58 protein-coding genes and 3 pseudogenes are annotated in these 40787 nt (G+C 45.6%); 18 read left to right on the forward strand and 43 right to left on the reverse strand.

Features of this window, described 5'->3' with window-relative positions:
• A pseudogene (locus NC980_RS21445) lies at window positions 1-440 on the reverse strand (hypothetical protein); the annotation flags it as partial.
• A 94-nt stretch (window positions 441-534) separates the two neighbouring features.
• On the opposite strand from NC980_RS21445, the gene NC980_RS21450 reads away from it, so the two are divergent.
• From NC980_RS21450 to NC980_RS21460, 3 genes are all read left to right on the forward strand, one after another.
• Entirely contained in the window at window positions 535-906 is a 372-nt protein-coding gene (locus NC980_RS21450) for a hypothetical protein (protein ID WP_131603929.1), read from the forward strand.
• 65 nt (window positions 907-971) lie between these two features.
• Complete coding sequence (locus NC980_RS21455) at window positions 972-1277, forward strand: hypothetical protein (protein ID WP_206753793.1); 306 nt, start codon at window positions 972-974, stop codon at window positions 1275-1277.
• A gap of 491 nt (window positions 1278-1768) precedes the next feature.
• Window positions 1769-2113, forward strand: a complete 345-nt coding sequence (locus NC980_RS21460; protein ID WP_242026516.1) for a hypothetical protein — start codon at window positions 1769-1771, stop codon at window positions 2111-2113.
• A 274-nt stretch (window positions 2114-2387) separates the two neighbouring features.
• Here the strand turns inward: NC980_RS21460 and NC980_RS21465 are convergent, their stop codons facing one another.
• The 12 genes from NC980_RS21465 to NC980_RS21520 form a co-directional block, all read right to left on the reverse strand.
• Window positions 2388-2672, reverse strand: a complete 285-nt coding sequence (locus NC980_RS21465) for a hypothetical protein (RefSeq protein ID WP_348254067.1) — start codon at window positions 2670-2672, stop codon at window positions 2388-2390.
• Between the two features lie 533 nt (window positions 2673-3205).
• Window positions 3206-3418 (reverse strand): hypothetical protein, encoded by a 213-nt coding sequence (locus NC980_RS21470; protein ID WP_190375118.1) that lies wholly within the window; start codon window positions 3416-3418, stop codon window positions 3206-3208.
• 409 nt (window positions 3419-3827) lie between these two features.
• Window positions 3828-4124, reverse strand: coding sequence for a hypothetical protein (locus NC980_RS21475; RefSeq protein ID WP_190375119.1), 297 nt, complete (start codon window positions 4122-4124; stop codon window positions 3828-3830).
• Window positions 4125-4252: 128 nt separating this feature from the next.
• On the reverse strand, window positions 4253-5176 hold the full coding sequence (locus tag NC980_RS21480) for an ATP-binding protein (protein ID WP_348254068.1): 924 nt from the start codon (window positions 5174-5176) through the stop codon (window positions 4253-4255).
• Entirely contained in the window at window positions 5161-5400 is a 240-nt protein-coding gene (locus NC980_RS21485) for a hypothetical protein (protein WP_190375121.1), read from the reverse strand. Before NC980_RS21485 ends, NC980_RS21480 begins: the two co-directional genes overlap by 16 nt.
• Complete coding sequence (locus NC980_RS21490; protein WP_190375122.1) at window positions 5397-5534, reverse strand: YuiA family protein; 138 nt, start codon at window positions 5532-5534, stop codon at window positions 5397-5399. Before NC980_RS21490 ends, NC980_RS21485 begins: the two co-directional genes overlap by 4 nt.
• 62 nt (window positions 5535-5596) lie before the next feature.
• Window positions 5597-5767, reverse strand: a complete 171-nt coding sequence (locus NC980_RS21495; RefSeq protein ID WP_190375123.1) for a hypothetical protein — start codon at window positions 5765-5767, stop codon at window positions 5597-5599.
• 5 nt (window positions 5768-5772) lie between these two features.
• Window positions 5773-6297, reverse strand: coding sequence for an antirestriction protein ArdA (locus NC980_RS21500; RefSeq protein ID WP_190375124.1), 525 nt, complete (start codon window positions 6295-6297; stop codon window positions 5773-5775).
• Window positions 6298-6309: 12 nt separating this feature from the next.
• A complete protein-coding gene (locus NC980_RS21505; protein WP_190375125.1) occupies window positions 6310-6582 on the reverse strand; it encodes a hypothetical protein in 273 nt (90 codons plus the stop codon).
• A gap of 229 nt (window positions 6583-6811) precedes the next feature.
• Window positions 6812-7129 carry a hypothetical protein gene (locus NC980_RS21510; protein ID WP_190375126.1) on the reverse strand — a complete coding sequence of 106 codons (318 nt, stop codon included), beginning with the start codon at window positions 7127-7129 and terminating at the stop codon, window positions 6812-6814.
• 146 nt (window positions 7130-7275) lie between these two features.
• Entirely contained in the window at window positions 7276-7560 is a 285-nt protein-coding gene (locus tag NC980_RS21515) for a hypothetical protein (protein WP_190375127.1), read from the reverse strand.
• Between the two features lie 462 nt (window positions 7561-8022).
• Window positions 8023-8619 (reverse strand): hypothetical protein, encoded by a 597-nt coding sequence (locus tag NC980_RS21520; protein ID WP_190375171.1) that lies wholly within the window; start codon window positions 8617-8619, stop codon window positions 8023-8025.
• On the opposite strand from NC980_RS21520, the pseudogene NC980_RS21525 reads away from it, so the two are divergent.
• A pseudogene (locus NC980_RS21525) lies at window positions 8554-8859 on the forward strand (ISNCY family transposase); the annotation flags it as partial. The gene NC980_RS21520 and the pseudogene NC980_RS21525 sit on opposite strands and share 66 nt — an antisense overlap.
• 432 nt (window positions 8860-9291) lie before the next feature.
• On the opposite strand, the gene NC980_RS21530 reads toward NC980_RS21525, so the two are convergent.
• A complete protein-coding gene (locus tag NC980_RS21530; protein WP_190375128.1) occupies window positions 9292-9492 on the reverse strand; it encodes a peptide ABC transporter substrate-binding protein in 201 nt (66 codons plus the stop codon).
• Between the two features lie 351 nt (window positions 9493-9843).
• Here NC980_RS21530 and NC980_RS21535 point away from each other — a divergent pair, with 351 nt between their 5' ends.
• Window positions 9844-10137, forward strand: coding sequence for a hypothetical protein (locus NC980_RS21535; RefSeq protein ID WP_190375129.1), 294 nt, complete (start codon window positions 9844-9846; stop codon window positions 10135-10137).
• Between the two features lie 894 nt (window positions 10138-11031).
• Here the strand turns inward: NC980_RS21535 and NC980_RS21540 are convergent.
• From NC980_RS21540 to NC980_RS21550, 3 genes are read right to left on the reverse strand one after another with little or no spacing between them, the layout of a single operon-like run.
• A complete protein-coding gene (locus NC980_RS21540) occupies window positions 11032-11187 on the reverse strand; it encodes a hypothetical protein (RefSeq protein WP_190375130.1) in 156 nt (51 codons plus the stop codon).
• Window positions 11184-11483 carry a hypothetical protein gene (locus NC980_RS21545; protein WP_190375131.1) on the reverse strand — a complete coding sequence of 100 codons (300 nt, stop codon included), beginning with the start codon at window positions 11481-11483 and terminating at the stop codon, window positions 11184-11186. Before NC980_RS21545 ends, NC980_RS21540 begins: the two co-directional genes overlap by 4 nt.
• Before the next feature lie 8 nt (window positions 11484-11491).
• A complete protein-coding gene (locus tag NC980_RS21550; protein ID WP_190375132.1) occupies window positions 11492-11752 on the reverse strand; it encodes a hypothetical protein in 261 nt (86 codons plus the stop codon).
• Window positions 11753-12011: 259 nt separating this feature from the next.
• Between NC980_RS21550 and NC980_RS21555 the strand changes: the two genes are divergently transcribed.
• From NC980_RS21555 to NC980_RS21565, 3 genes are read left to right on the forward strand one after another with little or no spacing between them, the layout of a single operon-like run.
• Entirely contained in the window at window positions 12012-12233 is a 222-nt protein-coding gene (locus tag NC980_RS21555; protein WP_190375133.1) for a hypothetical protein, read from the forward strand.
• Window positions 12226-12579: a GIY-YIG nuclease family protein gene (locus tag NC980_RS21560; RefSeq protein WP_190375134.1), complete on the forward strand. Its 354-nt coding sequence runs from the start codon at window positions 12226-12228 to the stop codon at window positions 12577-12579. The genes NC980_RS21555 and NC980_RS21560 overlap by 8 nt, the downstream gene beginning before the upstream one ends.
• An 11-nt stretch (window positions 12580-12590) precedes the next feature.
• Entirely contained in the window at window positions 12591-12809 is a 219-nt protein-coding gene (locus NC980_RS21565; protein ID WP_190375135.1) for a hypothetical protein, read from the forward strand.
• Between the two features lie 82 nt (window positions 12810-12891).
• Here NC980_RS21565 and NC980_RS21570 read toward each other — a convergent pair whose 3' ends face one another.
• From NC980_RS21570 to NC980_RS21585, 4 genes are all read right to left on the reverse strand, one after another.
• Window positions 12892-13314, reverse strand: a complete 423-nt coding sequence (locus NC980_RS21570) for a hypothetical protein (protein ID WP_242026517.1) — start codon at window positions 13312-13314, stop codon at window positions 12892-12894.
• Between the two features lie 80 nt (window positions 13315-13394).
• Window positions 13395-14153 carry a ParA family protein gene (locus NC980_RS21575; protein WP_190375136.1) on the reverse strand — a complete coding sequence of 253 codons (759 nt, stop codon included), beginning with the start codon at window positions 14151-14153 and terminating at the stop codon, window positions 13395-13397.
• A gap of 165 nt (window positions 14154-14318) precedes the next feature.
• Window positions 14319-14918: an SH3 domain-containing protein gene (locus NC980_RS21580; protein ID WP_190375137.1), complete on the reverse strand. Its 600-nt coding sequence runs from the start codon at window positions 14916-14918 to the stop codon at window positions 14319-14321.
• A gap of 141 nt (window positions 14919-15059) precedes the next feature.
• Window positions 15060-15272 (reverse strand): hypothetical protein, encoded by a 213-nt coding sequence (locus NC980_RS21585; protein WP_190375138.1) that lies wholly within the window; start codon window positions 15270-15272, stop codon window positions 15060-15062.
• A 354-nt stretch (window positions 15273-15626) separates the two neighbouring features.
• On the opposite strand from NC980_RS21585, the gene NC980_RS21590 reads away from it, so the two are divergent.
• Entirely contained in the window at window positions 15627-15881 is a 255-nt protein-coding gene (locus tag NC980_RS21590; RefSeq protein ID WP_190375139.1) for a hypothetical protein, read from the forward strand.
• Window positions 15882-15934: 53 nt separating this feature from the next.
• Here the strand turns inward: NC980_RS21590 and NC980_RS21595 are convergent, their stop codons facing one another.
• The gene (locus NC980_RS21595; protein ID WP_190375140.1) at window positions 15935-16546 is read right to left on the reverse strand and encodes a sigma-70 family RNA polymerase sigma factor; all 612 of its coding nucleotides are present in this window, start codon (window positions 16544-16546) and stop codon (window positions 15935-15937) included.
• 322 nt (window positions 16547-16868) lie between these two features.
• Between NC980_RS21595 and NC980_RS21600 the strand changes: the two genes are divergently transcribed.
• Window positions 16869-17438, forward strand: coding sequence for a peptidoglycan-binding domain-containing protein (locus tag NC980_RS21600; protein WP_190375141.1), 570 nt, complete (start codon window positions 16869-16871; stop codon window positions 17436-17438).
• 174 nt (window positions 17439-17612) lie between these two features.
• Here the strand turns inward: NC980_RS21600 and NC980_RS21605 are convergent, their stop codons facing one another.
• Window positions 17613-18476: a DNA/RNA non-specific endonuclease gene (locus NC980_RS21605; protein WP_190375142.1), complete on the reverse strand. Its 864-nt coding sequence runs from the start codon at window positions 18474-18476 to the stop codon at window positions 17613-17615.
• Window positions 18477-18535: 59 nt separating this feature from the next.
• On the opposite strand from NC980_RS21605, the gene NC980_RS21610 reads away from it, so the two are divergent.
• Window positions 18536-18949 (forward strand): nuclease A inhibitor family protein, encoded by a 414-nt coding sequence (locus NC980_RS21610; RefSeq protein ID WP_131604112.1) that lies wholly within the window; start codon window positions 18536-18538, stop codon window positions 18947-18949.
• 302 nt (window positions 18950-19251) lie between these two features.
• Window positions 19252-19791 (forward strand): PsbP-related protein, encoded by a 540-nt coding sequence (locus NC980_RS21615; RefSeq protein ID WP_190375143.1) that lies wholly within the window; start codon window positions 19252-19254, stop codon window positions 19789-19791.
• Window positions 19792-19990: 199 nt separating this feature from the next.
• Here NC980_RS21615 and NC980_RS21620 read toward each other — a convergent pair whose 3' ends face one another.
• The gene (locus NC980_RS21620) at window positions 19991-20524 is read right to left on the reverse strand and encodes a site-specific integrase (protein ID WP_190375144.1); all 534 of its coding nucleotides are present in this window, start codon (window positions 20522-20524) and stop codon (window positions 19991-19993) included.
• Between the two features lie 253 nt (window positions 20525-20777).
• Between NC980_RS21620 and NC980_RS21625 the strand changes: the two genes are divergently transcribed.
• Genes NC980_RS21625 through NC980_RS21635 form a run of 3 tightly spaced genes read left to right on the forward strand, consistent with a single transcriptional unit; the run spans window position 20778 to window position 21680 of the window.
• On the forward strand, window positions 20778-21038 hold the full coding sequence (locus tag NC980_RS21625; protein ID WP_190375145.1) for a DUF2188 domain-containing protein: 261 nt from the start codon (window positions 20778-20780) through the stop codon (window positions 21036-21038).
• 4 nt (window positions 21039-21042) lie between these two features.
• Window positions 21043-21261: a hypothetical protein gene (locus NC980_RS21630; RefSeq protein ID WP_190375146.1), complete on the forward strand. Its 219-nt coding sequence runs from the start codon at window positions 21043-21045 to the stop codon at window positions 21259-21261.
• Between the two features lie 50 nt (window positions 21262-21311).
• Window positions 21312-21680 carry a hypothetical protein gene (locus tag NC980_RS21635; protein WP_190375147.1) on the forward strand — a complete coding sequence of 123 codons (369 nt, stop codon included), beginning with the start codon at window positions 21312-21314 and terminating at the stop codon, window positions 21678-21680.
• A gap of 51 nt (window positions 21681-21731) precedes the next feature.
• Here the strand turns inward: NC980_RS21635 and NC980_RS21640 are convergent, their stop codons facing one another.
• The 5 genes from NC980_RS21640 to NC980_RS21660 all read right to left on the reverse strand — a co-directional run bounded on the left by NC980_RS21640 (window position 21732) and on the right by NC980_RS21660 (window position 26463).
• Entirely contained in the window at window positions 21732-22757 is a 1026-nt protein-coding gene (locus NC980_RS21640) for a DUF3644 domain-containing protein (RefSeq protein ID WP_190375148.1), read from the reverse strand.
• 87 nt (window positions 22758-22844) lie between these two features.
• Complete coding sequence (locus NC980_RS21645) at window positions 22845-23357, reverse strand: HAD family hydrolase (protein ID WP_190375149.1); 513 nt, start codon at window positions 23355-23357, stop codon at window positions 22845-22847.
• Between the two features lie 23 nt (window positions 23358-23380).
• The gene (gene dprA / locus NC980_RS21650; RefSeq protein WP_190375150.1) at window positions 23381-24832 is read right to left on the reverse strand and encodes a DNA-processing protein DprA; all 1452 of its coding nucleotides are present in this window, start codon (window positions 24830-24832) and stop codon (window positions 23381-23383) included.
• Between the two features lie 75 nt (window positions 24833-24907).
• Window positions 24908-25480, reverse strand: a complete 573-nt coding sequence (locus NC980_RS21655) for a hypothetical protein (protein WP_190375151.1) — start codon at window positions 25478-25480, stop codon at window positions 24908-24910.
• A gap of 401 nt (window positions 25481-25881) precedes the next feature.
• Window positions 25882-26463 carry a thermonuclease family protein gene (locus tag NC980_RS21660; RefSeq protein ID WP_190375152.1) on the reverse strand — a complete coding sequence of 194 codons (582 nt, stop codon included), beginning with the start codon at window positions 26461-26463 and terminating at the stop codon, window positions 25882-25884.
• 119 nt (window positions 26464-26582) lie between these two features.
• Between NC980_RS21660 and NC980_RS21665 the strand changes: the two genes are divergently transcribed.
• From NC980_RS21665 to NC980_RS21675, 3 genes are all read left to right on the forward strand, one after another.
• Window positions 26583-27221, forward strand: coding sequence for a hypothetical protein (locus NC980_RS21665; protein ID WP_190375153.1), 639 nt, complete (start codon window positions 26583-26585; stop codon window positions 27219-27221).
• Between the two features lie 62 nt (window positions 27222-27283).
• On the forward strand, window positions 27284-28546 hold the full coding sequence (locus tag NC980_RS21670) for a hypothetical protein (protein WP_190375154.1): 1263 nt from the start codon (window positions 27284-27286) through the stop codon (window positions 28544-28546).
• Between the two features lie 20 nt (window positions 28547-28566).
• Complete coding sequence (locus tag NC980_RS21675; RefSeq protein WP_190375155.1) at window positions 28567-29763, forward strand: hypothetical protein; 1197 nt, start codon at window positions 28567-28569, stop codon at window positions 29761-29763.
• Here the strand turns inward: NC980_RS21675 and NC980_RS21680 are convergent.
• The 14 genes and pseudogenes from NC980_RS21680 to NC980_RS21745 form a co-directional block, all read right to left on the reverse strand.
• Window positions 29760-30722 (reverse strand): hypothetical protein, encoded by a 963-nt coding sequence (locus tag NC980_RS21680; RefSeq protein WP_190375156.1) that lies wholly within the window; start codon window positions 30720-30722, stop codon window positions 29760-29762. The genes NC980_RS21675 and NC980_RS21680 overlap by 4 nt on opposite strands.
• Window positions 30619-31596, reverse strand: a complete 978-nt coding sequence (locus NC980_RS21685) for a hypothetical protein (RefSeq protein WP_190375157.1) — start codon at window positions 31594-31596, stop codon at window positions 30619-30621. Before NC980_RS21685 ends, NC980_RS21680 begins: the two co-directional genes overlap by 104 nt.
• 49 nt (window positions 31597-31645) lie before the next feature.
• Entirely contained in the window at window positions 31646-31846 is a 201-nt protein-coding gene (locus tag NC980_RS21690; protein WP_190375158.1) for a hypothetical protein, read from the reverse strand.
• Between the two features lie 513 nt (window positions 31847-32359).
• Window positions 32360-33391 (reverse strand): metal-dependent hydrolase, encoded by a 1032-nt coding sequence (locus tag NC980_RS21695; RefSeq protein WP_242026518.1) that lies wholly within the window; start codon window positions 33389-33391, stop codon window positions 32360-32362.
• 59 nt (window positions 33392-33450) lie between these two features.
• Window positions 33451-34815, reverse strand: coding sequence for a pentapeptide repeat-containing protein (locus NC980_RS21700; RefSeq protein WP_190375159.1), 1365 nt, complete (start codon window positions 34813-34815; stop codon window positions 33451-33453).
• Window positions 34816-34901: 86 nt separating this feature from the next.
• Window positions 34902-35084 (reverse strand): hypothetical protein, encoded by a 183-nt coding sequence (locus tag NC980_RS21705; RefSeq protein ID WP_190375160.1) that lies wholly within the window; start codon window positions 35082-35084, stop codon window positions 34902-34904.
• Window positions 35081-35866: a hypothetical protein gene (locus NC980_RS21710; protein WP_348254069.1), complete on the reverse strand. Its 786-nt coding sequence runs from the start codon at window positions 35864-35866 to the stop codon at window positions 35081-35083. The genes NC980_RS21705 and NC980_RS21710 overlap by 4 nt, the downstream gene beginning before the upstream one ends.
• Before the next feature lie 20 nt (window positions 35867-35886).
• The gene (locus NC980_RS21715; protein WP_190375162.1) at window positions 35887-36471 is read right to left on the reverse strand and encodes a hypothetical protein; all 585 of its coding nucleotides are present in this window, start codon (window positions 36469-36471) and stop codon (window positions 35887-35889) included.
• 193 nt (window positions 36472-36664) lie between these two features.
• Window positions 36665-37063 carry a hypothetical protein gene (locus NC980_RS21720; RefSeq protein WP_348254070.1) on the reverse strand — a complete coding sequence of 133 codons (399 nt, stop codon included), beginning with the start codon at window positions 37061-37063 and terminating at the stop codon, window positions 36665-36667.
• A gap of 7 nt (window positions 37064-37070) precedes the next feature.
• Window positions 37071-37886, reverse strand: coding sequence for a pentapeptide repeat-containing protein (locus NC980_RS21725; RefSeq protein ID WP_190375164.1), 816 nt, complete (start codon window positions 37884-37886; stop codon window positions 37071-37073).
• A gap of 155 nt (window positions 37887-38041) precedes the next feature.
• Window positions 38042-38281 carry a hypothetical protein gene (locus NC980_RS21730; RefSeq protein ID WP_190375165.1) on the reverse strand — a complete coding sequence of 80 codons (240 nt, stop codon included), beginning with the start codon at window positions 38279-38281 and terminating at the stop codon, window positions 38042-38044.
• Between the two features lie 94 nt (window positions 38282-38375).
• On the reverse strand, window positions 38376-38720 hold the full coding sequence (locus NC980_RS21735) for a hypothetical protein (RefSeq protein WP_190375166.1): 345 nt from the start codon (window positions 38718-38720) through the stop codon (window positions 38376-38378).
• A gap of 297 nt (window positions 38721-39017) precedes the next feature.
• Window positions 39018-39620, reverse strand: coding sequence for a hypothetical protein (locus NC980_RS21740; RefSeq protein WP_190375167.1), 603 nt, complete (start codon window positions 39618-39620; stop codon window positions 39018-39020).
• A 6-nt stretch (window positions 39621-39626) separates the two neighbouring features.
• Window positions 39627-40787: pseudogene (locus tag NC980_RS21745) on the reverse strand (hypothetical protein); the annotation flags it as partial.

A 40787-nucleotide genomic window follows, 5' to 3' on the forward strand; every position in this document is an offset into this window, starting at 1 on the left:
CATTGCTTGATCGCCTGAGCTAATCCAAACGTTTGAACCGCATGAGGCAATGGAATGTAGAGGTGAAGTCCTTCTGACCAACTAGATCGAATAAGAATCGTGCGGCAAATCCCAATCGTCTCCAGTGCCGCTCTGATAAGGGTGAGCGTTTCAGGATTTTGGTAAGGGTGGTGCTGACCGCTGCGATCGATATCGATTAGCGCGTAGGAGGTCTGGGAATCGAATCGAACGCCAATTAATTTGGAATTATCCTTCCATTCCCGCCATAAAATACGCGGACGTATGGGATACTTAGTAACCGTCTGCCACTTTGGGGTAGTTTCGTTCGTTGAAATGATCGCATTCCAGAGATAAGGGAATGTCTCACATAGCCGTTTCCCAAGTGGGTCAAGGGGTAGCGGTTCTGAATATGGAGTTTCAGCAGACAGACTTACACTCATAGCGAATTTTGAGTATTATTGAGTCAGAAACTTCAAACCTATGAAGTCAAGACTGAATTATATATGCAAATTTCAGTAGTGGCTGAAAAAACTTATGAATTTTGCTCAAGCACTCGATCAAACTCTTGAAGAATTTGGCATCAGCGGCAAATGGCTCTCTGAACGCTCAGGAGTGAGCCAGCAAATGATTTCGGGTTTTCGGAAAGGCAATCAGCGCGTTTATTCCGATAGCCTAGAGAAAATTATTGCAACGCTACCGAATGACGCGAGACAGCACTTCTTTGGGTTGTTGGGTAGTCGAGTGCCCGAACAGAGCGGTACTTCATCAAATATTACTTCTGTGGTGGATCTTGCTTCCGTAGTAGAACGGCTAGACAAGCGACAATTGGCAGGGTTACTTTGTGCGATCGCAGATCGAATCGAGAATCAAAATTCTGCACTGGCAAAAGAATTACTTAGCGCATAGATAATTTGCTGAATACAAACATTCTCTCGCTGTAACATGGGTAGCATTGTGTTAGACCCAGCTACATGAGCAATAAGACTGCATCTATTAAAGTGGCAAGCATTCTAGCGATTCCACCTCGCATCAATCTCAATGACTTGTCCCAATTATCTCTACAGGTTCCGATAACTGAGGTTACTTGTCTTAGAAATCAATTGACCGAGATTGACTCTGAAAATCGAGCGAAAGTGGCACAGACCTTGAGAGCGGTCGCGCATCTCCTGGTGTCTGGAGCGTTGGTATTGTTAATAGCAATCTCGTATGAGTTGCGACAACAGACCAACGAGGGTTATTCGGCTCTACTGGAGCAGGGTCGATCAGAACGGGTTTAATTGGCTGAATGAGATGATACAGCCGCGTTAATGACATTGTGGCATTGATACAAATCTCGTTGACAGGCTCTATCTCTCAACCCTATTTTTTAGCCTCGCCATAGAGCAAATATTTTAAGTAACAAATAACATCAAGGACTGAGCGAACCTAGTTCAGTTCAAACTAGAGTGTTTTGTTGATCGCACGGACTTTTGGTAGAGGAAGTAACGATCACCATTCTTTGTCATTGTAGAGAGTACAAAGTAGCTACTATACTCCAGCAGTAAATATTAGTACGTTTAAACTAATAAAATGTCTTGATCATTTTTTATACCAGATGTAGAGTAGTGGCTATTATGTAAACTCTACCTGTAGCAGCGTACATAATCTTACCTGAACTTTTGGCAGTGTCAAGAAGATTTTTTTGCTGGGTTCTAATTCCCAGTAAAAAGCCCTCTGACCTAAATGCTTAGACTTCAGAGGACGAACAAAAATAATTGTGAGTTACATTATGCACACAGTCGACGAGTTCAACACAACCCCCCCCGACAAAAAGTTACGCACTGATGACACGAATGCGAAAAATCAAGCGTTTCCGCTTCCTCATCTCCAGACTTCTTCCGTGATTGAATTGAGCATTGCAGAAGAACGTCTCCGCCAAGCCCGCTACAGTTTCAATCTCGCTCTTATTGCCACGGGCATTTCTGCGCTCGTCGGTCTAGTCGGTGCAGGCTTGCTGCTCTCTGGCAAAGTTCCTGCAGGAGCGGTTACGGCTATCGGCGGATTAGCTTCGAGTGCCTGCTGCATCCGGTTTGCCAAGGATGCAAACGATCGACTTGATAAGTTGAGCGATTAAAACGTGGAAACGAGATCGCATTTCTCAACGTTTGAGCAAAGCGATCTCGTTTCTCCAAGACCTCAAATTCAGTCAGCATTAACGATCGTTCGAGATACCCTCATGATAAAGAAGGCTACATTCCCAAGAAAGTGAGGATGTTTGCTGCATTCGATAAGCTTCCTGGGCATGTAGATAGCGATGCTTGTCGTTGATTAGTTGTCCAGTAAATTTCGCCATCTGAGCGTACCGCATAGTGAACGACGCGATCAGGCTCTTGATGCCACATATAGAATCATCTTGCTTGCGCTTCTTTACCAGAGCAAACTTCTTCTACTAGCTGACTCGAAGGTTTCTCTAATACCTGTTGAAATCTCTCTTCCAATGCTTTTTTATAGTTTCCCAAACTAGCATACCTAAGCGCTAGAAGAGTCTTAATGGAGAAGATCAGCCACAGCGCCAAAACCCCTCCTGCAATGAAAACATCAACAGTTTGAGATGCGGCACGAATTGACAACACCGGACAAATCACACCCAGAGTAACGATGACGAAGGCGTAATTTAATTCAGTTGATCCCAATCTAGTAAACAACCATGTACGATTTCGCCTTTGATATCGTAAATTACTGCGGAATTGATGAATAAAAGTTTCCCAGTAAAGATCTGATCGTCGTGGCTCGATACATACTCTAATGTAGGTCGAGATAGTTAGAACTTCGTGAAAGGAGTGACGAATTTGATTCATTGTCGTGTAGAGAATTGCGATCGGGAGCAAAAAGACAAATGAGATTTTTGCACTAAACGCGAAAGCTAAAAGAGCGACTGTGGCGGTTACTCCCAAATTCATCAAGGTCAGTTCACGATTGAAAATCTCGAAGAGTTCGTGACGCAAAGAATTGTACTCTGCATCAGAGTGTGATCTGAAACCATCTTGGCTCATACATTATCCCTGTTCTCTTGAAAAGGTTAACTAGAAGTAGATAAGAGAAATATTCGGAAATCGAAGCTCATTATCGTTGCGAGAAACTGACCAAGAGTCGGTACTGATTCGAGTACTCGTCCTATCATCTTCACAACGCAACCTTTTAATTTCGGAGAGTATATTGAAAAAGTTTAACCTTCACCCGATTTCGCAAGCATGACAATTGACTTCCTCACCCGTTCGTGAAATCGATCGACATAACGATCCCCATCAAACTCAGTACACCAGAGATCGGACAACCCACTCAACTTCACCACAAGGTTATTTAGCTGCTTCTGATCGCCGCTCCGTACTCGTTCAAACACCTGATCAGCTTTGTCCCCAACATCAATAAAGCTCATCATGCCTAGAGACCCTTTAAGGGCATTAGAAGCAATGAAAATAATAGACCTGTTGGGAAATAATGAGAAAAATCGCTGAAACACTTACGCTAACTGTGTTTCAAGGATTTTGAGCAAAAAATCAATGAAATGCTTACCAGAAGCGGATTCCAAGGATTTTTGGGCTTCTTACCCAACAAGTCTAATGTCAAAACTAGAATCCGCTCTCTGTCGTGCTTCCTTTTGATTCTGTAGTTTGAATACGAAGGAAATGTCGCTCGTTTCAGCGTTGAATCTTAGAATCTCAAATCGTGTAAAAACGATTCTTAGATTCATTTGATCCTCCATTGCCATTAGTGTTTCATTATTTAATATCATCGCGTGGATCATTATGAATTCTTTTTCACTAACAATCGCTGAACAAACCGCAAGTTTATCCCACTCGATAAACGGTCTTACAAGCCATCTGGAACTCACACTCTACGCAGGCAGCGAGGATAAACAGCGTTTCTGAATTACATCTACCCTCATCAAAAACGCGATAAATTTGTCGTCTCCGAGTCTCATACGTTGCATCAGGATCGCCGTTCTCTCGTGCCAACTCTGCGTACTTTCGTGCTATCTCTGCCCTCCAATTCTTCTCACCCCAAACATCGATCGCCCGTTGCTCGATGATATCTAGATAATCTTTGCAGGTCGGAATCGCCATTCGCTCGATCAAATTCAGCATTGCTATTCTAGTGCTAATTCTGTCCACTTCGTTGATAGGTTGCTGCCGCTCCTAAGCCGCGAGGCTTACCTTCTCATTCAGCGAATCGGTCGCTATCGCTCCCAAGGCACTGAATGAGAAGGTCAAAATCAATCGATCTCTGCAAACATCTCGATTAGTTCATCGACTTGCTGAGAGGTCAACTGAGTCGGGTCAGAAGCATCGAAGTGATTCTGCATGAGAACCTTTACCGATTCGACATCCAGACCGATCGCTGTTCTCGCTGCTTTGACGCGATCTCGCTTTGATTGTCCCGTTTCTGGCATCTCAACGCCATCTGTAAGCCACATTAGAAGCAGTTCCGCCAACTCTCGACCGGGGTTAAGGTGAGTCGTATTGCTCAAACTAGGACAGCGAGATTTAGAAATCGTGAGTAGGTGATCAAGGCTCAGTTCTCCAGCCAAATCAAACTCGTATTCGATTCCTGCTGCCTGCATCGGTGCAGTTCCAACCTTCGTGGGAGCCAAGACCTCTTTACCGCTTTTGTTCGTCGTCGTGGTCATCACCCATTCCGTTTTGCTTCGCATTGTTCCGATCACATGAGCAGAACTCGAAAGCATCGCATCGATTAGGGCGCGTTCTAAGGGTTTCGCTTTTGCCCAATTTCTAAATTCTCCTCCTGCCATATCCAGCTCAGCAAACCAGGCATGGGAAAGGGAATCGATGATAATCACGTCATACCCTGATGCGTCGGCTGCTTTGATGGCTTCGACGTATTTACCAGGATGAAAGTCTTTCAGATTGCACACATCGAAATTGAAGATATCGGCGTATTTGCTGGCTGATCCGCGTTCGGTATCAATCACTGCGGTCGACTTTCCAAGATGAGATGAGATCGACAATGCCGAATAGGTTTTTCCTGATCCACTTGCACCAGATAGAGCAAGGCGTAATCGTGATTGGGTCTTTGTCGCTTTCTGAAACATGATGATTGTTAGTGATTGTTGAAGAAATGCGGGGCACGACTCCCGCGATCGTGCTGGCTCTGGTAATGTCGTTAGCTGTGTTGCCAAGAATGTCTAAGTCCGTAATCAAGATGGAAATTGTGTTCCGGTGGGTGTGGCATCTTGACCGCTAACTCTGCCCGTGTCATCCATTCAGGAATGTTGCGAATCTCGTAAGTCTTTAATCCAGTGCGAGAAGTGCCGAGCTTTCGATACTGTCGAGGGGTTTCAACTTGCCATCGATTAACAGATGGATCGAAGGTAAAGCGGTAGGTTTTGAGTTCGTGAATCATTTCTGCTCCCTCGGTGCGTTGTTAGAATTCTTCGGCGGTGTTGCCTGTCCGGTTCCGTTGCATCTGGGGCAATCTGCCAAGGTTTCGATCAGCGTCTCGTAGTAGCCGCGACCGTCACAGTATTTACATTTCATGAATGTTCTAGGGGTAAATGTGTTGAGGGGTAGTTTTGCGGCACTACCCAAGCCGGAATGAGCTAGAGACTCAGAAGCTCTCGCCCTTTGTCTTCCCAGGCTTCGAGAATCAGTTCAAAATTCTCAGGGTGCTGTGATTCGTACCAGCGCGAGGGAGTGAGTAAGCAATTTTTGCGATCAAGGGGGCAAGTCTTGCCGATTAGCACTTTGATGCTGTAGTTTTTAGGATTCATCACTACTACCTCAAATAGACGTGAGTTTTTTCGTATCCTTCCTCGTGTGAGTAGTAGGAATTGATAAAGGCATCATTCGCGATCGCTTCCCAGTCGATAAATTTGTCAAGCGTTGCCCAGTCAAAAACCTGGATTGCCTCGGCTGCTTCACAGATTCCCCCCTCTTCGCCTAGATGCTCCTTACAGAATGCAGCTTCAGACTTGTAGCAGCCGATGTAGTAATCGGTAAACTCATCGATCTCAGCATCATCGCCACGATGCGCGAAGTAACCTTTGATTGGTTCTTCTCCATGCTCATGAATGAGTGCGGCAACCTGGCAAAGCTTTTCGAGATCACAACTCGTAAACTCTGCAAAGTTCTCATAGTCATCAATTCGCCATTCTTCGCCCTCTGAACTCTTGAGCATTGCATCGATCGCGAATTGCACTTTATCCGGCTCGATACCTTCAAAGAACTCGACCCACACACCACGCAGGCGACCCGCGTTATAGGCTGCTAAGTCTGCAAAGTAAACTCTAGGTGTCGTCATTTGCTCTAGCTCCTACAGTGGGCAGTCAGAATCGAAGAATGGGCAATCTTTCGCACTATCCAAAGCACTATAAGAACAGGGAAGATCAGCACTAGCGCGAAGTTTGCAATAACTCGAAGTCATGATCGTTCTGCCGTCTGAGATTGCTTGAAAGCCTTGCGAGGGGACAAAATGCTTACACATCCCGCAGGTAGGCACAGAGCATTTAGGAACGTAGTTCAGGTCTTCTTCGGTCGGAAAATGGCGATCGGCAAAATGCCCATGTGTAAACAGATAATCAGACATAATGGAGTCTCCATCGTTGTTGGTGGATGCCCTCGCTGCAATGTTTCTCAGGCAATCAGCGAGGGTTTTGATTTTGGAAAGGTTAAGCAGTTTTTCGACTTGCTCAGGTCGTTGGATTGCGCCTACTTTGCACTTGTCCCTTTGTGCTGGCGGGTAGAGTTTCCTCTAGATGCCCTTCGCGTCTTACATCCGTGATTGAGCCTTTTAACGACTTGCTCAGGTCACAGCGCTAAACCTTCTTAGAAATCTCAAGTAAAAATTCTTCAAGCCCTACGAACTCCCACAGCTTCACCTCATGGGGAGTCGTCAATCGCTTACTGGGGCGTAGAAGCGCACGAGCAGTAGGGAAAAGCTCACGCAGGCGGGTAATGAATCGCTGTGCAGATTGTTCGCTTTTGAAGCCGACATAAGCTGTCTGCACCTTTGCCAGCCGTCCACCCTTGCCGGGTCGCTTTAGCGCTTTGGTCAGGACGTGAATGCGATCGCAAAGTTTTACTTGTGCGTATCCATCTTTGAGCAACTGAACGGAAACTTTAAGCTGTGGCATGGAAGAAAACCAAACTCTCTCTATGTCTATAATAGCCGTTTTTGTGACATTTTTAGCACAAACAGTATGTCTTTACTATCTCTTCACATATAAAAAAGCTCCTCTGCAAAGCACAGAAGAGCGATGGATACTGTAACGAGAGCAGATCACCAGGGGAGCGAGTTGGCAGGGTGAAGAGAGCCACCAGCACCGGAAGGGAAGGCAGAAAGGACAGACGAGAGCGCAGGCGGAACACACATGCAGAGAACCACACCAGCACCAAAAGAACGCCACGCAGGAAGGGGAGCCACACCCACAACAGAAACGCCAGAAGCCTGCACCCACTCGACAAAGCCCAGAGGCGCGACACCCTCGAAAGCGACGATGAAGCGATCGCAACCACGAGACACCACCCAAGCCGGAGTGAAGGGAAAGAGTAGAGATAACTGCATAAGAATCATTGAACATTTGTGCTAATTTTAGCACTAAAAGACTGAGCAAAAAACCGTGGAACACTGCTTGACAACGAGGAGACCCCAGCGCAACCCCGCCCCCTCTCACTCTCACCTTTCCGACCCCTCTTTACTAGCGAGTGAGCGCCCCAAGAAAAGGCAGACCACGCGGTTCGGTAGGCGTGGTAGGCTGCCTTTTTGGGCGCGAACGAGCGAAAAAGAGCGCGATAGCGCACCACTGTCCCCTTGGGGGTACGGGGACTCACCCAAGCGGTATAAGCGGCAATCACTTTGCGATCGTATCGATCAATCATCCGGGCGCTGGCGAGTTCCCACGAGCCTGCGCGAGTCTGAACAAAATAGCCTGCACCTCTTAGTGCGGGCGGTAAGGTTGGGGTGCTATGAAAGCTTCCGAGAATCGTCGCGAATGTAGCGTGTTGAATGAATCTTCAACCACATAGCTTATCGAAGGTAAAAAGCTATATGGTCATTGTCGTAATCAGAGAATTCATAGACTTTACTATTGCTGAGACCTAGGCGAATTTCTTGATAACCTGAGCGACGATATCCATCGTATCTAATGATGGGTTGAGAAAACGTTGTTACATTGCACGAATTACTTCCACGGGCTGCAGGATAAGAATGCTGTATTTGATATCCAGGATTTAGCTGATACTGCTGACCGTTAATTGCATAATACATGGGGGTTCTTGTTCCATTCTTGATAGTAAACTTATAATCCCGATGAGTCATGACTTGTAAACAAGATCCGCCGTCATCTCCGCTGCTACCTGGTCTTCCATTTACTATACAATCCGTTTCCCAAGGCCAACAGAACAAGTCAGCCTTAGCTGGTTCTGCAATAGCAGTCGCTGAACTAACAGAAGCGATAGTTAAGCCAACAGTAATCAAATTCTTTAGTTTAATCGTTTTCATTGTGACAACTCCTAGTAGGTAATTAAGTAACTCTCTTGCTTTACCCTTCTTATCAACATCGAAAACGGGAATAACAACACGCTTAGGGCCAAAGGCTAAAACCCGGAACACAATTTCGGGCACGGGAAACAGCACCCCTCCTCGCTGCTTGCGGCCCTGAACATCCTGCCCCTGCTACTTCATACGTTGCTAGAGTTGCTTGATCAAAAGTACAAGCTACTGCGATCTCACTTGCCGACGCGTAAGACCTTTTTTGATGGTTTGCAGGCGTTGACCCGATACATGTATTTCGATAGTTGGGATCATCTGCTCACCTTCATGTTGGAAGGTCTAGAGCTAGACATCCCGCCCAATACTAGCTGAATTGCCATACTGAGAATTGCTGGTAACTAGAATAGTTCCTTGAATTGATTCCTGATGTAGAGTAAGTGAGCTTGGAGAGGTGCTAATCAATAACTTCGTGAAGCTTGAAGTATCGTAAGAGATTAGCTCTAATGCTCCCAATTATACAGAATAGGAATCTACAGAAATCTGCTTGGGTACTGCATGCGATGATCAAATCCATGAACTAAGAAAGCGATATTAGCCTCCTAATCCAGTAATGGAATGATTGAAGTGAGATTTAGAAGCTAACTTGCTTCTGATCCCAAATTACTACGAATTATCGAACGGGGAACAGAAAGAAACTTAATTTTACAACTACCGGATCCAATACTCACATTGCACGATTAGAGGTGTCAAGTTAGTTGCGGCATGTCTCACTGACCTACGAGCAATGTTAAATCGAACAATCTGCTAGACCGCGATCGCACTTTCCAGAAACCCTCGCCATCCCCCATCAAAATGCTTCTCAACCCCTAGAACAACTTCCAAATCGAAGAGTTCTTCTAATTCGTCCTCAGTTTCACGCCAAGAGCAATCGAGCATCCATTCACGCGCTTGAACAATCTGAGGTGCTGAAATGTTGTATTGGATGCTTTTTAAGGTAACGACCATGATTTCGATAAGAAGCGGATTGATCTAGGGATTCCCGATCGCACAACTTCTTAATCAATGGGAACTCATCTCAGCGATCGCATCTCCAAAAATTACTTCCTACGGTCGTGCGGGTGCGTTCCTACCCCAACCCTCCCGTCAGCAACATCGATCGAAAACCAACGCAGGCAGGTCTATTGTACGCCTGATGATCCCGTATCAAGGGCTGCGCAAGTGGCGGCTATGGTGCTTCGCGCTATTTTGTTGGTTCCGCTACGCTCCACAATTCGCCACCCTTGACACTGGTTCGTCGGGTTCCAAGCCAAAACAGCCAAAGGCGTATGTAAGCCGCGTTGCGTTTGGTTTTTGTGTATGCGATCTGTTCCGTTTAAGTTCGTTTCGGGTTTGGCTGCTGAGTTCGGTGCTGTGGAGTGTTTCTGGCGCGAGTCAGATCGGTCGTTTACTGGTTTCGTGGCTGAGGTCTGGTTCTCTGAGTTGCCTCGTGACTTTGCGGTTCGCTGGGCGCGTGTGGTTGGCTACTCGGTTCGCGTTCGTTGTGTGTCTTCTGGTCACAGTCGGTTTGCGGTTTCTGTACCTTGTGTGGTTCCCTTGGGTTCTGTCTCGCTCGGTGCTGTCTCTCGTGGCTCCCGTGTGCGACTGAGCTAGCGTTCTGGGGGCTTCGACTCCCTTCTTTGCGATGAGATTTCTAAAGTGGCTTTAATTTTGAGCCAATCATCAAAACTAGATTTGCTTACGCGAATAGAACTAATTCTGGCACTATTTGTTTACGTCTTCAAATCTAGTTTTAACGATGAACTTGAAGATTAGAGTTAGAGATTAGAGTTAGAGATTAGGGCTAGTATTAGAGCTAGTAATAAACTTGGACATCAGAGCTAGTAATAGACTTAAAGATTAGACTTGATATAGAGCTAAAAACGCTTCCGTACAAGAACTCCAAGCTTTTTATGAATTGTCTAATCTAGCTATAATAGCGTTTATGAAAACTACAGGATGAATCATTTTTTCGACAACTGAGATCGCAAAAGAAACGAAGTTGCGATCGCAAATAATAGCTTGGCAATTGTTAATTTTGTATGTTAACGTTGTATAGTTCAAAGCAATAGTTAAAGACAAAAAAGTAGAACGCCTTTAATAGTTTGCGACCTACTAAACGTTCTACCTTTTTGGTTACTATTGCAGCCCTCATATAAGGAGTACTGCTCTCTATGCCCAATTCTAACTCAAATCTCGATCGATGGGCTGCTCTCGTAGGCATCCCGTTTCTCATCCTTGTTTTGTCTAGCTATACCTTGAGCAGCAAGATTGAATCATCTAATGGTGTAAAAGTCGATGTGTTGTTGGTTCCACCTGAAAATCACCAGACTAAATAGGGTTTGAGCAGAAGCTAAATTAACTTTAGTTTCTAAAAAACACCTCTCATAAGACTGGTTTACAACGCTGTTCACTGAGCTATCTCGGTGAGCAGTTTTCTCATGCTTGCCATAAAAAAGACCCTCGAAGGCAAAGGGCCTGAATTATTGAGTTTGGTTTTGTGTGCCGTCAGTTCTCAGGTTTTACAACAATCACACGCTTCTGAAGTGGCTGCTCTGGTAAGTGAGCTTGCACCATCACCTTTGAGACCTTCGCTCTTTTTGCGATCGCTGCAATCGTCGTCTCGGTCTCTATCGCTTGTCTGAGTCTGTCGAGGCTATTCATGGTCGGTTGCCTGGATTTCTAGGGTTGCCTGGATCGAGTTCAGAGGGAAAGTAGAACCCTTGTTCGTCTACCTCAAAGATAGCAGTATTGAACTTTGCAGAATCACTCACTTCTGACGGGTCACGACCATCTTTAGTACGAAGGTCAGAACCGCCATCATATTCCTCAAATCGCGCAGCATGATCGAGCGTTTCTTTCTTGCTGTGATTCATGTACTGAATCTCTGAATTAGTATCGGTAAAACTCTCAGTATCGTCACTTTCATTACCAAAGAAGATTCTGGAGAAAATTGACATTATTCACCTCACTTCGGTTGATACTGAACGCCTTGGGAATCAAGCTCAAACTCACCAATCACAAATTTCTGTCCAGCCTCAACTTCATAAGGCAGAGAGGGATCGATCGATGATTCATTCCAAATGACATTCGCCCCCTGCTCGATCGCATTCGATTCGGCTTCAACTGCATCGGTGAGGTTGCCTATCTGGTACGTATTGCGTGAGCCAGTATCGCTAAAGTCTCCGTCCTTATCATCAGATTCCATAATCCAAACTTGTTTAGGCATTAGGGTTCCTCTCGGTTGCAATGGTCATCTTTGTCAATGGAATTTTTAGGAGCGCTCCCAAGACATAGGAACTCTGTGAAGCCCTACATCCCTTTCTGTATTAGGGTTTGCAGAATTCTCAAAGTTATCGTCATTTGAAAGCATACACATCTTTTCAGATTGAATCAATAGTTTTTTGAAAAGATGTGTATATTTATTCGCTTTATCTATGAACGATCTAAAGTGTGTGGATACCTAAAAAAGCATACACACTTATACGATGAGTCAGTCCCTATCTGATGTCCCGATGCCCCGACAAAAAGGCGTTCCTGCCGATCGAGATGAAATCAAAGAACGCCATAACGTGATGGTCAGTCCTTCTGCGTGGGAAGGATTGGACACGATCGCAAAAGAATTAGGTTACAAATCGCGCTCTGACCTGATTGAAGGAGTAGGACGCAGAGAGGTTGAACTGACTAGAAAGCCCGAAACTGATGAGTGATGTTCAAGACGAAGCGCAAAGAATTCTCGATTGCCTTGCCGCTCTGCCGTTCGAGAATTGCTACCGACTGAGCCGTATGTTTAGGAATGTACCAACTAATCCCGCTCTCTATGCGGTTCGTCATCGCGTTGATGGAATTCTGTATCTGGGCACAACGAACAACCTGAGAAGGCGATTTAGGGATGGACATAAAGCCTTGAGTTGGGCATTCGTTGATCGCTATGATCCAGATGATGTCAGAATCGCACCTGCATTCTTGCCGCCAAGTACGGCGCAACATTCAAAAGAGCTTGAAATCCTGATGATCCGAATCGCGCAACCAAGCTATAACAGTCTTATCAAGTAGGAGAAATGATCATGCAAACCGAACACCTTTCGCCGGAAGCTGCTCAGATTATCCTGAATACGCTGCCTGAGAGAATTCAGTTAGGACTTCGCGCTTATGCGGCTCAAATTGACTACCCAATCGAGTTGGTGATCGAGATGATGATCGCTGGGTTCTTAGACGAAGATGCGATGACCTTTGAAGGATGCAAACCGCTTAGAGGCATGAACTTCGTGAAGGTCGCAAGTTAAGTTCATCGAGCATTCAGTAAAGTGAAAAGCCACAATCATGATCGATCGTGGCTTTTTTGGTGAGAGATTGGCGATCGCGGTTTCACTCCCCCTGCCCAAACCGCTCCATCATCGACTTCGCCCGTTTCTGGTTTGCGATCGATTGCCGATATTCATTCTTCTTCTTCGCTCCCCCTAGAACATTCCGTAGCGCGTCTGGATTCCCCTCGCAGTATTCAAACATCGCTTCGATCAACACTTCCCGACAAATCCCGTTCTCCCGGCAGAGTGCCTGTAAGCGATCGCTAACTTCAACCTCCAGCCGCAATGTAGTCTGCTTCGTCTCTAGAGGTGGCATCACTTCTTGAGGAATAGGCTGCGGAATATCTGGGTTTATAGGTTTCTGTAAGTCTAGATATCTCGATGTCTCGATATCTGTATTAGCAGTAGTCGAACCTAGTGAAGTATCTCGACTGGGGACAGTTGGGCGATTTCGGCTCCTCAAGCGTTCTAAAGCATCAGGCATAATCAGTTTCCAGAAGTAGGGATTGCATAGATTCTATAAGTACAGATATCTAGATATCTAGACTACTTGATATTAATACTTCAAGAGAGCTTTTTGATAATTTCCTCAAAGGGATACTGCAAGTCACTCTGTCCAAGCTCAGAAAGCAACTTGCCTTGACGAATCGCAGCTTTGAATTTCTCAGACTCTCGAATCGATGGAAAGATCGGGATATCCCCAGCAAACTCTCTCATTGCCTCAATATTTTGCCGACCTTCGAGCGTTTGAGTATTGCCGACCCAGCGATCGCGAAATGGAATAATCCCCAAAACCTGACCCGTGAACGCCATCAGATTCGCCTGCTCATTCAGAAAGTCGAGCGTGTCAATCAGGCTGTTCATCCCTTTCACGTTGGCTTCGACTGGAATGAGAACGTAGTCAGATGCACCAACCGAAGTAAGACAGAGTTGAGATCGGGAAGGCTGCACGTCAATCAGAACGTAATCGAACAGATCGGCAACTGACTTGAGCCGCAATTTCAGAATGAATGCGCCCGTTCCACTGCTGCTGAGAAAATCGGAGACTTTGAAGAGTCCGCGATCAGCAGGAATCAAGAACAGGTTCTCGTAGCTAGTGGCGTAAATTCCATCCTCAGTCTTCACCGCTCCGGTCAGCACCTCGAATAAACTCGGCTGGTTGGGCTGGACTTCGTGATTTAGATAAAAGGTGAGATTGGCTTGGGGGTCAGAGTCGATCGCTAGAACTTTCTTCCCTTGTTGAGCCAGTAAAAGCGCTGTGAAAAAAATACTGGTTGTCTTGCCTTGTCCACCGGAGAGCGAGATACAGGAGCAAGTTTGCATAGAAGGTATCTCAATTCAATAGATTGAGAGTACAGACATTAGCCCAATATGTCTAGAAGTGTAGATATCTTGATATCAAGATATCTAAAAAGTAAAAAACGATACAGATTGCGATTGAGGGAGATTTGTGATCGCATTTTTGACTTATTCGCTAATCATGCCGCACTACTTATAGCAAGTCGGAGCGGCTCCACCAGGGCGAGAGTAGGCAGATCGCCCGCCACAACTCCGACCTCGTTTATCTGTATCGTAGGGACATTCACAACTTCCAGACACAGACTCTCGAATCGGGATGATTGCTTCAGAGGAGGGGGAAGGTAATATCAATGGCGAGGGTGATTCTGTTGAATTTTGCCGCGCGATCGCTACAAATTGACCATTCACCCAACCTGTTGCCCCAGATTGAAATTTGACTTGATACCAGATCTGACTGTCATCACCTTGCTTCTCACCCAAAATTTGAACCACATCGCCTGTAATTCCATAATGTCGAGCCACTGAACGAGTGCTAGCATCTTCACGAACGTTGATTTGAGCGTTTGAATCTTGAGCGGTGAGTGTTCCTTGCCGATTGCCCGATGATGGTGCAACCGTCGAACTCGGTTTCTCGATCGTCGGAGTCGGAGGAATCGGTGAGGGCGTGACGGGCGTTGGAACAGGTGAGGGAGATTCAGAAGGAGAGGGAGCGATCGCGGTATTTTGAGGCTGGGTGGAACAGGCTGCTAGAAGAAGCAAAACTGCAAGAAATCGGATTGAGAGCTTCATCACTGGTACTTGGTGCAAGAATAAGAACCAGCTAATCGCGAGAATTTATAGTTCGTATCTAGCCATAGAAACAATTCCAGTCCTTCAAGACATTGGTTTAGCTTTCTCAGTGTTAGTTAGCGCGAGAATCTCAAAAGGCTTTTAGATTGCTTCGATCAACAGGATATTGTTACAGCGCCCCACAACTCGGACATGATCACCGAGTTTAAGCGCGAGAGGACGATACGAACGCGCAATCCAGTAAGTTGCTTGGAAGGCGATTTGCCATTTTTCACCTTCATCGAGAACATCAACGACAGTTCCTTCATTCTCAACTTTTAGAGTATTAGGCACAGAATAAAGCCAGTGCAACATGGGAAAAGCTCCTAATCTTAAATAACATCTATACCTATAAGTGAACGAAGAAGAAACAGTGTAACGCACTTGGCTCAATTGCCTGAAATAATATTTGATTGATTCAATGTCCTTTCTAAAGAGAAACATTTGTAAAACACGAAATCAATGCGTAGATTATAAACCTTAAAATAGTTTAGTCACTAAACTTAAACTCATTGCACTAATACTTAGAACAACACAATTTTGCACGAATAGACAGCTTCTACGTCAATGGTGATACTGGAATGCCCAAAATTTCTCAGCATTCATAGAATTGCTAAGTGATGCCTGGGCAGGACGAGACTGTAGCCCCAATATAAGGATTACCTCGCCATGAATGACTTCACCTCGCTCGACGATTCAAGCACGGCTGTACCTCCTACTTCAATTAGCATCAGCAGCACAGACCAAAATACTGTTCTTCTTGACCCTGCTACACTCAAAACTCTAGATCAGATTAGTTCTTTAACCCTCATCTGCATTACGGTTTGGCTATACCTGTATACCACTGTGCGAGTCTTTTCTAACAGCGTCCGACTGATGGAGCAGATTAACCGCTTTATTGAACTGCTGGTTAAGAAGAATTAAGCTTTATCTTAACCCCTTGTCTTGTATAGATGAGGGGTTAGGTGAAACATCCTTTAGAGTTGGCGAAGCGGTTCATACTCGCCACCTGATTCGTGAAATAGACGACGCAATTCGCGTTTGGCGCGAGTTGCCCTCTGACGTAGAGCTTCTTCGCTAGGCGCTTCACCATCGCGTTCAAGTAGACGTTTCCGAATAGCAGACCAGGATAATTTCTCTAAAAATCGCCAGTCCATTAATTCTGCAACCCTTGGATTCTCAGATCTGTACCTCTCAAGTACTTTCAGAAAAATTGTAAAATTGTGATTGCGGCTCTCTTCGCAACGATCACCAGATTCAGATAATGTATCCAGAACGGCTGCTTGTGGATCGGTAGGCAGTTCTCTTCTTCGCTGGCGAGAGCGTTCAAGAACAATATAACGAGCAGTTCCTTTGATCCAGGGTCTACAGCTAGTAATTCGAGTTCCTTGGTCGGTTGCTCTCAATCCCCTTAAATAAGCCTCATGTAATATGTCAGCAGGCTCAACGTGAGAGTCTAGCTTAAATTGCTGAATATAATGCCTCACCATTGTAATTATCGAGTAAGCGTGTGGACTATCTTGGCTAAGGATCTGATCCATCACTTCATCAAGCGCTCTTCTCTGACAATCCTTTTCTGAGTCATTCATAAGGGTTCTAATGTGAGGGCTTCATAGATTAAGTGTTACTAAATCTAAAGTTGTGACATCTGCGTGACAGCAACTATTGGTTTTTAGGGTTCTCAGCTAGATAGAAATTTGTACTCAGAACTTTTAGAGTAGATATGTGTCACATTCTTAGCCCCGTTGACACTTGATGTATGGAGGCGATTCAATCGCTATCACCATTACCCCTATTTTCTGGAGTCTAAGCCTAATTTATTAGGAGACAGAACTCAAAGCTTTACTTGCTTTTGAACAAGGTAGCGGTGCTGGAATTGTCTTGTCTTAGTAACGCGCACAGGAAAACATTATGGACAGCTTCATTCAAGAATCACAAAAACGTCTGGCTGTACTCCAAGAGTACTACAAGCTGGAATGTCAGCGAACGTTAAGTGATCCAGAAATAGATCGGGTTCAGGAAATTTTAGAGCAGGCACAGAAAGATCCATTGCTTGACTTTCTGATCGATGAGATTGATCACATTTTAGGGCACGAATTCGGATTGATCGATGAACAGTTCATCCAGCAGCAGCAGCAGAAACTTGAATCAGTGATCGATTCAGCCTGGATGGAGCATTTATTAAGCAGCTATACCTGCGAATCAGATTTACCTTCGTTGCAAGAAGCCCAAACTCGTCTAAAGCAAGAGGGACTTTATAACGGTCAAATTGATGGCGTTTTCGGTCCAATTACCAAGCAAGCATTTCGAGCGCTGCGACGTAGAATTCAGGAGCGACTTGAGAAGCAAGGACTTCCTACAGATTCGATTGATGGAATTCTAAAAGAGGATCAAAGTGTGATTGAAAGGGTTTATCGAGAAGGAAAGAAGCTTGATCTTCAAGGGGTTGAGTTACTCAATTTAGAGGCAAAGTTTTCGTGAATAGAATGAGAGCCTCTGACTGCTTTATGGGTGTAATTTAAGGTGATGAGGAGTTCCAGAGCAAGAATTACATTCTTTAACTCTTGTTCTGGAACACAATTCTATATGTCCATCAGTTCTTGGTCACACTTGAGAGACTACCGAGTTAGATGCTGCATTTGGAAGCTGAGAAGCTCACCTATCCTCCTTCGCTTCAATCACCTTCTGAACGTCTTCCGGCACATCTGAGAGAAAGTCATAGCCTGTCAGCTTCTCAAGCTCATCCACCGTCGTCAGGTAATCGGTGTAGCTCTTTCTCTGAATTCCTACAATATTCGGCATATTCACCGCAATCACCCGTGTCTTCTCAGTCACGCCTCGATTGCCCAAACCAGGACGATCCAGCACCACAACGATCTTCCACAGTGTCGCTGGAACGGTCACTTTATTTTTGCCAATCTCGGTTGCAAAGCCTTTTGTCCCGGTTCCCCCTTTGCCGTTACCACCTGCAATGATATAAAGTTCATTGCCCTTCTGCGCTAGATCTCTGGATAGGTCTTCAAGTTGCAGCCAAGGACCCCCATTGTTGTCTTGCGTCTGCGGCAGAATGTTAGTCATGAAGAAGGTCGCACAGTTGTCGGTCGTACTCCTAGAACGATCCCCTGATCTCGTCATGTGCCCTCGACTAAATCCACTGCCCGTGTAATCATTCGGTCGAACAGCAACGAAGTTCTTGGGTAAGTCAGGATCAGGGCTGAAACTTGAACAGCGATCGACACTGCCCAACCAGAACGAATTCAACTGCCAACTCACCCAATTCGCAATCCGCTTGCTGTTGTTGTAGGACAGAGCATACTGTCGCCGGATCAGGAGATAATCGTCCTCATTCGTAGGATCAGTGGTTGCAGCGCTGGGAGTTCCCATAATCAGGTGAGCGCTACCATTATTCCGAGCCTCAGAAATGCTACTTTGAATGACAATCAGCGCACAAACTAGGATGCTGAAGAACACATAGTAAATTCTTCTAATCTTTGTCGCCTGGAACACATTTATAAACATTTCAAACCCCCTCCCTGAAATGGTTTGCACGGTTATTGTATGGGAATTTGTATAAAACTATGCAAGAAGATGATCGAACTTATGAACTCGTTGCAATGCTGGAAACACTCGTCGAAAATCTCACCTGGATGAGTGAAACCGATGCACCGATTCAGGTCGTTTGTTGGGAGAACCGCACTGCGATCGAGACAAAGGAACAGCTTCTAGAACAAACGAAGCATTCTGCGTCCGCTCCCGTTGAAATAGTGGATTTAGATAAGTTTTTTGCGCCAGTCATTACGGAGCAAGACTGGTTTGGGGATGAAGAGAAGGAAACAGCAGCGAGATATAGATCGCTTCTCTCGGTACTTAAAGAGAAGCTTTCCGATATCAAGGTTTATCGGGTGGGAGAAGTTGAAATCGATGTCTACATTGTTGGGCTAACTGAGGCGAAAACCGTTGTAGGGATCGCGGCTCAGGTTGTAGAAACTTAGAGTTGATGTGCGATCGCGTCTTCTACACAATCATCCTATCGACACTAGGCATCGGAATTCAAGCGGCAAGGGATGACGATAACCGAGGTAATGGTGGCAGCGTTGGAAGCGAGGTTTGGGAGACCGGAGTAATGAGATGTAAGTGGTAAATCAGAAATCTGGTTATCTGGTTCATCAGACATGATGAATTCTCGATCATCCTGACACTCCCGATAACAGTCTGAAAATTGTATTGGTGGACTGAAGCTACTTTACTTTTAGTCAAGCCTCCACTGCTTCACGCTTTTAGATTCACAAGGACAATGAAACCATTCTTTCTCTCACTGACAATTGCCTCGACTCTTCTAGTTCCACTATCTCTGCACTCTTCCACTCTGGCAGAATCGAATTCTGTCTCGGCATCAACGATTAAATCAAGCGAGAAAACTTTCAGCACTCGTAGATTCTCAGTTCGATTCCCGGATCGCTGGATTGTGGGGCAGGGAAGTGGTCGAGTAACGCTCTACAATCAACAGCGACCCAAACGAGGTGGTGGGGGCGCTCCTCCTTTCCTCATCAAAACCGAAATTTACATCGTTCCAGGCAGAATCGATGAAACCTCTGAATCCTCGAACAGAAGGGCTACCAATAGAACAGTCAAAGTTCAGAAGCTGACGATCAACGGTCAAGCTGCTTCCCGTCAATGGTGGGATGAAGGAGAATTCGACTTTCCAAATGGCGTGATCACTTACATTCCACTTAAAAGTAATGAAACGGCTATCCTGGCGAGCTTCTACAGTCCAGAGAACCGAGATGCTGAAAGCGCGATTGTACGGCTTCACAACTCGTTCAAGTTACGCTAATAGCTCCGAATGCGATCGGATGCCAATTAACGAGATCGAACTACATGAGGTTCACAGCAATGAGCCTTACCGTTTCTTGTAACTTAGAAATTCAAATGTGAGATCGCATCCTCCACCTGCTGCTCACTCACCTCTAAATATTTCTGCAATGCCGTCAGCGTCTCATGTCCAGAGACTTCTTGAATTACGCGGCTAAATCTTATAGCAACTCCCCATCTGCATCAACTTCTTCCCGCCGCACGTCCACATACAAGGCAAGATTACTCAAACTCGCGTGTCCCGTTCGAGCCTGAATTCTTCGCAGTGGAACCCCTGCATCATGTAGCTTCGTAATTCCAGTGCGCCTGAAACTGTGTGTCGAAACTCCCCTCCAACCTAAATACTCACAGGCTTCTCTCAGTGCCAAATCTGCGGCTTGTCGTGTTAAATGTCCTTTGTGCCGACCTGGAAACAGATAACCTGAATTGGGCAGTTGAGTTTCCTTAAACAACGCCTGTAATTTTGTTGGAATTTTCACCTCACGAGTTCGCTTAGTCTTCGTGGTCACTCGTCGGAACACAATGCGATCGCCAACCACATCTTGAGCTTCTAATTTGAGCGCTTCACTCACTCGGCAAGAAGTGTAGTAGCAGATCGAGAAAATTAGTCTCATCCTGGGACTCAATCCAGCAAATAAGATTTCAAGTTGATCATCACTGAGTGTTTCTGCCTGTCCGTTGCGATCGACTTTCATAATTTCATTTGACTTGCTCTTTTGCTATTTTAGCAAGTCAATTTTAACCAACTCATAAGGCTTTCAGGAGTTGGGCAAGAAATCAGCCTAAAAACTACCCTTTTATTGAGAATGCCCCTGCCTTATTGCGACTGAAATATAAGGGTCAACTCGGTTAGCTCAGTTAACGCTCGTGGCTCACCTGTCGATCGTGGGCATCCTATTCTCAGCAGGTTAACTCGGTTGTCCTCGATAACAATTTGTTCTTTCAACCATGCCAAAACGACATCAACATATTGTTCCTCATCCTCAAGGGTGGGCAGTAAGGAAAGAGGGGAGTAAGCGGGTGACTGCCATCTTTGACACCCAGGAAGAAGCAATCGAATACGGGCGAGAACTGGCGATTACTCAACGCTGTGAATTGGTGATTTTTAATCGGCAGGGTGTGGAGCGCGATCGCAAGAATTATCGCAAACCTCGATCCCAACGTTTTTATCCCTACTTCATTCCATCAGATAGCGCATCGGACAACTAGAACTATGGGACAACCAATGGTCGGGGCGAAAGTCCCTTTTAGCTGGAAAAACCAGATAAAACGGATCACCCAGGAAACGGGCAAAAGTGAAAGTGACATCGTTCGAGAAGCGCTCGGACAATACCTTGGGCATACTGACCCCGATTCAGTTGAGTCACTGATGAAACGGGTGGCGAACCTGGAGCGGCAGATCAAGAAGCTGGCTCAATTGGTGACGAGTTGAGGGCAACGTAATTGATGCAGAATTACAGTTATGAATAAGAATTTGAAGTCATGACCCAGCCGCACGACGATCACTTTCCCTCACAATGCGATCGCTGTCTCTACAACACTCGCAACCTTCATTTACCCTGTGCGGTTCATCCTGTCAGAATCACCGATAATCAATGCCCTGATTTCAAGTTGGATGCTGCATTGCCAGTCGATGAATTGTGGGAGCCAGAAGGGGCTTCGTATTATGGCGATGAGTTGGTGATCAATCCTGTTCAGCGTTGGACAAGGGAACAGCAGATTGCTTTGTTGAGCTGGCATCCGATGTTTACGGGAAGATGTCCGAATTGTGAGAGAACCATGCTGCAAACTCATCCGGCGCGGGTTCACTGGGACTGTAAGCATTGTGGATGGAAGGATGATTCAGTTTAGATGCTCCAATAAAGCTATGCAGAGATGAAACAGGCAGCTTGAGCAGGAATTTTAGCGTTTAACATACCAGGTCCCGCCTTTCTTAGCTCTCTTAGCTTTCTGCCTTACCTGCTCGAAAAATGTGTTGTCATCATTGTATTCACTGACAATCCATTCGATAAAAGCCTGACTGTATTGCTTTGGAGAACCTGGCACTGAACTTAGATAGTAATAGTCTGGTCGTTTAGTGATATCAAAGATTTTAACGATACACTGAATATCATATTGACTGATAGTTGTACCATTTAATGAAGCATTAACTTGTGCTATCACATCTTTCTGACGATGCGGATGAGTTTTACTAGCGTCTTTCGCTACTTCAATAAGATGAGTTGGTAATCCTTCTGCTCCAGATGTTAAAACGATGTCAGCATTAGAGGGATTTTTAACCAATGCAAGCTTATAACCGATATCTATAGAAAATTCAGAAGGTTTACCAAGGCTGTTGAATTCTTTCTTGAGTTCTGCCTGGAATTTCATTAGATACATGGCAGTATCAGCCCCTATTTGCCGACGAAGAGCTTTATTATTTAAATCAAAATCATCCGGGCTGAAATCATAAACAATTGTCATCATTCCGATTGGAACGCGATCGGAAATAGAAATACCAAACCAAGCATTCAAGTGTTTGTGATAGTTCAGAACACACGACTGAAAAAGAGATAAAATCTCCTTGGGAACTTGACTAATTACTAGATGTGTTGATTCGTCTCTCAATTCTTCAATAAGCTCAATATTTCGACGCACCGGACTTCTCGTATCGATGAAAACCTCATTGAGGCACTTTCTAAGGGAGATAGATCTGGCTTTCTGGGTCTCTTTATTTGAGTAGAAAATAGATGATTTTTTATTGTTGGCTTCATGCAAAATTTTAGCCTTGAGAAGCAGTTCCCAAGCATTACAAATCAAATAGGCAAAAGTCTCAATCCTGTACTTAATTGATAAGCGATTAATAGTTTCCAGAGATAAAACGTACGCCTCGATACTTTTGTCTAATAACTTGCCTTTGAGTCCTGGATTACCACTCTTTCTTTGCATTTCTATTGAGAAGCCTGTCTAACACGCTTGATAAATATTACAGCCATTCTCATTTTTAACTTACTGTATAAATCATTCAGAGTGTAATCAAGAAACTTCAAACTTCTGAAAAAGTGTTCTTCTTAGGTCCTCTATCGTCTCGCAAAGTAAATCTGGCTTACTCTGCAAAAGTTGCTCTCTCTCCAAAGTTCCCCACATTGCACCGATGGAGAAAACGCCAGCACTCTTGGCAGATCGGGTGTCTTTTGCTGCATCTCCAATTGAGATTGCGCTCTTAGCTTCCACGTTCAATTTCTTAAGAGCTAATAAGATTGGCTCTGGATGTGGTTTTTTGTTGGAAGTATCATGATAGCAAACCGTAGCATCAATGTTCCAACCCCATCTTGTTACCACTCGATCACAATAAGGCTGAGGACTGGAAGTAACAATACAGATTGGTAAACCTGCAATTTTAAGATCAGCAAGTAACTCCGTCATTCCTGGATAAGGTAGTAGGCTTGGAATCATCTGATAAACGGATTGCCAATTTCTAGCTCGCCGTTGAGATTCCGCTAACTGAGAATTGATGAGTGTTTGATCGAGATCAATCAAAATAGCCATAGATGAAGTCACAAAAGAGCGTATTAAAAGAGAAGTTCAAACCTGTTTATGTCTTCTAGGAACTGCCAAGGGTGTCCATCAGGATCTTTCTTACTACTCCAGTCACCGAAGTCATCTTTCTTCTTTCTTGTCCGCAAGGTGTTAGTACTTACTTGAAGTCGCATGGCTAACTCTTCTTGGGTAAGGATATCTGAGTCGAGAGAAGTTCCTGTTGTGGACACTTTCATAGTGACACTAGGAGGTTTAGCCTCAGCAGTTTGCTGAGTTGTCTCTTCCAGAAAAGAGAGAGCTAGTTGCCCTGAATCAGCTTTGCGTACAGGAGAGAGTTCTTCCGGTCTAGAACCAACGTTTGTTTTTAGGTATTGTCTAATTAGTGTCTCCGTAACCTGAATAGGAGTTTGACCTTGCATGTGGCATCGTTCTACAAACTGTTCTTGCTCGTTTTTACTCAAAGTTAGATTCAGACTAAACACAGCATCAGCATCAACAGTAGGCTGAACCTCTTCAAGGTCAATCTCATGAGATTTCTCAGAACGAAGCTCAGTTATCTCTTTTTTAGGATCAACGTTGAAGACATACTCTAAGAAATCATCAATCTCATTAGGGTTCCATAATGGAACTGCTTTCTTCTCCTGAATGAGTTTGAGGTTGCCCCTAGATTTATCAGACTGATGATGAGCTGGATAGTTGAGACAAGCTAGCGTTCTGCCCTGCTCAAGACAAAAGCCAGCAGTGTGCATAGTTCCACCCTTTACATCTGTCTCAATAATCAAAACAGCAGAACTTAAAGCACTTTGAAGGCGATCGCGTTCAACAAATGAACTTTTGAAGGGCTTCTGACCTAATTGATACTCGCTAACCAAACATCCACCAGAAGCAACGATTCTATCTGCTAGATCGCGATTTACGGCTGGGTAGATCATATGCAGCCCATGAGCCATGACAGCTACAGTAAATCCTTGAGCGTCTAGACATCCTTCATGGGCTGCCGTATCACAGCCTTCAGCTAAACCACTAACAATAGTCAATCCTTGCTCAGCAAACCTTTTAGCGATTCGTCTTCCACTCTTTCGACCCTGCTCAGTAGGTGAACGAGTTCCAATTACAGCAATTGATTGTTCTGGCTTTAGGGAATCCATGTTGCCTCTAGCATAGAGAATCATGGGGGGATCGGGAATGTTCTTTAGCTTCTCTGGGAATTGAGGCTCGCCAATTCCAATGATGTCAACACCAGCGTTTTCAGCATTAGAGAGCGCTCTGTCGAAATTGAGAAGACCTTGTTCTAGTTGAGCAAGTTCAGGAACTTTTAGATGAGAAACGTTCTTCTTGACCTCTGCTAGGGCATCTCTTAATTCACGCGGATTTGTAGGAGAAAAAGTCAGGCAGCTAAGGAATTGTTGCACTGTTTTTCTGCCAAATCCCGGCAATGAAAGCAATGTGAAGATCAAAGATCTATCAAGTTCCTGATATGTCACGTTTGGGTCTCTACTGCTAGTCTAAAAGCTGTGGCTACACCTAATCTTCTCAGATTTATGACAAATTTGAGAATTCTATGTCCAAGCAGATTCAACATTTTGACTTGAGACATCTCTTACTGTTTGTCCTAATGCAGCACGTTGAACTACTTGAACTCCTGCCTGTTTCAATAGACGCTCACAAGCTATTAAAGAATTGCCTGAAGTTGTAACGTCATCAAGAAGTAATACTTCTCGATTCCCGATTATTTGCAAACTTTTTACTCCAATCGAATTAAGATGAACATCAAGACTTCGATTGCCCCCAGATGAAAGCTTGTCAATTGTAGTGTGACGAATCAAACAAGATGTAGCATCAATTCGACCGAATTTAGCTAGTTCTTGAGCTAGTCGCCGTATGCCCGAATCTACTTTCTCAGAATTGTGCGACGGCACAACAGCGATCGCAAAATTTTGAGAGAGCAGGCCATTGACATGATTAAAGAAAAAATCGATTGACCCTGGTCTATTTTCCTTAATGTCAAGAATTCGCCCACTCCACTTATCGAAGTTAGGATTTTTAGTGCCATCACTTAGCTTATGTGGGTGATAGTTTCCGAAAGAAATAGTTGAGTCCAAATCGTTATAAGCTGGATTTAGAAAAATCATGCTGGCTTATCTCCTTTGTAATTTTTTTCCCATTTGCAAAGTATATGAAATGGGCTTGTCGCTCATTTCAGTATTTTGTCCATTGCAGACATTACTTCTAGTTCACTTAAGAACTACGGATTAGGTTCTGAATGAAATCTGTTCTCTTACCAATTCAGCCCTACCTTTGTATAATAAGCTTCAAAAGCCTTAAAGAAAGGAGGCTAAATTATTATGGACAAACCAATGTTGCATGATCATTAGCAACAAAACGGATCACAGAAATAACATTCAATGCCTTAAGCACGTGAAGTTAGTTTGAAGCTGGAACTTATCCTCCAAATTCAAAAGTAGTTTCTGACATTCAATACGCTTTAATTTTTGAAAGTTACATAAGGCTTATTTTCTTACACTTAAAATATTTACTTGCCTCTCTGCCGTCTCTGAAAATCCCAAGGCTTTTCATGATTACCCTTCCACACACCAAGCTTTTTAGACTTAGCAAGTCCCTCTGACGTTTCCAGCGCTTGTTGATCGCTACAGTTCCGGGAATATCGAGCGTAGTGATAAGCCATCCCAGATCGAACCATCTCCCCATTCACGAAGAATTCCTCATCTGGGTTGCGACTCGCCTTATTTCGCACAAAGAGATCTCCCACGATGCGACCAAAGCGATCGCGCTCTGTCTCAACCAAAATCACATCATTACCAGCCTGCTGGATCAACTGCTGTAATTTAGCTTTCGACTCCATTCCCAGTGGTTGTGATTTCTCCGGTGCATCAATCCCGCAGAGTCTGACCATTTCGCCATTTGCAAGTTTGATTGTGTCGCCATCAAGAACTCGATCAGCTTTGAGATGCTTGCTCGATCGATCCGCATTAGGACGACTCACATAATTAGAATTCGCTTGATCGTAGTCTACACGGGCATTAGCGGAATCCTGTTGTTTATTCCATGCCATCACGCCAAGGACAGCGATCGCCACAAGGGGCAAGGAATTCATTAAAGCTTTACTGATTTTGCGTATTTTCACAGTTCTGCGATCTGGGCGTTGGTGAATATAGGTTTCAGGATTCCCAGTGATTCATGGGAAGGTTAACCTTACTCAGTTGATTCAAGTTCATGAACGTTAGAAAAATTGCAGCTCTAACAGGTCTCGCACTCTCGACATTGCCTGCTCTTGCTTCCGGTGCATCAGCGCAGATGTACAACGGGAACGACGTTTTCAAAGTCGAGCGCAACGGGCAGGCAATCGTCTACATTGGCGAACAAACTCCTGGTGCGGATGTGCCCGTTACTTTCATCGGTGCTGACCGAACTCGAAGAGTGAGCGCGAACGCTTGCGGACTCATTATTCTCCGAAGCTCTCCTACGGCTCCGTTATCTGGCTTGAAATCGGTGGATGGCGTGACGATCAATCAAGCAACGCTTCCGACTCGTCTGATTCCTCGTTGTCTAGATGGGACATTGGAAGAACCACGCACCGCAGATTTCAAAACGGCAACCGGAGATGTCGTAATTGTCAAGACTCCCAACACTTCCTACAACGCAACCTATACGGCTGATGTAATCCGGAATATTCGGGCTAACGCTTGCGGATTTGCTACTCTGCGCGGAAGTACCAGCGCCCCATTGATGGGAACAACCCAAGTGAAAATTGGCAACGATACACCCACCACAATCAGCGCAATTCCGATCACGATGAATGAGCCGATTTGCAGAAATGGCACGTTGTTTACTCCAACCGGAATGAGCCAATAACTTGATTCGTTGCTTTTCATCTCTGCCCCTGTTGCCAGGGGTTTCTTTTTTTGTGAGGAACTATGAAACGATGGCTTAAATTTGCAGCGATCGCGCTCTCAATTACAGCGTTGATTACGACTGCCACACCCGCCCAAGCATCTCAGCAAGGACGAATTTACAAAGACCAATCCGGCGCAATTTTCATCTATGGCTTACAACCAGGACAGCAAATCGAAACAGGTCGAGACTTTCCCCCGGCACGATTCATCACCTCAAATGCTTGTGGCTTGCTCACAGTCCGTCGCTCTAAAACTCAAGCAGTCGGACGGATTCGAGTGGAAGGGCAAGTTTTGAGTGATGCCACTCTACCGACGCAGCTCCTACCCAGTTGCAAGGATGGGCAGTTGGCAGAACCACGATCGCAACCGTTTAGGACTGCCGCGGGTGATGTCGTTATCCCACTTGCACCGAATCGCCGCTATCAGGTTTCAATGCTCGATCGCCGTTCACTCAGAAGCATTAAAGCGAACGCCTGTGGATTTGTGAGGCTTCCGAGCGATTCTTTGGGCAGTCAGCCTTTACTACCAACGACATCTGGCACAGTGGCGCGATTTGCGATCGCAGACTTGCCTACTGGGGAGCAGATTCTCTGTCAGCGTCGGCAGTTCTACAGACCTGGGAGCTTCCCGCCCCCACTCGCTTCAGCAATGAGCAATCAAACGATTGTCGATGATGGAGGAACCGCAGGAAGTGGAGGAACCGCAGGAAGTGGAGGAACCGCAGGAGGAGGACAGACACCACCACCGCAAAACACACCACCAACAATTAGCGGGATTCCAGATCGAATCGAGCTAAGAGGCAATAGTAGTACGATTAGCTTTTCTGTATCTGATCCTAATGCGATCGTTTCTGTTCGATCGTTGAATCCTAGTGCAATTCAATCTGCTGTTTTGGGTGGCTCTGGTGCAAATCGCACACTAACAATTACACCTGTTAGCGGCTATCAGGGATCAGCCTCGATTGAAATTACTGCCACGAGCAACGGGGCAGCAAGCTCTAAGTTCATGCTCGTTTCGCTTGAAAGCGGTGTGTTCTTAACGTTTTGTCGAACTCCAAACGGATTTCGTGCAGATACTCTAAGTCCTAATCGAAGCTACATACTTGGTTTTGATGATTGGTCAGACTCTTATTCTGGAGTTGCAGATAGTTCCGGTACTGTTGAGTTTAATGTCAACCCTGCGCCTGATAACGAGTGGTCTGACGGTGATCGAAACATCTATGTTTTCAATCAGAACTATGACATAGTTCGACAAGCTCCATTGCCAACAGTTGGAAACTGTTAAGTCTTGAGGAGTTTTGAACGATGAGAAAATTAGCGGCGATCGCTACTTTCACAGCAATGAGTTTGTTTGCTGCTCCAACCTTGGCGACTGAACAAGGGAGAATTTTCAAGGATAAATCGGGGACTGTCTTCATTTATGGGCTACAACCTTTCCAGCAGGTGCAAGCTTCACGCGATGAAACAGCAATGAAAACATTAAGCCCGAACGCTTGCGGTTTGCTAATCATTCGAGATGTGACCCATACGATCGCAGTCGAAGATATCGGCATCAATCCGGCTCAGTTACCTGTGGAACTTTTGCCACCTTGCCGAAATGGTCAGTTAGCAGAATCGCGACCTCTACTGTTCAAAACTCCAGATGGCATTGTCGTATTACCCAAACCTGTGAATCGCTGGTATAACGTCATTTACTTGAATCAGCGACACCAGAGGAATCTAAAAGCAAATGCCTGTGGCTTCATCCGGCTATCCGGTACAAGCTTGGGTGCAAAGCCACTATTACCCACGATCAACGGCAAGATTGCCAGATTTGCGATCGCGGATTTGCCCACGTCAGAACGGCTTCTCTGCCAGAGAGGACAACTCTACAAAGCTGCGAGTTTTCCGCCCCCGTTAGCGACTCCAATGAGCAATCAAGCGATTGTCGATACACCTCCACCCCCACAGCCACCCACAATTACGGTCGGTGCAACGAGTTCACCGTGGAATCTGGTATCGGGACTAGGAGAGAGGAAGATTCCTTTTACGATCGCTGATCCAGATACACCCCTGGCTTACCTCACCGTTTCAACCAATGCGAATAAGCTCCTTCCTGCCGTGTTTGAATCCGCAACTCTAAGCGGCACTGGCACAAATCGGACACTGACAATCAAGCCCAAAGATGTGAATGCAAATAGTCTGATTCAAATTAGTGTGAGCGATGGAACTCATACAACTTCAGCCACATTCACGATCTCAATGCAAGCTACACCTGCCCCTGTAGGCTCACAATGCAGAAACGCGAATGGAACCGTGACTGTGAGGCAGTTAAAACCATCGACGCAATACGCTCTAAGATTCGTATCCAGCACTTTATTCACGCTTCGGACGACTAGCAACGCTCAAGGACAGGTGACATTCACAAACAACTATCCAGCAAATATGATCGGCTATCTCACTCTGACCACAAATACTGAACCGATTCGATCATTCATGCCGTCCCAGCTTCCAAGATGCTAATTCTCACCCGCCCCTAGAACAATCAATTTGATTTTCATCATCTGCGATCGCAGTCTTGCCCATTCCCGAAAGGTCTGGGCTTTTTGTTTGTCTAATGCGTTCAGATTGCCTAAGAACTGCGTCGTTTCTCCATTCCCTAATCTGTAGTCAAGTTCAATCAATCGATGCTGTAGAGCCTGTCTGCGAGCGATTTCCTGAGAGATTTGGAATTCACGACGAGTCTGATCGAAGTCGAGAACCTGAAGGATGACAGTCTCACGCAGTTTCGCCGCAATTTCACCCCGCTTATTTTGAATCTCGGCAAGTTTCACCTGCAAATCTCCGATCGCGATCGCCCGACTCTGAGCGGCTGAATCTCCCCCAGTTGCGTTTCTGAACAGTGGCACACCGACAAGCGAGAGAATTTCATTCACCGAACTGAGCGTGTTACCGAAGAACAAATCGCCAATTCGATTGATTAAGCCTCGTTTCCTCGCTGGCTGACCCGCGACGGTCGGAACCTCCTCGACTTTGAGCCAGGACTGCACCAAGGGTTCAAACACTCCTAATCGAACCGTGGCTTGGTTGTTTCGTTTCGCCTCATCGACTTTTTGTTCGATCACTTGCACCCGTTCATCGATCGCTTTGAGTTCCGGGGAAGACTCGATCGCTTTTTGCTGCAATTGCTGGATGCAGGAATTCGACATATCCAGGCAGGGTAAATCGCCCAGTATCCCTTTCCACAAGTCATCATTAATTCGCATCTGAATTAGGCGATCAAGGGAGTCTCCAGCCGGATTTAGCGGGTTCTCATCGGCTTTGAGTGCATCGGGGTCTTCAGTCTTTTTCTCGCTCGACTCTTCTGGCTCTGACTCTTCATCGCTCAGAATTTGGGGATTGGAAGGGGAGCGTTTCTGGCTTTGTGTCGTCTGAATTGCCGGAACTGATTTGCTTTGAGCGAGGGACGTTTCGCAGATCACCGACAATAAGAGTAAGTTCAACAGTGAGAATTTGATTATTCTGACCTTTCCATCGAACCCGTTGAACTTTGGCATTGTAGGCACTCTTGACGATCGATAAGTTTGTAAGCTGTGTTTCTAAGTTCTGTAACTGCACATTCACTTGAGCGAGTTGGAATGTGCGATCGCGCTCTTGCTGCTCGTATTCCTGTAACTGCCTCTGATATTCTTGCTGCTGCCGTTCAATATCGATGCTGCGTTTGCTGACTTCCAATGAGTGTTCGTACTGCCGATATTGGTAGTTTTCCTTAGCTCGATCAAGTTTTGCCCGTGAGAGTTCTAATTCAGCCTTGGCTTGTTTAACATCCCGCTCTCGTTGCCGTAACTTCTCCTGTTCGTGAGGCAGAGTGCTAGGGGGAAGTTCATTCGGATTCATGCCCTGCAACAAATCAATCTTGCGCTGCTGTCGGCTCCATTCCTGCTCGACTTGCTGAAGGATGACTTGCTTGCGATCGATTTCTGCCTCTTCCTCTAGAAACGATGGCGTTGGAAGGTTGGCGATATCTGACGCGGATTTAGGCGGAAGGGGTTTGATTAGCGCTTGTTTGAGTCGATCGAGTTGGATCAAGACTTGGGCTTTCTGCGCTTCTAATCGTTGTCTTTCACGAGTGCGATCGCTCAATACTTGACCCATCACAACGACATCACCTTCACGGACTTTCAAATCCTCTGGCGCAGATAGGCTCAATTCCAGGGTGAAGCGCTTTGTTCGGGTGTCGGGAGTGGGTGAAGCTGTGGGACTGGGGATGACAGAAGGGCTTGGGGTAGGCGTTGGGTTTTGTGCTTGCGCGGTACAGCTACAGAGGAGGAAACTGAGTAAGAATAAACGTTTCATGCGAACGAGGGCGATCACTTAAAGTAGTGTGCCCTCGGTAGTCCTGAACCTATTTGCGATCAAGCAAGGGTGCAGGTGGAAGAGACTGATGCCGGGGGTTGCCCTCTAATTGAAATTGAATTCCAGCAGGGGTAAGGTCGAGAGACACTTTGAAGGCGTAGCCTGCGATCGTTAATCCTGTACTCAAAGCGAGGATCGCCACAATCAGCCAGATTCGCGGGTCACGGGGTTGAGGAAATCGGGAATTCACGCTAAGATTCATGCAAAAGGACGGTCATTGAGACCGGACGAAATGACTAATTGAGCGGTTCACCCTAAGTCTTGCCGGACAGGTGAACTGCTTTTTAGTGTGACATAATTCTTGTAAAAATCAAGGCTAATTCTTAATTTTCTAGGTTCGTTCAGAGTTCGTTTAGAGTTCACTTGGACTCTCTGTTTCGTATTTCTCCGGAATGCCCGGGTTTTCTGGCGACCCTTCCGAACGTGTGCGGAGATTTGTGTGCACATTTCGAGAATCAACCTAATTTACAGATTCTCAGAATCAAGACAGCGCAAACCTTTGTACATTTATACAAAGGTTTCACTTGATTGATTAAAACGTCAATTGAAAAGCTATACGATTGCAGATCGCAGATTGCAGATTGCATCAACAATTCAAAATCCCAATAAATTTATTGCGTACAAACTGGTTTTGTTTATATTAAAAAAATTATAAAAATGCTCTTAGTTACTAAAACTATAAAAATTGTTTTTTCTAATAAAACTATTGTGGTCTAGGGCTAATCACTTTCAATGTCAGTGTTCCTGTTCCGTACTGGTCGGTCATTTCGCCTAGAACCTGTTCCACCAGATGAAAGGAATAATTCACGCTTGTTCCTGCCGTTTGTGCAGATATATAACGATTTGGCACAACTGGGAGCCGAACATTTTCAGGCAGGTCAACGGAGATCGAACCGCTCACAAGAATTAACGCATTCGGATAAGTTCCAGCAATTTCTGAGAGCTTTTGTACTATTGGCTCATCTACAAGTGAAACGCTCTGAATCTGCGTAGTGGCTGAACTTCCAACCGCAGGCGCAATTCGTTCTGTTAAAATCTGCTGTCCTGTTTTGTAGATGCCTCTGGAATCGAGCAGGATGAATTGATCACCTTCATTCGCAACGATAAAATAGCGCCCGTCTGCACGAGTACGATCGCTACTCCAAATCCCTTTTACGTCCGCCCAAACGTGATGAGTCGGGGATTTCTTGTTGTAAACCTCGATCGCTCCATCCGTCATGCCCAGAGCGGTTGTGATCTGCTGGGTGAGTCCGCCACTGCTTCCAAGGTGTAACCCCACAACGAGAAGCGCGATCGCAGTCACCAACACCCAATACTCGCTCGGTTCCCCGGTCGTGATTCTGCGCTTCGGATTGCTCACACTCCAGCACCAAGCAGGGATGGGATAGAACCACTGAACGCCCTTGACGGTGAAGCAGTCAGCAATGCAGGTTAGCAGGTGTCCGAGTGGCAGAGCAGACCAGATGAGGAGATTGTTAGCGAAGTAGCCGATGGGGAGTGCGATCGCGCAAAGTAATCCAGTCGCTAACAGACTGTGCGTGATCGTCCGATGCGGGAATCTTGCCTCCAGCCATCGACTGACCGGAAAGAAAATTTGCCCGATGTAACTTGTGCTGGTGTCCAAGTCTGGAAGCTGCGACCCGATTAGCGATAGGAAGAGTGCTAGGGGGTCAGCGGTTCCGAGAATTAGGGAAGTGCCTGCGGTTGCGATCGCGGCATGGGTGACGGACATCATAGAGTGCAAGAGTTCTGAAACTTACTGCTATGTTGCCCTTAATATCTGCATTTCAATGTCTATGATTCTTGTTCGGACAGTAAGGCAAGCTTCTTCTCGAACTCAGTATCAAATTGTGCTTCTTTCCAGTTGTTGGCAAGTATGATTTCATCTGGATCTAATCCAGTTACACATATAAAGTTCGTTTTATTATTAAATGTTGCTCCACCGAATTTCGCTCCATCAAGCTGTGCACAGCAAAAAATTGTTCCATTAAGTTTTGCTCCTCGAAAATCTGCTCCTCTTAAATCTGCACCATCCAAATTTGACTGACGCAAATCTGATCCTTTAAAGATTGCATCACTCATCTTTGCATTAGTTAATACAGTTAAGTACATCTCTACTGCTGACAAATCCTCTCCCTTTAGAACTGCGGATGTCAGGTCTGCCATGAATAAATCTGCTCCTTGCCAGATTACTGATTTAAATTCGGTTCCACTCATCGTTGCTCCATGTAGTCTCGCGCCACGCAGATTCACCTTACGTAGATAAGCTTGACTCAATTTAGCTTCACTCAAATTTGCTTCGCTCAGATCCACCTCATTCAGCTTGACTTCACGCAAGTCTGCTTTGACTAGATGTGCATTTCTCAAGTTTGACTGTTTATCTAAAGTTCCTTGTAGAACAACTCCTACTAGATAAACGTTGTATAAATTGATTGGCTCCTCACCATCTTCCACATCCCTTCGTCCTATAACAGTCAATACAGCTTGAACATCTTTTGTAACTCGAACTATTGAAGTTTCTGGTATAGGCGCTGTCTGCTCGGTACCATTAGAGTCACTCGCCCTTAACCGAGGTGACCTCTCCTGAATAAAGGATATTAAGATCTCTATGATTGTCCAGCGATCTTTCCCTGAATCTTTAGCAATTCGACCTAGTGAATAAATTGCTCCAAGTCGGACTTCAAACTTATCACTGCCTAACTGAGTAATTGCTTGAGTAAATCGCTCTGTAACCTGCTTCTCCTGTATAGCTTCCAAGTTTTTTTGAGCTATTTCCTGTGTAGCTTCTAAGTCTTTTTGAGCTAATTCAACACTTTTTTGGGTCGATCTTAAATTCTGTATTGACACCCAAGCAGTTACCAATAAAAGCAGTCCACCGACTGCTTGAATCGCGCTTCCCGTGATCGAATTTTCTAGGGTGAGCCGATCCTTCTCCAGCGAAATCAAGTCCTTTTCCAGAGAGAGCTTATCTTTCGCAAATTTATCTTTATCAAGCGCATCAATTTGTTTTTGCAACAATTGGCTCTGCTGTCGGAGGTTGCTTACTTTTTCATACTGAATGTTGTACCAGTCACCTCCCAAAAATAATCCTAAGACTCCGCCCAAAATTGCGACACTAAACCACTTGTGATTCCGTACCCAGTCTAAATATTGACCCATCTATGAGCAATCCTTTCAGCCACCCCATATCGAATACAGTGGTAGATTCGCACAAATCGGAATACGTAAATCTTGAGTTTATGACATTACTGCTCAACTCTCTCCAATTGACGCTCCAACAATTCAAGAATCTCAGTCCTAACCGACTCCGGTAGCTTCTCCCACCGATCGCTATTCGCAAACAGCACGACAACGCGATCGGCAAAGACTGCAAAATCCTCAAATCCATACTCATCAAACTTCTTCAGCAACAAATCCAACGTTTTCATTGCCCCAACTTCCTCCTCGTCCCCGAAACTCTACCCAACTGCTTCAACGCCATTCCCACGGTCAAACACACTCCACCAGCAATGTAGAGTCCCTTATTGTTGGTTCCCAGTCCCACAAATCGCACCACTGCAAATGAGAACAATGCAGCGACCAGAATCGGCATAATCACAATTCCCTGAGTGTGTTCCACTTTGTCTTGCTTCATGCCCAACTTCTCGCGTTGGATCACCTTCCGCGCAATCATCGGGTTTCGTCCCGCAAGTGGCTGCAATTCCGCAATTCTAGACTGATCAATCTGTAAACCGAGCCGTTGTGCCTCTGATGTCATCACATTACGAATATGAGCATCCGAAGGCAGTTCTAGCTCGACTTCCAGCATTCGGAGAAACACATCGCGACCGGGATTAATCGGACTGAAAGCAACAACTTTCACGCCGGATGAGATCGCATCTTCCAACCAATATCGAATACTCGCCGGAAGTCGTTTCGCTTCGGGCAGGATAAACAACCAATCCTCACAAGCATTCGAGAGAATCTCGTCCTTCATCTCCTCGACATTCATCGGCTTGAACTTACCTTCACCAACCTCGATTTCGGTCGGTACATCGACCTGTTCTGCCAGCGACTTGAAGAAGGTTTTCGTTGCACCTTTATAGGTTTCGGTGGCGCAGGTGAATTCACCCTCGAAACGATCACGAACTGCAACCGCGAGATCATCGACCCCTGATCCCGTCTCTCCAATGACAAGAACGCTGTGACCGGATTCGATCACAGCACACACCTTATTTAGAGCATCTTCATCTACGCCACTTGTCGGCTCTGGCGAATTTGGCTGAGTAGCTTGTCTGCGATCGCACTGGGGTGAAAATTTGGGCGAATTGCCTCCTCACTGCGTTCTACCTGTTTTCTGAGGTCATCGGGTAAGCCGTCCTTCGTCATGCGGTTGGCAACTTCTCGCACGATCGCGGGTCGCATCAGTAGCTCGGAGGTCTTCAGTTCTGCGGCTTCCCGGAAAATCTGCTTGCCCAAGTCGTTCTCGATCGTCGGCTCCTCCAGTGTCGGAATCGGTTCTGCCAGGTCGCCTCCTTCCACTGCTGCAAGATTGGCTGACTCTATCGGAGCAAGTTCGCCACCTTCACTATCAACAAATCCATCCATTTCGCCCGTTTCTCGAATGTGTTGATCGAGTCGCTTCATCCGATCAAATTGCGATTGGTCGAGGTAGGCTTTTCCTTTCGCATCCTTATGAGCTTTGATGCCCAAGAACTTAATTCGCTCGTAGTAAGCGGCAGATTTAATATCAAATTCTCGTTGAACTTCGTCCGGTCGGTACTGCATCTCAGTGGTGAAATTCTGGTCAACAGCGGCGGAATTCTGGTCAGTCATAGCGGAAAACTTTTGAATCAACTGCACATATTATGCGAACTTCGTAGAAATTTTTCTGTCCGAGACTTCACCGGAATTCCGGTCAGCCACCGTAAAGAGTTGATGAAGACCGGAAATCCACAGTCATCAGAATTGAGCGGAGAAAGGTCGATCTTTCCACAATGAAGCTATTCACATGAATCCAGCTTATCTATCAGGAGCTTGTCAGATTCTGCCGATTATTCCTAACATCCTCTTCACCAACTGGAGCGATCAGAACTGGCATCCAGACGATGAGAAGTGCCGATAAGAAAATTGCCGTCGAGGGATTCATCTTCGCGCTCTTGATGAAATAACGCTGCTCTCTATCAACCAACCGAGACTCAATCTCGCCTGAGACGTGAAGATTTCGGGTCTGTCGCCGCACCTGTTCATAAGTGAGACCGGAGCGTTCAACTAACTCGTTGCGGGTGAGTCCGTCTGTCTCGGTGAGAACTGCCAGAATGCGCGATCTCGTTTTCTTGCCCTGTTTAGTTTGTTCGTGTATCGACAGCATGAAGTAGTACAAAACTGTTGCTGTCAGATTGCCCGATGGAAGGAAAGAGATCGACAAAAAAGAGTTAGTTTCTCCGTTTGAGAGAACCGTCTTTGTTGAATTTGTCGCAGTCGCGATTGCTCTTCGTCCCACCCGGCATCGTAGTCTCACACAAGTAGGATTTTCTTAACTGTGTATCACTTAATTGTTTGGCATCTAATTTAGCGTTCTTTAAATTTGCGTAGCCCAAATTTGCATTTGTTAAGTCAGTACTTCGTAAGTCAACACCTCGTAAGTCGGAAAAGCTCAGATTAGCGCCACTAAGCTCAGCCGTCTTTAGAGATGAATTCTGCAAATCAGCAAATCGCAAATCAGCACTACGCAGGTCAGCACGTCTTAGCGAGAGGACTGATCCCTTGCCTGCTCGACTAGAAGAATCGATAAGCTGTGCCTCATGCAAAAATTTCAGCAGTATACCTTTCCGCTCTTCATCTAGTTCTCGCAGTGTAGAGAGTGTTCTAGCATTAGCAATACTGCGTACCTCACTCCCCTTCTTGGATTGAGCCAACCCTTCATCTGAAAGTAAGGTAGTCATGTGTTCAAAGTAGTTTTTCAGCACTTCTCCTTTGTAGCGGAGATCGGTAAGCGATTGGTCGTTTTTATAGCGGAGATCGGCGAGCGTTTGATCATTTTTGCGTCGAAGATCCTCGTTCTTTCGGTCTCTTTCTGCTGCTACCTCATTTAAGACATAACCACCAACTAATAGCGCTGTAGGAACAATAAGAAGTTGCATGATATCCCACAGTGTTTTTCCACGGAATCCAGTTGATTCCCATAGTCGTACAACAATGTGTTTCTGAACCTTACTCAAACTGGATGGATCATTACTAGTATTGCTCATCGGTGAGGATATCTCCCAAGACTTACTACTTAAAATACATGGAATTTTCCTTGTAAAAAATTAAGAATTTAAGAAATTAGGAGTAGGTATAGCGTCAGCTACATAATCGCTTTACAAGCGTTTTAAGCAGTGTCACGAGTAGCTATCACTTACGCTCATCTCTTCAATAGCCTGTTCAAGCATCGCCCGCATTTCCCCCAGCCCTCTGGAAACTGCCGACAAGCAATATACTCCACTCTTTTGCTCTCACACTGACAGGCTTCCGGTTTTGATGACACCCACTCGCGATCGCACTCCCGACAATGACAAAGAATGTTGTGTCGATCAGCTCCCTGAATCGCTGCCTCCCACTGACGCAGTTCCTCTGGTGTGAGTTGTCGCGGAATTTCTGACATCGTATGAGCCTCAAAGCTAATGGAAGATGCAGGTGTAGGAGCAGTTCTAACACTGCTTCTACACCTGCCTTAAACATTAAGCCGAAATTTAGGACTAACGGGCGCGATAGGTGCAAACTCGTCCGAGCATTTTCTGGGTTGCTTCAGATTGAGGTTTCATGAACGGACCGAAAACAGTCCCATCTGGACCAGCAACCTGAAAACGACCATCACAAGGAGTGTAAGCAAATGGGCGGTCTTTGCCGATTTGATAAACGAAAAAGTAACCCCTGCTGCGTTGATCCAAATTAATTGAATCCAAATTGAGGTAAACTTTCTCGCCAGTAGAAGCAACTCCTTGATACTCCCATCGTGCAGGAGCAGCGTTCACAGACACAGATGTAGAAGCAATTCCAAGCGTGGTAAGGACAGCGATCGTAGATGCCATTCGTTTTAGCATTATCTAAATCCTTTCACTGAGTGATTGACTTGTGCTGATTCTTGCAAGACTTGTAGCACCTTGTAAGCTTCACTCTAAAAGATTCTTATTTCGGAGATAAAAGTAGTTGAGACACAATTTCAGAATAAAGGAGTATGGGCACGATCAGGAGCGTCCTGTACATTGGAGAATTTTGAATCGTTCATCCTAGCGACAGCCTCAAGGTCAAAACGGGAGATCGTAGTCGGCTGCTCCTTCGTTAGAACCGTTCATAACTCTGAGCCATATTCGGAATCAAGAAGCAATAGATCAGCTATTTTAAGTTTCACTGCATTTCATCAGCATTTCCAAATGTCGATCGATTTCCTTCAACCGATCGCGTCGATACTTCTGTCGTTTCGCCTCCTGATGCTCCGGGCTACCCTCCTCACCGATATAGCAAGACTTGACCTTTCCCCTAGAACGTTTCGAGTCGAACATCGCCTGCGTACTCCGCCACCAAGCTTGTCGAAACTGGCGACCCTTCACCTTCCCAGTTTCAATCCAGCAATGTTCCGGTGCAATTGTCCCCTCTGCTCTGAGGGTGTCCCGTTCTATCTCCAGTCGTGCGATCGCATCCTGGATAATGTCCGCCTGATTGCCTTTCACTTTCACCCTGGCACGTTCTAGGGGAAGAATTCGATCTGGCGAAACGTCGGTCTGGTGCATCTCTCCAGCTTCAAGGTATCGAACTCGAACACAGCCGGAGTCATTTTGTACGATCACTAATCCAACCCGCACTTTTTGCGATCGCTCTCCTGTTGAAAATCGAATTGTTTTCGGTTCAATGTCGCACATTGCAAACCTCGAAGCTTTCAAATTGAGCAGGTCTGGAAATAGCGAAAGTTGTTCACCCTGATAAAAGCGTTTGACTTTTGGCATTTCGGTTTAACTGTCATTCACTTCATTGAGCTTCTCTAAGGGTTTCGCAATATGTAAACGAGCCTCCGAGCCAAAGAATTCAAGATTAAATGCAAGCTGATCGAGTAGAGCAGGTGGATTATTCCTCTCACTCTTCATATCCCCCCCCAATGTGTAAAATTTCCTTTCCTCACTGAGTTCTAGCGATTTTGGTGGATCTTCAGGATCAGGCTCAGAGATCGCTGTAATTGTCTCTGGCTGGGCTGTTTTACACGATCTTGATTGATAGTGGATGGGATGCCAGAGTTCGAGGTGGTTGTAGAGGGTTCGGGTACTGATTCCCTCAGCAGCAATTAATTTCGCTCTAGCAGTTGCAGTTGAGGGGAACTGCCCTTCCTGTTCCAAGCGAGAAACAACAGCCTTAATTCGTCTCTGAGCATCTTCTGAGCGCAGAACATTGAACGGGACAACCTTTTCACCTTCATCACCGTGGGCATTCCCTAATCGCTTCGGATCGCTCCCTAATGCCCAGTAGTAGTTCTCGGCTGACCTTGCCCAAACCGTCGATCGCATTCTGATCTCATGTTGGTGCTGACACCATTCCTCGTAGCCTGGTAAGTTCGTCGCAGTTTCTAGAACGTATTGAGCGAGGGCATCCCCTTTCAGTCCCTCAAAAACGACTCCATGACAAGCGATCGTCTTCAATAAGTGATTTGTTTGCCCGTAGCCAGTCCAACCCTCTTGAATCTCAGCCCGTAAGTCCTGGAGCCAGTCTTCGACGATCGTGGTGTGGCGCTTCCGTCGATTGCGGTTATTCGTTCGGGAGATCGCGATCGCACTCGTCAATTCAGAGAGATCCTGTCCCGCTGCCGCAATGTCCCACTGCTGAAAGAATTGTCCTAAATCGTGGCTAATTGGGTTGTAGTCGTCATCCAGCAGGCAAGACCCTGAATTGGGCTGCAAGGGTAGTCGGTGGGCGTTGTACTCGGTATAAGTGCCGGGGATGGCATAAGCCTTACAGTTCGGAAAAACTTCGAGTTGTCCTGGTGCGATCGTTAATCCCTGCGCTTCTAAACATTGCTTGATCGCCTGAGCTAATCCAAACGTTTGAACCGCATGAGGCAATGGAATGTAGAGGTGAAGTCCTTCTGACCAACTAGATCGAATAAGAATCGTGCGGCAAATCCC

Source organism: Leptolyngbya sp. AS-A5 (assembly GCF_039962495.1).
In the GTDB taxonomy this organism is placed as follows: domain Bacteria; phylum Cyanobacteriota; class Cyanobacteriia; order Leptolyngbyales; family Leptolyngbyaceae; genus Leptolyngbya.

What these genes read in the sequence shown, in the direction of transcription:
- NC980_RS21450 (WP_131603929.1), top strand. Translation starts at nt 535, where the DNA reads ATGAATTTTGCTCAAGCACTCGATCAAACTCTTGAAGAATTTGGCATC.
- NC980_RS21455 (WP_206753793.1), top strand. Translation starts at nt 972, where the DNA reads ATGAGCAATAAGACTGCATCTATTAAAGTGGCAAGCATTCTAGCGATT.
- NC980_RS21460 (WP_242026516.1), top strand. Translation starts at nt 1,769, where the DNA reads ATGCACACAGTCGACGAGTTCAACACAACCCCCCCCGACAAAAAGTTA.
- NC980_RS21470 (WP_190375118.1), bottom strand. Translation starts at nt 3,418, where the DNA reads ATGATGAGCTTTATTGATGTTGGGGACAAAGCTGATCAGGTGTTTGAA.
- NC980_RS21475 (WP_190375119.1), bottom strand. Translation starts at nt 4,124, where the DNA reads ATGCTGAATTTGATCGAGCGAATGGCGATTCCGACCTGCAAAGATTAT.
- NC980_RS21485 (WP_190375121.1), bottom strand. Translation starts at nt 5,400, where the DNA reads ATGATTCACGAACTCAAAACCTACCGCTTTACCTTCGATCCATCTGTT.
- NC980_RS21490 (WP_190375122.1), bottom strand. Translation starts at nt 5,534, where the DNA reads ATGAAATGTAAATACTGTGACGGTCGCGGCTACTACGAGACGCTGATC.
- NC980_RS21495 (WP_190375123.1), bottom strand. Translation starts at nt 5,767, where the DNA reads ATGAATCCTAAAAACTACAGCATCAAAGTGCTAATCGGCAAGACTTGC.
- NC980_RS21500 (WP_190375124.1), bottom strand. Translation starts at nt 6,297, where the DNA reads ATGACGACACCTAGAGTTTACTTTGCAGACTTAGCAGCCTATAACGCG.
- NC980_RS21505 (WP_190375125.1), bottom strand. Translation starts at nt 6,582, where the DNA reads ATGTCTGATTATCTGTTTACACATGGGCATTTTGCCGATCGCCATTTT.
- NC980_RS21510 (WP_190375126.1), bottom strand. Translation starts at nt 7,129, where the DNA reads ATGCCACAGCTTAAAGTTTCCGTTCAGTTGCTCAAAGATGGATACGCA.
- NC980_RS21515 (WP_190375127.1), bottom strand. Translation starts at nt 7,560, where the DNA reads ATGCAGTTATCTCTACTCTTTCCCTTCACTCCGGCTTGGGTGGTGTCT.
- NC980_RS21530 (WP_190375128.1), bottom strand. Translation starts at nt 9,492, where the DNA reads ATGGTCGTTACCTTAAAAAGCATCCAATACAACATTTCAGCACCTCAG.
- NC980_RS21535 (WP_190375129.1), top strand. Translation starts at nt 9,844, where the DNA reads ATGCGATCTGTTCCGTTTAAGTTCGTTTCGGGTTTGGCTGCTGAGTTC.
- NC980_RS21540 (WP_190375130.1), bottom strand. Translation starts at nt 11,187, where the DNA reads ATGAATAGCCTCGACAGACTCAGACAAGCGATAGAGACCGAGACGACG.
- NC980_RS21545 (WP_190375131.1), bottom strand. Translation starts at nt 11,483, where the DNA reads ATGTCAATTTTCTCCAGAATCTTCTTTGGTAATGAAAGTGACGATACT.
- NC980_RS21550 (WP_190375132.1), bottom strand. Translation starts at nt 11,752, where the DNA reads ATGCCTAAACAAGTTTGGATTATGGAATCTGATGATAAGGACGGAGAC.
- NC980_RS21555 (WP_190375133.1), top strand. Translation starts at nt 12,012, where the DNA reads ATGAGTCAGTCCCTATCTGATGTCCCGATGCCCCGACAAAAAGGCGTT.
- NC980_RS21560 (WP_190375134.1), top strand. Translation starts at nt 12,226, where the DNA reads ATGAGTGATGTTCAAGACGAAGCGCAAAGAATTCTCGATTGCCTTGCC.
- NC980_RS21565 (WP_190375135.1), top strand. Translation starts at nt 12,591, where the DNA reads ATGCAAACCGAACACCTTTCGCCGGAAGCTGCTCAGATTATCCTGAAT.
- NC980_RS21570 (WP_242026517.1), bottom strand. Translation starts at nt 13,314, where the DNA reads ATGCCTGATGCTTTAGAACGCTTGAGGAGCCGAAATCGCCCAACTGTC.
- NC980_RS21575 (WP_190375136.1), bottom strand. Translation starts at nt 14,153, where the DNA reads ATGCAAACTTGCTCCTGTATCTCGCTCTCCGGTGGACAAGGCAAGACA.
- NC980_RS21580 (WP_190375137.1), bottom strand. Translation starts at nt 14,918, where the DNA reads ATGAAGCTCTCAATCCGATTTCTTGCAGTTTTGCTTCTTCTAGCAGCC.
- NC980_RS21585 (WP_190375138.1), bottom strand. Translation starts at nt 15,272, where the DNA reads ATGTTGCACTGGCTTTATTCTGTGCCTAATACTCTAAAAGTTGAGAAT.
- NC980_RS21590 (WP_190375139.1), top strand. Translation starts at nt 15,627, where the DNA reads ATGAATGACTTCACCTCGCTCGACGATTCAAGCACGGCTGTACCTCCT.
- NC980_RS21595 (WP_190375140.1), bottom strand. Translation starts at nt 16,546, where the DNA reads ATGAATGACTCAGAAAAGGATTGTCAGAGAAGAGCGCTTGATGAAGTG.
- NC980_RS21600 (WP_190375141.1), top strand. Translation starts at nt 16,869, where the DNA reads ATGGACAGCTTCATTCAAGAATCACAAAAACGTCTGGCTGTACTCCAA.
- NC980_RS21605 (WP_190375142.1), bottom strand. Translation starts at nt 18,476, where the DNA reads ATGTTTATAAATGTGTTCCAGGCGACAAAGATTAGAAGAATTTACTAT.
- NC980_RS21610 (WP_131604112.1), top strand. Translation starts at nt 18,536, where the DNA reads ATGCAAGAAGATGATCGAACTTATGAACTCGTTGCAATGCTGGAAACA.
- NC980_RS21615 (WP_190375143.1), top strand. Translation starts at nt 19,252, where the DNA reads ATGAAACCATTCTTTCTCTCACTGACAATTGCCTCGACTCTTCTAGTT.
- NC980_RS21620 (WP_190375144.1), bottom strand. Translation starts at nt 20,524, where the DNA reads ATGAAAGTCGATCGCAACGGACAGGCAGAAACACTCAGTGATGATCAA.
- NC980_RS21625 (WP_190375145.1), top strand. Translation starts at nt 20,778, where the DNA reads ATGCCAAAACGACATCAACATATTGTTCCTCATCCTCAAGGGTGGGCA.
- NC980_RS21630 (WP_190375146.1), top strand. Translation starts at nt 21,043, where the DNA reads ATGGGACAACCAATGGTCGGGGCGAAAGTCCCTTTTAGCTGGAAAAAC.
- NC980_RS21635 (WP_190375147.1), top strand. Translation starts at nt 21,312, where the DNA reads ATGACCCAGCCGCACGACGATCACTTTCCCTCACAATGCGATCGCTGT.
- NC980_RS21640 (WP_190375148.1), bottom strand. Translation starts at nt 22,757, where the DNA reads ATGCAAAGAAAGAGTGGTAATCCAGGACTCAAAGGCAAGTTATTAGAC.
- NC980_RS21645 (WP_190375149.1), bottom strand. Translation starts at nt 23,357, where the DNA reads ATGGCTATTTTGATTGATCTCGATCAAACACTCATCAATTCTCAGTTA.
- NC980_RS21655 (WP_190375151.1), bottom strand. Translation starts at nt 25,480, where the DNA reads ATGATTTTTCTAAATCCAGCTTATAACGATTTGGACTCAACTATTTCT.
- NC980_RS21660 (WP_190375152.1), bottom strand. Translation starts at nt 26,463, where the DNA reads ATGAATTCCTTGCCCCTTGTGGCGATCGCTGTCCTTGGCGTGATGGCA.
- NC980_RS21665 (WP_190375153.1), top strand. Translation starts at nt 26,583, where the DNA reads ATGAACGTTAGAAAAATTGCAGCTCTAACAGGTCTCGCACTCTCGACA.
- NC980_RS21670 (WP_190375154.1), top strand. Translation starts at nt 27,284, where the DNA reads ATGAAACGATGGCTTAAATTTGCAGCGATCGCGCTCTCAATTACAGCG.
- NC980_RS21675 (WP_190375155.1), top strand. Translation starts at nt 28,567, where the DNA reads ATGAGAAAATTAGCGGCGATCGCTACTTTCACAGCAATGAGTTTGTTT.
- NC980_RS21685 (WP_190375157.1), bottom strand. Translation starts at nt 31,596, where the DNA reads ATGAAACGTTTATTCTTACTCAGTTTCCTCCTCTGTAGCTGTACCGCG.
- NC980_RS21695 (WP_242026518.1), bottom strand. Translation starts at nt 33,391, where the DNA reads ATGATGTCCGTCACCCATGCCGCGATCGCAACCGCAGGCACTTCCCTA.
- NC980_RS21700 (WP_190375159.1), bottom strand. Translation starts at nt 34,815, where the DNA reads ATGGGTCAATATTTAGACTGGGTACGGAATCACAAGTGGTTTAGTGTC.
- NC980_RS21705 (WP_190375160.1), bottom strand. Translation starts at nt 35,084, where the DNA reads ATGAAAACGTTGGATTTGTTGCTGAAGAAGTTTGATGAGTATGGATTT.
- NC980_RS21715 (WP_190375162.1), bottom strand. Translation starts at nt 36,471, where the DNA reads ATGACTGACCAGAATTCCGCCGCTGTTGACCAGAATTTCACCACTGAG.
- NC980_RS21725 (WP_190375164.1), bottom strand. Translation starts at nt 37,886, where the DNA reads ATGAGCAATACTAGTAATGATCCATCCAGTTTGAGTAAGGTTCAGAAA.
- NC980_RS21730 (WP_190375165.1), bottom strand. Translation starts at nt 38,281, where the DNA reads ATGTCAGAAATTCCGCGACAACTCACACCAGAGGAACTGCGTCAGTGG.
- NC980_RS21735 (WP_190375166.1), bottom strand. Translation starts at nt 38,720, where the DNA reads ATGCTAAAACGAATGGCATCTACGATCGCTGTCCTTACCACGCTTGGA.
- NC980_RS21740 (WP_190375167.1), bottom strand. Translation starts at nt 39,620, where the DNA reads ATGCCAAAAGTCAAACGCTTTTATCAGGGTGAACAACTTTCGCTATTT.